This is a genomic window from Streptomyces sp. NPDC005706, assembly GCF_040631045.1.
In the GTDB taxonomy this organism is placed as follows: Bacteria; Actinomycetota; Actinomycetes; order Streptomycetales; family Streptomycetaceae; genus Streptomyces.
Genome location: NZ_JBEXYS010000001.1, coordinates 743,714 through 800,026, shown reverse-complemented (window position 1 = coordinate 800,026; position 56,313 = coordinate 743,714). Strand labels below are relative to the sequence as shown.

The 56,313-nt window shown below is 73.4% G+C and carries 54 protein-coding genes, 1 other RNA gene and 1 riboswitch (2 of these 56 only partly in view); of the genes, 32 read left to right on the top strand and 23 right to left on the bottom strand.

All coding sequences use genetic code 11. The annotated features are described in order from the left end of the window. The 4 genes from efeO to ABZ478_RS03530 all read left to right on the top strand — a co-directional run. Positions 1-299, top strand: the 3' portion of a protein-coding gene (gene efeO / locus ABZ478_RS03545) for an iron uptake system protein EfeO (protein WP_359544938.1). 838 nt of this gene lie to the left of the window's left edge; only the last 299 of its 1,137 coding nucleotides appear in the window; its start codon lies off the left edge, out of view; its stop codon occupies positions 297-299. 17 nt (positions 300-316) lie between these two features. Next, a complete protein-coding gene (gene efeB / locus ABZ478_RS03540) occupies positions 317-1,594 on the top strand; it encodes an iron uptake transporter deferrochelatase/peroxidase subunit (RefSeq protein WP_359544936.1) in 1,278 nt (425 codons plus the stop codon). A 3-nt stretch (positions 1,595-1,597) separates the two neighbouring features. Further along, positions 1,598-2,470 (top strand): iron uptake transporter permease EfeU, encoded by an 873-nt coding sequence (gene efeU / locus ABZ478_RS03535; protein ID WP_358927121.1) that lies wholly within the window; start codon positions 1,598-1,600, stop codon positions 2,468-2,470. Positions 2,471-2,572: 102 nt separating this feature from the next. Next, positions 2,573-3,565 carry a hypothetical protein gene (locus tag ABZ478_RS03530; RefSeq protein ID WP_359544934.1) on the top strand — a complete coding sequence of 331 codons (993 nt, stop codon included), beginning with the start codon at positions 2,573-2,575 and terminating at the stop codon, positions 3,563-3,565. A gap of 34 nt (positions 3,566-3,599) precedes the next feature. On the opposite strand, the gene ABZ478_RS03525 is transcribed toward ABZ478_RS03530, so the two are convergent. The 5 genes from ABZ478_RS03525 to ABZ478_RS03505 form a co-directional block, all read right to left on the bottom strand. After that, positions 3,600-4,331 (bottom strand): bifunctional DNA primase/polymerase, encoded by a 732-nt coding sequence (locus ABZ478_RS03525; RefSeq protein ID WP_359544932.1) that lies wholly within the window; start codon positions 4,329-4,331, stop codon positions 3,600-3,602. Positions 4,332-4,446: 115 nt separating this feature from the next. After that, positions 4,447-5,061, bottom strand: coding sequence for a TetR/AcrR family transcriptional regulator (locus ABZ478_RS03520; protein WP_358927124.1), 615 nt, complete (start codon positions 5,059-5,061; stop codon positions 4,447-4,449). Between the two features lie 26 nt (positions 5,062-5,087). Beyond that, positions 5,088-6,083, bottom strand: a complete 996-nt coding sequence (locus ABZ478_RS03515) for a small ribosomal subunit Rsm22 family protein (protein WP_359544930.1) — start codon at positions 6,081-6,083, stop codon at positions 5,088-5,090. Positions 6,084-6,202: 119 nt separating this feature from the next. After that, positions 6,203-7,378, bottom strand: coding sequence for a serine hydrolase domain-containing protein (locus ABZ478_RS03510; RefSeq protein WP_359544928.1), 1,176 nt, complete (start codon positions 7,376-7,378; stop codon positions 6,203-6,205). Beyond that, entirely contained in the window at positions 7,330-8,622 is a 1,293-nt protein-coding gene (locus tag ABZ478_RS03505; RefSeq protein WP_359544926.1) for a multidrug effflux MFS transporter, read from the bottom strand. The genes ABZ478_RS03510 and ABZ478_RS03505 overlap by 49 nt, the downstream gene beginning before the upstream one ends. 86 nt (positions 8,623-8,708) lie before the next feature. Here ABZ478_RS03505 and ABZ478_RS03500 point away from each other — a divergent pair, with 86 nt between their 5' ends. Beyond that, positions 8,709-9,731, top strand: coding sequence for a Gfo/Idh/MocA family oxidoreductase (locus ABZ478_RS03500; RefSeq protein ID WP_359544924.1), 1,023 nt, complete (start codon positions 8,709-8,711; stop codon positions 9,729-9,731). A gap of 104 nt (positions 9,732-9,835) precedes the next feature. Beyond that, complete coding sequence (locus ABZ478_RS03495; RefSeq protein WP_359544922.1) at positions 9,836-10,594, top strand: SDR family oxidoreductase; 759 nt, start codon at positions 9,836-9,838, stop codon at positions 10,592-10,594. 250 nt (positions 10,595-10,844) lie between these two features. Here the strand turns inward: ABZ478_RS03495 and ABZ478_RS03490 are convergent, their stop codons facing one another. Further along, positions 10,845-12,044, bottom strand: a complete 1,200-nt coding sequence (locus ABZ478_RS03490) for a serine hydrolase (RefSeq protein WP_359544920.1) — start codon at positions 12,042-12,044, stop codon at positions 10,845-10,847. Between the two features lie 199 nt (positions 12,045-12,243). Here ABZ478_RS03490 and ABZ478_RS03485 point away from each other — a divergent pair, with 199 nt between their 5' ends. Then, positions 12,244-13,716 (top strand): ABC transporter permease, encoded by a 1,473-nt coding sequence (locus tag ABZ478_RS03485; protein ID WP_359544918.1) that lies wholly within the window; start codon positions 12,244-12,246, stop codon positions 13,714-13,716. A gap of 43 nt (positions 13,717-13,759) precedes the next feature. Continuing rightward, the gene (locus ABZ478_RS03480) at positions 13,760-14,503 is read left to right on the top strand and encodes an ABC transporter ATP-binding protein (RefSeq protein ID WP_359544916.1); all 744 of its coding nucleotides are present in this window, start codon (positions 13,760-13,762) and stop codon (positions 14,501-14,503) included. 171 nt (positions 14,504-14,674) lie between these two features. Here the strand turns inward: ABZ478_RS03480 and ABZ478_RS03475 are convergent, their stop codons facing one another. Further along, entirely contained in the window at positions 14,675-15,001 is a 327-nt protein-coding gene (locus ABZ478_RS03475; RefSeq protein ID WP_358927131.1) for a nuclear transport factor 2 family protein, read from the bottom strand. A gap of 127 nt (positions 15,002-15,128) precedes the next feature. Between ABZ478_RS03475 and ABZ478_RS03470 the strand changes: the two genes are divergently transcribed. Continuing rightward, positions 15,129-15,674 (top strand): DoxX family membrane protein, encoded by a 546-nt coding sequence (locus tag ABZ478_RS03470; RefSeq protein WP_359544914.1) that lies wholly within the window; start codon positions 15,129-15,131, stop codon positions 15,672-15,674. A 176-nt stretch (positions 15,675-15,850) separates the two neighbouring features. Here the strand turns inward: ABZ478_RS03470 and ABZ478_RS03465 are convergent, their stop codons facing one another. Next, positions 15,851-16,063: a DUF397 domain-containing protein gene (locus tag ABZ478_RS03465; RefSeq protein ID WP_359544912.1), complete on the bottom strand. Its 213-nt coding sequence runs from the start codon at positions 16,061-16,063 to the stop codon at positions 15,851-15,853. Then, positions 16,060-16,884, bottom strand: coding sequence for a helix-turn-helix transcriptional regulator (locus ABZ478_RS03460; RefSeq protein WP_359545019.1), 825 nt, complete (start codon positions 16,882-16,884; stop codon positions 16,060-16,062). Before ABZ478_RS03460 ends, ABZ478_RS03465 begins: the two co-directional genes overlap by 4 nt. 343 nt (positions 16,885-17,227) lie before the next feature. On the opposite strand from ABZ478_RS03460, the gene ABZ478_RS03455 reads away from it, so the two are divergent. Then, positions 17,228-18,265 (top strand): hypothetical protein, encoded by a 1,038-nt coding sequence (locus ABZ478_RS03455; protein WP_359544911.1) that lies wholly within the window; start codon positions 17,228-17,230, stop codon positions 18,263-18,265. 482 nt (positions 18,266-18,747) lie between these two features. On the opposite strand, the gene ABZ478_RS03450 is transcribed toward ABZ478_RS03455, so the two are convergent. Continuing rightward, positions 18,748-19,479 (bottom strand): hypothetical protein, encoded by a 732-nt coding sequence (locus tag ABZ478_RS03450; protein WP_351659984.1) that lies wholly within the window; start codon positions 19,477-19,479, stop codon positions 18,748-18,750. Between the two features lie 191 nt (positions 19,480-19,670). On the opposite strand from ABZ478_RS03450, the gene ABZ478_RS03445 reads away from it, so the two are divergent. Then, positions 19,671-20,189: an ATP-binding protein gene (locus ABZ478_RS03445; protein ID WP_359544909.1), complete on the top strand. Its 519-nt coding sequence runs from the start codon at positions 19,671-19,673 to the stop codon at positions 20,187-20,189. Between the two features lie 3 nt (positions 20,190-20,192). On the opposite strand, the gene rnpB is transcribed toward ABZ478_RS03445, so the two are convergent. Both rnpB and ABZ478_RS03435 read right to left on the bottom strand, forming a co-directional pair. Beyond that, positions 20,193-20,597: RNase P RNA component class A (gene rnpB / locus ABZ478_RS03440), an RNA gene on the bottom strand. Between the two features lie 122 nt (positions 20,598-20,719). Further along, positions 20,720-22,189 (bottom strand): RNB domain-containing ribonuclease, encoded by a 1,470-nt coding sequence (locus ABZ478_RS03435; RefSeq protein ID WP_359544907.1) that lies wholly within the window; start codon positions 22,187-22,189, stop codon positions 20,720-20,722. A 73-nt stretch (positions 22,190-22,262) separates the two neighbouring features. Between ABZ478_RS03435 and yaaA the strand changes: the two genes are divergently transcribed. Both yaaA and eda read left to right on the top strand, forming a co-directional pair. Next, on the top strand, positions 22,263-23,045 hold the full coding sequence (gene yaaA, locus ABZ478_RS03430; protein WP_358927137.1) for a peroxide stress protein YaaA: 783 nt from the start codon (positions 22,263-22,265) through the stop codon (positions 23,043-23,045). A gap of 106 nt (positions 23,046-23,151) precedes the next feature. Continuing rightward, complete coding sequence (gene eda / locus ABZ478_RS03425; RefSeq protein ID WP_359544906.1) at positions 23,152-23,868, top strand: bifunctional 4-hydroxy-2-oxoglutarate aldolase/2-dehydro-3-deoxy-phosphogluconate aldolase; 717 nt, start codon at positions 23,152-23,154, stop codon at positions 23,866-23,868. Here eda and ABZ478_RS03420 read toward each other — a convergent pair. From ABZ478_RS03420 to ABZ478_RS03410, 3 genes are read right to left on the bottom strand one after another with little or no spacing between them, the layout of a single operon-like run. Beyond that, a complete protein-coding gene (locus ABZ478_RS03420; RefSeq protein WP_359544904.1) occupies positions 23,840-25,150 on the bottom strand; it encodes a bifunctional RNase H/acid phosphatase in 1,311 nt (436 codons plus the stop codon). The genes eda and ABZ478_RS03420 overlap by 29 nt on opposite strands. 12 nt (positions 25,151-25,162) lie before the next feature. Next, positions 25,163-25,906 carry a C4-type zinc ribbon domain-containing protein gene (locus tag ABZ478_RS03415; protein WP_359545018.1) on the bottom strand — a complete coding sequence of 248 codons (744 nt, stop codon included), beginning with the start codon at positions 25,904-25,906 and terminating at the stop codon, positions 25,163-25,165. After that, positions 25,903-26,760 carry a Nif3-like dinuclear metal center hexameric protein gene (locus ABZ478_RS03410; RefSeq protein ID WP_359544902.1) on the bottom strand — a complete coding sequence of 286 codons (858 nt, stop codon included), beginning with the start codon at positions 26,758-26,760 and terminating at the stop codon, positions 25,903-25,905. The genes ABZ478_RS03415 and ABZ478_RS03410 overlap by 4 nt, the downstream gene beginning before the upstream one ends. A gap of 186 nt (positions 26,761-26,946) precedes the next feature. Here ABZ478_RS03410 and ABZ478_RS03405 point away from each other — a divergent pair, with 186 nt between their 5' ends. After that, a complete protein-coding gene (locus tag ABZ478_RS03405; RefSeq protein ID WP_359544900.1) occupies positions 26,947-28,146 on the top strand; it encodes a hypothetical protein in 1,200 nt (399 codons plus the stop codon). A gap of 370 nt (positions 28,147-28,516) precedes the next feature. Here ABZ478_RS03405 and ABZ478_RS03400 read toward each other — a convergent pair whose 3' ends face one another. Beyond that, the gene (locus ABZ478_RS03400; RefSeq protein WP_359544898.1) at positions 28,517-29,374 is read right to left on the bottom strand and encodes a MaoC/PaaZ C-terminal domain-containing protein; all 858 of its coding nucleotides are present in this window, start codon (positions 29,372-29,374) and stop codon (positions 28,517-28,519) included. 240 nt (positions 29,375-29,614) lie between these two features. Between ABZ478_RS03400 and ABZ478_RS03395 the strand changes: the two genes are divergently transcribed. Further along, a complete protein-coding gene (locus ABZ478_RS03395) occupies positions 29,615-30,880 on the top strand; it encodes a sensor histidine kinase (protein ID WP_359544896.1) in 1,266 nt (421 codons plus the stop codon). On the opposite strand, the gene ABZ478_RS03390 is transcribed toward ABZ478_RS03395, so the two are convergent. Then, the gene (locus ABZ478_RS03390; RefSeq protein WP_359544894.1) at positions 30,858-32,426 is read right to left on the bottom strand and encodes an alpha-L-arabinofuranosidase B; all 1,569 of its coding nucleotides are present in this window, start codon (positions 32,424-32,426) and stop codon (positions 30,858-30,860) included. The two genes, ABZ478_RS03395 and ABZ478_RS03390, sit on opposite strands and share 23 nt — an antisense overlap. Before the next feature lie 244 nt (positions 32,427-32,670). Here ABZ478_RS03390 and ABZ478_RS03385 point away from each other — a divergent pair, with 244 nt between their 5' ends. The 5 genes from ABZ478_RS03385 to ABZ478_RS03365 all read left to right on the top strand — a co-directional run bounded on the left by ABZ478_RS03385 (position 32,671) and on the right by ABZ478_RS03365 (position 38,136). Continuing rightward, positions 32,671-33,282 (top strand): response regulator transcription factor, encoded by a 612-nt coding sequence (locus tag ABZ478_RS03385; protein ID WP_359544892.1) that lies wholly within the window; start codon positions 32,671-32,673, stop codon positions 33,280-33,282. 192 nt (positions 33,283-33,474) lie between these two features. Beyond that, entirely contained in the window at positions 33,475-35,226 is a 1,752-nt protein-coding gene (locus ABZ478_RS03380; RefSeq protein WP_359544890.1) for an MFS transporter, read from the top strand. A gap of 233 nt (positions 35,227-35,459) precedes the next feature. Further along, the gene (locus tag ABZ478_RS03375; RefSeq protein WP_359544888.1) at positions 35,460-36,110 is read left to right on the top strand and encodes a class I SAM-dependent methyltransferase; all 651 of its coding nucleotides are present in this window, start codon (positions 35,460-35,462) and stop codon (positions 36,108-36,110) included. A gap of 92 nt (positions 36,111-36,202) precedes the next feature. Next, the gene (locus tag ABZ478_RS03370) at positions 36,203-37,165 is read left to right on the top strand and encodes an N-acetylmuramoyl-L-alanine amidase (RefSeq protein ID WP_359544886.1); all 963 of its coding nucleotides are present in this window, start codon (positions 36,203-36,205) and stop codon (positions 37,163-37,165) included. A 161-nt stretch (positions 37,166-37,326) separates the two neighbouring features. Beyond that, the gene (locus ABZ478_RS03365) at positions 37,327-38,136 is read left to right on the top strand and encodes a hypothetical protein (RefSeq protein ID WP_359544884.1); all 810 of its coding nucleotides are present in this window, start codon (positions 37,327-37,329) and stop codon (positions 38,134-38,136) included. 144 nt (positions 38,137-38,280) lie between these two features. Here the strand turns inward: ABZ478_RS03365 and ABZ478_RS03360 are convergent, their stop codons facing one another. The 4 genes from ABZ478_RS03360 to ABZ478_RS03345 form a co-directional block, all read right to left on the bottom strand. After that, complete coding sequence (locus tag ABZ478_RS03360; protein ID WP_359544882.1) at positions 38,281-38,844, bottom strand: hypothetical protein; 564 nt, start codon at positions 38,842-38,844, stop codon at positions 38,281-38,283. A 162-nt stretch (positions 38,845-39,006) separates the two neighbouring features. Further along, positions 39,007-40,077, bottom strand: a complete 1,071-nt coding sequence (locus tag ABZ478_RS03355; RefSeq protein ID WP_359544880.1) for a prenyltransferase — start codon at positions 40,075-40,077, stop codon at positions 39,007-39,009. Beyond that, positions 40,074-40,826, bottom strand: coding sequence for a class I SAM-dependent methyltransferase (locus tag ABZ478_RS03350; RefSeq protein ID WP_359544878.1), 753 nt, complete (start codon positions 40,824-40,826; stop codon positions 40,074-40,076). Before ABZ478_RS03350 ends, ABZ478_RS03355 begins: the two co-directional genes overlap by 4 nt. Continuing rightward, positions 40,820-42,232, bottom strand: a complete 1,413-nt coding sequence (locus ABZ478_RS03345; protein WP_359544876.1) for a glycosyltransferase family 4 protein — start codon at positions 42,230-42,232, stop codon at positions 40,820-40,822. Before ABZ478_RS03345 ends, ABZ478_RS03350 begins: the two co-directional genes overlap by 7 nt. A gap of 221 nt (positions 42,233-42,453) precedes the next feature. Here ABZ478_RS03345 and ABZ478_RS03340 point away from each other — a divergent pair, with 221 nt between their 5' ends. From ABZ478_RS03340 to ABZ478_RS03290, 11 genes are all read left to right on the top strand, one after another. Then, entirely contained in the window at positions 42,454-43,095 is a 642-nt protein-coding gene (locus ABZ478_RS03340; RefSeq protein WP_359544873.1) for a TetR family transcriptional regulator, read from the top strand. 153 nt (positions 43,096-43,248) lie between these two features. Next, positions 43,249-43,322: riboswitch (cobalamin riboswitch) on the top strand. A 134-nt stretch (positions 43,323-43,456) separates the two neighbouring features. Then, a complete protein-coding gene (locus tag ABZ478_RS03335) occupies positions 43,457-44,689 on the top strand; it encodes a prenyltransferase/squalene oxidase repeat-containing protein (protein WP_359544871.1) in 1,233 nt (410 codons plus the stop codon). After that, positions 44,686-45,330, top strand: a complete 645-nt coding sequence (locus tag ABZ478_RS03330; protein WP_359544869.1) for an SCO2322 family protein — start codon at positions 44,686-44,688, stop codon at positions 45,328-45,330. Before ABZ478_RS03335 ends, ABZ478_RS03330 begins: the two co-directional genes overlap by 4 nt. Next, positions 45,323-46,600 carry an energy-coupling factor transporter transmembrane component T gene (locus ABZ478_RS03325; RefSeq protein WP_359544867.1) on the top strand — a complete coding sequence of 426 codons (1,278 nt, stop codon included), beginning with the start codon at positions 45,323-45,325 and terminating at the stop codon, positions 46,598-46,600. The genes ABZ478_RS03330 and ABZ478_RS03325 overlap by 8 nt, the downstream gene beginning before the upstream one ends. Beyond that, the gene (locus tag ABZ478_RS03320) at positions 46,597-48,330 is read left to right on the top strand and encodes an ATP-binding cassette domain-containing protein (protein WP_359544866.1); all 1,734 of its coding nucleotides are present in this window, start codon (positions 46,597-46,599) and stop codon (positions 48,328-48,330) included. The genes ABZ478_RS03325 and ABZ478_RS03320 overlap by 4 nt, the downstream gene beginning before the upstream one ends. Beyond that, positions 48,327-49,178: an ECF transporter S component gene (locus ABZ478_RS03315; protein ID WP_359544864.1), complete on the top strand. Its 852-nt coding sequence runs from the start codon at positions 48,327-48,329 to the stop codon at positions 49,176-49,178. Before ABZ478_RS03320 ends, ABZ478_RS03315 begins: the two co-directional genes overlap by 4 nt. 336 nt (positions 49,179-49,514) lie before the next feature. Beyond that, positions 49,515-49,928: a lytic transglycosylase domain-containing protein gene (locus ABZ478_RS03310; RefSeq protein WP_359544862.1), complete on the top strand. Its 414-nt coding sequence runs from the start codon at positions 49,515-49,517 to the stop codon at positions 49,926-49,928. A gap of 167 nt (positions 49,929-50,095) precedes the next feature. Continuing rightward, positions 50,096-50,782: a YoaK family protein gene (locus ABZ478_RS03305; protein WP_359544860.1), complete on the top strand. Its 687-nt coding sequence runs from the start codon at positions 50,096-50,098 to the stop codon at positions 50,780-50,782. Positions 50,783-51,096: 314 nt separating this feature from the next. Further along, positions 51,097-52,470, top strand: a complete 1,374-nt coding sequence (gene proP, locus ABZ478_RS03300; RefSeq protein WP_359544858.1) for a glycine betaine/L-proline transporter ProP — start codon at positions 51,097-51,099, stop codon at positions 52,468-52,470. A 301-nt stretch (positions 52,471-52,771) separates the two neighbouring features. After that, positions 52,772-53,797 (top strand): DUF2330 domain-containing protein, encoded by a 1,026-nt coding sequence (locus ABZ478_RS03295; protein WP_359544857.1) that lies wholly within the window; start codon positions 52,772-52,774, stop codon positions 53,795-53,797. 72 nt (positions 53,798-53,869) lie between these two features. Then, positions 53,870-54,538: an O-methyltransferase gene (locus ABZ478_RS03290; RefSeq protein WP_359544855.1), complete on the top strand. Its 669-nt coding sequence runs from the start codon at positions 53,870-53,872 to the stop codon at positions 54,536-54,538. Positions 54,539-54,581: 43 nt separating this feature from the next. Here ABZ478_RS03290 and ABZ478_RS03285 read toward each other — a convergent pair whose 3' ends face one another. Then, positions 54,582-54,974: a hypothetical protein gene (locus ABZ478_RS03285; RefSeq protein WP_359544853.1), complete on the bottom strand. Its 393-nt coding sequence runs from the start codon at positions 54,972-54,974 to the stop codon at positions 54,582-54,584. Positions 54,975-55,108: 134 nt separating this feature from the next. Between ABZ478_RS03285 and ABZ478_RS03280 the strand changes: the two genes are divergently transcribed. After that, the gene (locus tag ABZ478_RS03280; RefSeq protein WP_359544851.1) at positions 55,109-55,543 is read left to right on the top strand and encodes a DUF1992 domain-containing protein; all 435 of its coding nucleotides are present in this window, start codon (positions 55,109-55,111) and stop codon (positions 55,541-55,543) included. A gap of 25 nt (positions 55,544-55,568) precedes the next feature. Here the strand turns inward: ABZ478_RS03280 and ABZ478_RS03275 are convergent, their stop codons facing one another. After that, positions 55,569-56,313: the 3' portion of a hypothetical protein gene (locus ABZ478_RS03275; RefSeq protein WP_359544849.1), read on the bottom strand. The gene runs 191 nt beyond the window's last position; 745 of the gene's 936 nt are visible here — the last part of the coding sequence; its start codon lies beyond the right edge, outside the window; it ends in the stop codon at positions 55,569-55,571.

Sequence of the window (56,313 nt, the reverse complement as noted above, 5' to 3'; positions counted from 1 at the left end):
AGGAGGACCGCTACGCCCACACCGACCTGGTCGACTTCAAGGGCAACGTCGAGGGCGCGCAGAAGGCCTACGAGCTGCTGAAGCCGGTCGCCGCCAAGAACGACCCGGCGCTGGCCAAGGAGTTGGACAAGCAGTTCACGGCGCTGAACGCCGTGCTCGACAAGTACCGCTCCGACAAGAACTCCTACGAGTTCACCTCCTACGACAAGGTCACCGGGGAGCAGCGCAAGGAGCTGTCGGACGCGGTGAACGCGCTCGCCGAGCCGCTGTCCAAGCTCGCCGCCGCCGTCGTGAAGTGAGCAGGGGGGACAAGGCGATGACCGAGACCCAGGAGACCGGACGGACCCAGGAGCCCCGCGACGGCAGTCCGTCGCGCCGGGCGCTGATCGGCTGGGGAGGTGCCGGGCTGGCGCTCGGGGCCGCCGCGGCCGGCGGCGGAATGGCGATGGCCAAGGTGGGCGACGACATCGACCCCGCCTCGGCCGAGGCGGGCGGGGCGGTGCGCTTCCACGGCGCCCACCAGGCCGGCATCGCCACCCCCGTGCAGGACCGGCTGCACTTCGCCGCGTTCGACGTGAAGACCGACGACCGCGAGGCGTTCGTACAGCTGCTGAAGGACTGGACGGACGCGGCCCGGCGGATGACCTCCGGGAAGACCGTCGGCGAGGGCGCTTACGGCGGGCTCGCCGAGGCACCGCCGGACGACACCGGCGAGGCCCTCGGACTCAAGCCGTCCCGGCTGACGCTGACCATCGGGTTCGGGCCGTCGTTCTTCGACAGGTTCGGCCTCCACGACCGGCGGCCGGCCGCCCTGGCCGACCTGCCCGCCTTCCCCGGCGACAACCTGGACAGGACCCGCAGCGGCGGCGACCTGTGCATCCAGGCCTGCGCGGACGACCCGCAGGTCGCCGTGCACGCCATCCGCAACCTGGCCAGGATCGGCTTCGGCAAGGTCGCCATCCGCTGGTCCCAGCTCGGCTTCGGCAAGACCTCGTCGACCACCCCGGGCGCCCAGACCCCGCGCAACCTCTTCGGGTTCAAGGACGGCACCCGCAACATCGCGGGAACCGAGAGCGATCGCCTGAAGAAGTTCGTGTGGGCCGGCGACGGGGACGGGCCGGACTGGATGACGGGCGGGTCCTACCTGGTCGCCCGGCGCATCCGCATGAACGTGGAGACCTGGGACCGGACCTCGCTTCAGGAGCAGGAGGACGTCTTCGGCCGCGACAAGCGCGAGGGCGCCCCGGTCGGCAAGGCCAAGGAGCACGACGAGCCGTTCCTGAAGGCGATGAAGCCGGACTCGCACGTACGGCTCGCGCACCCCGACTCCAACGACGGCATCACCATCCTGCGCCGCGGCTACTCCTTCACGGACGGCACCGACGGCCTCGGGCGCCTCGACGCCGGTCTGTTCTTCCTCGCCTACCAGCGGGACGTGCGCAAGGGGTTCATCCCGCTGCAGCGCAGGCTGTCCGCGCACGACGCGCTCAACGAGTACATCCAGCACGTGGGTTCGGCGGTCTTCGCGGTTCCCCCGGGCGTCCGGGACACCGGCGACTGGTGGGGCCGCTCGCTGTTCCAGAAGGAGGCGTAGCCCGTGTTCTCCAACTACCTGATCGGTCTGCGCGAGGGCCTGGAGGCGTCGCTCGTCGTCTGCATCCTGATCGCCTACCTGGTCAAGACCGGCCGCAGGGACGCCCTGAAGCCGATCTGGATGGGCATCGGCATCGCCGTCGCCATCGCGATGGGCTTCGGCTGCGCCCTGGAGTTCGGCTCGCAGGAGATGACGTTCCAGGCGCAGGAGGCGCTCGGCGGCACGCTGTCCGTCGTCGCGGTCGTCCTGGTGACCTGGATGGTGTTCTGGATGCGGCGCACTGCCCGGCACCTGAAGTCGGAGCTGCACGGCAAGCTGGACGCGGCCCTCGCGATGGGCACGGGCGCGCTGGTCGCCACCGCGTTCCTGGCCGTCGGCCGGGAGGGCCTGGAGACCGCCCTGTTCGTGTGGGCCTCGGTGCACGCGGCGAGCGACGGCACCCCGCGTCCGCTGATCGGCGTGGCGCTGGGCCTGGCCACGGCCGTTCTGCTGGGCTGGCTGTTCTACCGGGGCGCCCTGAAGATCAACCTGGCCAAGTTCTTCACCTGGACCGGCGGCATGCTGGTCGTGGTCGCGGCGGGCGTGCTGGCGTACGGCTTCCACGACCTGCAGGAGGCGAGCTGGATCCCGGGCATCAACCACCTGGCCTTCGACATCAGCGGCACGATCCCGCCGGACAGCTGGTACGGCACCCTGCTCAAGGGCGTGCTCAACTTCCAGCCGGACCCCACGGTCGTCCAGCTCACGGTGTGGGCCCTCTACCTGGTGCCGACGCTGACCGTCTTCCTGCTCACCCCCGAGTTCCGCGCCCGGCTGCGCGGCAGCGGGCGGGGCACGGCGGCTCCCGCCGGAGGCAAGGTCCCGGCGTCCGAGTGACCGGCCCGGGCAACGGGACGGCACAGTACGGGAACCGGCCGTCCGCGCACCTTCCCGTCCCGGTAGGGTTCGCCTCCGGGAAGGGGAGGGTGAAGGCACCTCATGAGCAGGGATCGCAGTCGTCGCGGGCTTCGCAGGCGTGACCGGAACGCACTCGTAGCGGCCTCGCTGGCCGCTTTGTCGCTGACGGCGAGCGGATGCGTGGTGGTGCACGGGGAGCGCGAGGTGCTCCCGGCCGCCGGCCGCGCCGAGGCCGCCAAGGCGCTACGGCAGTTCACGGACGCCTACAACAGGGCCGACAAGGCCTACGACCGCTCCCTGGACGCGAAGCACGTCACCGGCGCCCTCGCCGACATCGACGGCGCCCGGCTGAAGGCCGGGCACGCCAACAGCCCGTCGGGCAACGCGAACCACTCGCCGCTGGAGCTGACGGACGCGAAGTTCACGATCCCGAAGAAGGCCGGGTGGCCGCGCTGGTTCGTCGCGGACGCCAAGGGCAACAAGGGCGGCAACGCCCGCTGGCTGCTGGTGTTCACCCGGGACGGCCTCGGTGAGCCGTGGCAGGTGGCGTATCTGACGCTGGTGGCGCAGGGAGACGTACCGGAGTTCAAGAAGGACGCGGACGGCTATGCCGAGGCCGTGCCGGCCGGCTCCGGGGATCTCGCCGTGCCGCCCGCCGAGCTGAGCAAGGGCTACGCGAGCCAGCTCAAGAGCGGCGGGAACACCTTCGCGGACGGCCCGTACACCAGCACCCTGCGCGCGAACCGCGGGAAACTGGCGAAGCGGCCCGGCCTGGTCCGGCAGTTCATCGACGAGCCGCTGACCAGCGGCGACTACGCGCCGCTCGCGCTGCGCACGGCGGACGGCGGGGCGCTGGTGTTCTTCACCACGCACCACTACGAGAAGCAGACCGCCGCCGCGGGCACGTCGGTGCCCACCCCGAACCGGGACGTACAGGCCCTGACCAAGGGCGAGATCAAGCAGTCGCTGACGCTGGAGATCATCGCCAACGAGGCCGCCCTCGACCCGGCGGGCAGCGGCCGGGTGTCGGTGCTGGGGCGGGTCCAGGGGCTGACGGCGGCGCAGGGCGAGTAGCCCGCGCCCGGGCCCGGCGAGGGCCCGGCCCGGTTCAGTGCCGCAGGGGCCAGGCGGTGCCCGCGGGGTCGCCGGTGTGGCGGGCGCAGGCGTCGGTCAGCGTCTCCAGCAGGGTCAGCGGGTCGGGCAGCGGGTGCTCCGGGCCGCGCAGCCAGCGCAGCCCCCGGTCCCCGTCGCCACCGGGCAGCCGGGCGGGCGGTACGAGGACGTAGGAGCCGCGGCAGTGCCAGCGCAGGCCCGGATGCTCGTCCATGGTCTCGGGGTGGCAGTCCAGCTCGCAGGGCCACCACTCGTCCTCGTCCTCGGGGGTGCCCCGGGTGAGGGTGAAGAACATCATGCGGCCGTCGTCGCTCTCGGCGACCGGCCCGACCTCCACACCGGCGTCGAGCAGCCGCTCCAGCGCCTCCCGGCCGGCCTCCAGGGGGACGTCCAGGACGTCGTGCACCATGCCGGTGGCGGTGATGAAGTTGGCCTGCGGCTGGTGCCGGGCCCAGCGCTCGATCTGGGCGCGGTCGGTGGTGGACTGGGTCTGCCAGGCGAACGACACCGGGTGCCGGGCCGGGGTGGGGCAGCCGACGCGGTCGCAGGAACAGCCGTAGCCGGTCCCGGGGTGCGCTGCGGGCGCCAGTGGCAGGCCCGCGGCGGCGGCGTCGAGCAGCAGGGCCTCACGGCCGCCGGGGTCGGCGGTCTCCTTCGGGCGGCGTCCGCGCAGCCACTGGGAGAGTTTGCCCTGCCGGCCGCTACGGCCGCCGAACGTCGCGCTCATCTGTCCCCTCGCCTCGCCTGGTGCGGACAGCATGCCTCATCGTCCCATCTTCCCGCGCTTCGGGGTGCCACCGGGGCCATCCGGAGAAACCGGACGAGACGCGCCTCACAGGAGGTCAGCGTGGGGCCAGGCCGTGCAGGGCGTAGTCGACCAGGGTGTCCGTGTAGTCGTAGGAGATCGGGCCGGTGCGCTGCAGCCAGCGCTGGGCCAGCGGGGAGACGAAGAGCTCCAGGGCGATGCGCGGGTCGAGGTCGGCGCGCACCGCGCCGGTGTCCTGCGCCGAGCGGAGCCGGTCCACGTAGAGCTGGAGCTGGGGCCGCAGGAGCTTGTCGACGAACTCGCGGCCGAGCTGCTCGTCGACCAGGCCCTCGGCGGCCAGCGCGCGGGCGGGCGTCTCGAAGCGCGGGTCGAGCAGTTCGTCCACCGTGGCCCGCAGCACCGTCTTCAGGTCGGCGGCGAGGTCGCCGGTGTCGGGGAGGGTGTACGGCTGCTGTCCCGCCGCCCGGGCCGCCTGCTCCCCGAGGTCCAGGAACGCCTCCAGCAGCACGTCCGCCTTCGACGTCCACCACCGGTAGATGGTCTGTTTGCCGACGCCGGCGCGGGCGGCGATGCCCTCGACGGTGGTCCTGCGGTAGCCGGTCTCGCCGACCAGGGCGAGGGCGGCGGCGTAGATCGCCCGGCGGGACTTCTCACTGCGCCGGGTGGCGTCGGGGGCGGGCTTCTTGACCATGGGCTGACGCTAACAAGCCCGGCGGGCTACCCGGGCGGGTCCTGCGGCGGCCAGGGGTCGCCCCAGTCGGCGTCCCGGGCCGCCCGGTACAGGCCGCCGTGGCGCTTGGTGACGGTCGTACGGCTCAGCCGCTCCTGCGCCTCGCACAGGTCCAGCAGCACCTGCCCCTTGCGGATCTGGGGGCGCCGGACCACCCGGTTCGGGGCCGGCTCGGCGGGCAGCCGGGTGGCGGCCACGTAGGCGAACTTCTCGTCCTCGTACGGCAGGGAGCCGCCCTTGACCTGCCGGTGCAGCGAGGAGCGGCTGACCCGGGCGGAGAAGTGGCACCAGTCCGTGCCGGGGACGATGGGGCAGGCGGCGCTGTGCGGGCAGGGCGCGGCCACCCGGAATCCGGCGCGGACGAGGCGGTCGCGGGCCTCGATGACGCGCTCGTAGCCCGCGGGCGTACCGGCCTCCACGATCACGACGGCCCGGGCGGCGGCCGCGGCGGCGTCCACGAGGGCGGCGCGGTCGGCCTCGGCGAGTTCGTTGAGGACGTACGACACGGTGACGAGATCGGTGGAGTCGAGGGTGAGCGCCGTGCCGATCCGGGCGCGTTCCCAGCGGGCGTCGCGCAGGGCCGGGTTGGCGGCGGCGATCTCCCGGCCGAGGGCGAGGGCGGGTTCGGCCCAGTCGAGCACGGTCACCGGCCGGGTCCCGGCCCAGGTGGCGGTCACCGCCCAGGTCGCCGCTCCGGTGCCGCCGCCGACGTCCACATGGCTGCCGGGTGCCCAGCCGGGCACGGCGTCCGCGAACGCCTCCAGCGCCGAGCGGACCGCCTCGAAGGTGGCGGGCATCCGGTAGGCGGCGTACGCGGCCACATCGGCGCGGTCGCGCAGGATCGGGGCGTGGGTGGGGGTGTCGCCCCGGTAGCTGGCGATCAGCCGCTCCACGGCCCCGGCGGCCTGCCGGGGCGGAAGCCCGTCGAGCAGCGCGGTGACGGAGGCGCGGAGGGCGTCGGCTGGGGAGACTGGGGCGTTCACCCCGCGATTGTCTCAGCTGCCCGGCGGGGGTCGGTCCCGGTGGGAGCGGTGCCGCCGCGGTGCCCGGCAAGCCCGCGGCGCCCGGGCGGACGGGGCGACGGCGCGGGGGTGCTTGCCGCTCACGCCCCGCGGACGGCCCGGGACAGGAGGGTCGCCATGGTCGCTCTCGGTCTGCTGTCCGGCAGGCGTCTGCGGGGGTGGACCGTGTTCGCCAGCAGGACCAGGAAGGTGTCCGTGGCGGGGTCCAGGACCAGGGAGGTTCCGGTGAAGCCGGTGTGGCCCGCCGCTCCCCGGCCCGCGAGCTCGCCCATGAACCACGGCTGGTCCACGGCGAAACCCAGGCCGGGCGGGGTCAGCAGCAGCTCCGTGAAGTCGGGGCCGAGGATGCGGGCGGGGCCGTACGCGCCGCCCCCCAGCAGGGCCCGGCAGAAGACCGCGAGGTCCGGCGCGGTGGAGAACAGGCCCGCGTGGCCCGCCACCCCGCCGAGCGCCCAGGCGTTCTCGTCGTGCACCACGCCCCGCAGCATCCCCCGGTCCGCCTTGGCCCACGGCAGCCGCTGGTCCTCGGTGGCCGCCGCGCCGGGGCACGGTCCGAAGCCGGTCGCCGTCATCCCGAGCGGGCGGGTGATGCCGTCCTCGATCAGTACGTCCAGACGCCGGCCGGTGATCCGCTCCAGGACGAACTGGAGCAGGATCATGTTCAGGTCCGAGTAGAGGTAGGTGCCGGGCGCCGCGGCCGGCGCCTCGGCCCGCAGCATCGCCAGCCGGGCGTCCGCGTCGGGGCGGTCGTACAGCGGGAGTTCGGGGCGCAGCCCGGAGGTGTGGGTGAGCAACTGCCGTACGGTGATGCCGTGTTCGGCGGCGGCGGTGAACTCGGGCAGGTAGGCGCCGACCCGGGCGTCCATGCCGAGGGTGCCGCGCTCGATCTGCTGCACGGCGGCGACGGACGTGAACAGCTTGGTGAGGGAGGCCAGGTCGAAGGGGGTGCCGACGCCGGCCGGGACCCGTTCGGCGGCCGGCAGTTCGACACCGGTGCCGGACTCGGCGTCGTAGGAGGCGTAGCGCACCGCCCAGCCGGCGGCCTCGGCGACGGCGACCACCGGCCCGCGTCCGGCCAGCGCGACGGCACCGGCGGCCCAGGGGCGCACTCCGGCGGTCAGGGCGTGCACCTCGTCGGCCAGGTGCCCGAGTTCCGTGGGGTCGAGCCCGGCTCGTTCGGGTGTGCCGGGGCGCAGTCTCGGCGTGCTCAGTTCTGGTCTCCCTCCGGCCCCGTACGTGCCCTCCACGGACGGCACAGTCCCACGAAGCAGGCCACCGCGACCAACGCACCCGTCAGTTGGACGACGGCCATGGGCACGGCGGTGTGCTCCCCGGCGACGCCGACCAGGGGGGAGGCGACCGCGCCGATCAGGAAGGAGGAGGTGCCGAGCAGCGCGGAGGCGGATCCCGCGGCGTGCCGGGTGCGCAGCAGGGCGAGGGACTGGGCGTTGGGCAGGGTGATGCCCAACGCCGACATGAGCACGAAGAGCGCGGCGGCGACCGGGACCAGGCCGGCCTCGCCGAAGGCCCCGGTGGACATCAGCAGCAGGGCGGCCGCCGCGAGCACGGTCACCGCCAGGCCTACGGCGAGCACCTTCTCCAGGGCGACCCGGCCGACCAGCAGCTTGCCGTTGATCTGCCCGGTGATCATCAGCCCGACCGAGTTGAGGCCGAAGAGCAGGCTGAAGGTCTGCGGGGAGGCGCCGTAGATCTCCTGCACGACGAACGGCGAGGCGCTGACGTAGGCGAACAGCGAGGCGAAGGCGAAGCCGCCGGCCAGCAGGTAGCCGCTGAACGGCGCGTCGGCGAGCAGGCCGCGCATCGCGCGCAGCGCCTCCCCCACTCCGCCCTGGTGCCGGCGGGCGGGCGGCAGGGTCTCGGGCAGCCGCGCCCAGACCAGGGCGGTGAGTGCGGCGCCGGCCACGGTGAGGACGACGAACACGCCCCGCCAGTCCGTCACCCGCAGGATCTGGCCGCCGATCAGCGGCGCCACGATCGGAGCGACCCCGGAGACCAGCATCAGGCTGGAGAAGAAGCGGGCCATGGCCAGGCCGTCGAAGAGGTCGCGTACGACGGCCCGGGCGATGACGATCCCGGCCGAGCCGGCGAGGCCCTGTGCCAGCCGGAGTCCCACCAGGGTCTCGACGTTGGGCGCGAGCGCGCACAGGGCGGTGGCGACGAGGTAGACGGCGAGGCCGGCCAGCAGCGGCCGGCGGCGCCCCCAGCGGTCGCTCATCGGCCCCACGACCAGTTGCCCGAGGGCCATGCCTGCAAGGCAGGCGGTGAGGGTGAGCTGGACGGTGGCGGCGGGGGCGTGCAACGTGCGGGTGACCTCCGGCAGCGAGGGGAGGTACATGTCCATCGCCAGCGGGGTGGTCGCGGTGAGGCCGCCGAGGAGGAGCACGAGGAGCAGACCGGCGGGCGCGGTCCCGGCCGCGGGCCGGGCGGTACCGGCCGAACGCGCCGTTTCCGGTGCCGATGCCGCGGTGTCCTCCCGCATGAGTCCCTCCCTCTCGTGCCGTTCCGGCACCTATGCTCTCAGCTCGTACACACTGCCGAGGTACACATGAGCGAGGGCGGGGCGGGATGGGGCAGCGGAGCGTGCGGTGGGGGATCCTGGCGACGGGCGGGATCGCGGCCGCCTTCGCGGCGGATCTGGTGGATCTGCCGGACGCGGAGATCGTGGCCGTGGCCTCGCGCAGGCGGGAGTCGGCCGAGGCGTTCGCCGAGCGGTTCGGGGTGACCCGGGCCTACGGCGACTGGGAGTCGCTGGCCGCGGACCCGGACATCGATGTCGTGTACGTCGCCACCCCGCACGCGGCGCACCGGGCCGCGGCCGGGCTGTGCCTGACGGCCGGGCGGAACGTGCTGTGCGAGAAGGCGTTCACGCTCAACGCCCACGAGGCCGGGGAGCTGGTGGCGCTGGCCAAGGAGCACGACCGCTTCCTGATGGAGGCGATGTGGATGTACTGCAACCCGCTGGTGCGGCGGCTGAAGTCGCTGGTGGACGACGGGGCGATCGGTGAAGTCCGCACCGTGCAGGCCGACTTCGGTCTCGCGGGCCCGTTCCCGGCGGCGCACCGGCTGCGGGACCCGGAGCTCGGCGGCGGGTCGCTGCTGGACCTCGGGGTGTATCCGGTGTCGTTCGCGCAGCTGCTGCTCGGCGAGCCGGACGCCGTCGCCGCGAGCGCGGTGCTCTCGGCGGAGGGCGTCGACCTCCAGACCGGCGCCCTGCTCTCCTGGGAGAGCGGCGCGCTGGCCTCGCTGCACTGCTCCATCGCCGGGGGCACCGGGACCACCGCCTCGGTCACCGGCTCCCTCGGCCGGATCGACATTCCCGCCGGGTTCTTCCACCCCGAGCGTTTCGTGCTGCACCGGGACGGCCGCGACCCCGAGGAGTTCACCGCGGACCCGGCCGACGGGCCGCGCACCAGCCTGCGGCACGAGGCGGCCGAGGTGATGCGGGCACTGCGGGCGGGTGAGCGGGAGTCGCCGCTGGTGCCGCTGGACGGCAGCCTCGCCGTGATGCGCACGCTGGACGCGATCCGGGAGCGGATCGGCGTGCGGTACCCCGGGGAGGCGGTGACCGCGGCCGCGGCCGCCCGTTAGGCCTGCCGGCTTCCGCCCGGATCCTGCCCGGCTACTGCACGGCTCCAACCGTATGGCGGACAGCCGATTCCGCATGGCGGAGCCGCCGCCTACGCTGCGGAGCCATGACTGACAGGGAATCGAAGATCGCGGTGGTGACCGGCGCCGGTTCCGGCATCGGGCGGGCCGTCGCCGTGGAACTGCTGCGCGCCGGCTGGTCGGTGGTCCTGGCCGGCCGGCGCACGGAGACGCTCGAGGAGACGGCCGCGCGGGCGCCGGGGGGCCCGTGGCTCGCGGTGCGCACCGACGTGTCCCGGCCCGAGGACGTGGAAGCGCTCTTCGCGGCGACCGTCGAACGGTTCGGCCGGGTGGACCTGCTGTTCAACAACGCGGGCACCTTCGGACCCGGCGGGGTGCCGGTCGAGGACCTGCCCTACGAGGCCTGGCGGCACGTGGTGGACACCAACCTCAACGGGGCGTTCCTGTGCGCGCAGGCGGCGTACCGGCGAATGAAGGAACAGGACCCGCGGGGCGGCCGGATCATCAACAACGGCTCCGTGTCCGCCCACACGCCCCGGCCGATGTCGGTCGCCTACACCGCGACCAAGCACGCCCTGACCGGCCTGACCAAGTCGCTGTCGCTGGACGGGCGGCCGTACCGCATCGCCGTGGGCCAGATCGACATCGGCAACGCGGCCACCGAGATGACGGCGCGGATGGAGACCGGCGCGCTGCAGGCCGACGGGCGGACCGCTCCCGAGCCGGTCATGGACGTGGCGGACGTGGCGCGCACCGTGCGGCACATGGCCGAGCTGCCGCTGGAGGCGAACGTGCAGTTCGCGACGGTGCTGGCGACCGCCATGCCCTACATCGGGCGCGGCTGAGGCCGGTTGGGCCGCCGGAATTCGAACATCCGCGGTATTGCGGCCGATCGGCCGCATATGGTCAACTTTTCTCCACAAGAGCTTCACACTTGGAGCGCGGGGGTTCCGTAGCCATACCGAGGGGGGAGACGGCAGCCGTTCCACCGGCCGCAGGTCGGGGGTGGGTCCCGCGGGTGACCGCGAGGTGCGCACCGGCCGGCGGAACGGCTGCCGCGGACCGCTTTCCACGACTCCGCCGGCTTCTTGTGGTTCAGACCCGGTGGCGTCCGCCGGATCCGCTCTCCGGCCGCGCCTCGCCACCGGCCGCCGCCCCGCCCCGGGTCAGCCGCCGGCGCAGCGCCCACGCCCCCGCGCCCAGCAGGGCCGCGGAGCCGGCGGCGCCCTCCAGCAGCCGCCACGACGAGGGGTGCCCGGACGCCGCCCCGGGGGCGCCCGCCGCCTGTGCCGCCTTCCGGGCCGTGCCCGGCGCGGGACTCGCGCTCGCCCCGCCCGCGCTGAGCGGTTCGACCAGCGCGCCCACCGCCATTGCCGAACTCCCGTGCTTGAAGCCCCAGTCGAGCAGCGCGGCGGTCTGCTCGTAGACCGCGTTGCCGCCGACGTGGGGGTGCATCACGGTGACCAGCAGGGTGCGGCCGCCCCGGGTGGCCGCGCCGGTGAAGGTGTTCCCGGCGTGGCTGGTGTAGCCGTTCTTCACGCCGATCAGGCCCTCGTACACATCGAGGCCCCACGCCCCGGTGAGCAGACGGTCGGTGTTCTGGATCTGGAAGGTCTTCTTTCCGCCCGCCGGGAAGTCGGCGGTCCGGGTGCCGCAGTAGCCCCGGAAGTCGGCGTCCTTCAGACCGTGCCGGGCGAACAGCGTGAGGTCGTACGCCGAGGAGAGCTGCCCCTTGTGGTCGAAGCCGTCGGGGCTGACCACCCGGGTGTCCAGGGCCTGCAGGTCCTCCGCCCCGGCCTGCATCTCGGCGACCGTCTTCGCGATGCCGCCGTTCATGTGCGACAGCACGTGCACCGCGTCGTTGCCGGAGCGCAGGAACACCCCCTGCCACAACTGCTCGACGGTGTACGTGATGCCGGGCTTGATGCCGACCAGGCTGGAGCCGGCCGGGACGTCGGCCAGGTCCTCGTCGGTGACCTTGTACCGCTCGGTGCGGTCGAACTTCTTCAGCACGGTGTCCGCGAAGAGCATCTTCAGCGTGGACGCGGGGGCGAGGCGCCGGTGCGCGTTGAACGAGGCGAGCACCTCACCGCTCTCGCCGTCGGCGACGAGCCACGCGCGGGCGTCGAGCTTCCTGGGCAGTCCTGAGGCGCCGCGCACCTGGACTCCGCCACGCGCCAGCCGCTCACCGCCCACGACGGTGGTGGCGGCGGCCGGGGCGGCCGCGGACAGGGGAAGGGCGGCGGCCGTCAGCCCGAGGGCGGCACGCCGGCTGAGCCGGGAACAATCACGCACCCCGGGACCGTACACCGCCTCGAACAGGGGTTTGTCCGCGGTATCCGGGTAGACGACCGGAATTTGCCGTCCCATGAGAATCCCGTGAGTCATCCGCCTTCTCAGCCCTTGCACATCCTTTACCCAGGCCCTCTCAAAGGTTCCTCCCTAGCTTGTGGCCGCGCCCACAGCGGGCGCCAAGAACCTTTCGAGGAACGGGATGTTTGGCATCTATCTCAAGCGCGAGCTGAGCCGCCGCAAGAAGGCCGCTCTGGTGATCGCGATGGGTCTGGCGCTCGGTATCGCGCTGGTCATCACCGTCAGCTCGGTGTCGGCCGGTATGACGCAGGCTCAGGACAAGGTCCTGAAATCGCTGTACGGCCTCGGCACCGACATGACGGTCACCAAGGCGCGTTCGGCTCCCGAGGCGGGCAGCTCACAGGGGCCGAACTTCAAGTTCGACGCCAAGCGGAGCGGCACGTCCACGCAGAGCTCGGACCGGGTGATGACACAGGGCGGGGAGGCCCTGAAGTCCTCGCTGGTCGCGAAGGTCGCCGCGCAGAAGGGCGTGTCGGCGGCGGTCGGCGCGCTGTCCCTGAACGTCACCAAGGTCGACGGCTCCTTCACCCAGGGTGAGGCCAAGTCGTCCACCTCGTCGTCCGGTTCCCAGCAGCAGGGCGGTCCCGGCGGGACCGGCGACGGCAGCGGACAGCCGCAGGTGCAGGGCGGCGGCGCGAACTTCGACGTCAACAGCTACTCGGTGGCCGGCGTCGACGTCACCGACCAGGCCCTCGGCCCGCTGGCCACGATGAAGATCACCTCCGGGAAGACCTTCACCTCGGCGCAGAGAGACGCGAAGGTCGCGGTGGTCGCCGAGTCGTACGCCAAGGAGAAGAAGTACAAGGTCGGTTCGACCGTCAAGATCTCCGGGACCAAGTACACGGTCGTCGGCGTAGCCACCCCGGACAGCGGCGACTCCACCACCGACGTCTACCTGCCGCTGAAGCAGGCCCAGTCGCTGGGCGACGCCAAGAACAAGGTCACGACCATCTACGTCAAGGCGACGGACTCGAAGCGGATCTCGGTGGTGAAGAAGACCATCCAGAGCAACATCTCCGGTACGACCGTCACCACCTCCTCCGACCTCGCCTCCACCGTCTCCGGCTCGCTGTCCACGGCCTCCAGCCTGGCCGCCGGCGTCGGCAAGTGGCTGTCCGTCGCCGTGCTGGCCGCCGCGTTCCTGGTGGCCGCGCTGCTCACCTCCTCGGCGGTGTCCCGCCGGGTACGGGAGTTCGGCACCCTGAAGGCGCTCGGCTGGCCGAGCCGCAAGGTGACCCGGCAGGTGGTCGGCGAGTCGATGGTCAACGGCCTGATCGGCGGCGCCCTCGGCATCGCCCTGGGTCTCGCGGCGGCCTGGACGGTGACCGCGATCAGCCCGAAGCTCACCGCGCAGCTCGGCAGCGGCGGCGGTGGCGGCATGAGCGGCGGCCCGGGCGGCGGCCCCGGCGGTGGCGGCCCAGGGCAGCAGGCCGCGCAGAACACCCTGGAGATCGCGCTGTCCGCACCCGTCTCCATGACGACCATCGCCCTGGCCGTCGGTCTCGCGGTCACCGGCGGACTGGTCGCCGGAGCCATGGGCGGCTGGCGTGCCTCACGGATGCGCCCGGCCGACGCCCTGCGCAGCGTCTCGTAGTCCCCTCCCCCTCTCTTCACGTCCTTTTCGTCACGGAGATCCCATGTACAGACTCACCGGTGTCACCAAGCGGTACACGCGGGGCAAGGAGACGGTGGAGGCGCTGCGCGGCGTCGATCTCACCATCGCCGACGGCGACCAGCTCGTCATCCAGGGCCCGACGGGCGGCGGCAAGTCCACGCTGCTGCAGATGATCGGCGGCCTCGACCACCCCTCCGCCGGCAGCGTCGAGCTCGACGGCGTCGACCTGGGCGCCATCGGCGAGGCGAAGCTGACCCGGCTGCGGGCCGAGAAGATCGGCATCATCTTCCAGGCGTTCAACCTCATCCCGACCCTGACCGCCCAGGAGAACGTGGAGACGGCCCTGGTCCCGCTCGGTGCCCGGCCCGCCGAGCGCCGTGAGCGGGCCGCCGAGGCGCTGCGCTCGGTCGGCCTCGGCGAACGCCTGACACATGTCCCCTCGGAGATGTCCGGCGGCCAGCAGCAGCGCGTCGCCATCGCCCGCGCGCTGGTGAAGAGGCCCAGGGTGCTGCTCGCCGACGAGCCCACCGGCAACCTCGACGAGGGCACCCGTGACGACATCATGGCCCTGCTGGAGGGCCTGTGGCGGGAGCACGGGCTGACCTTCGTCATGGTCACCCACGACTCCTCCATAGCCCGCCGCGCCCCGCGCCTGGCCACCATCGAGGCGGGCCGGATCACGCTGACGGAGCAGGGGGCCGGCGGGCAGCGGGACGCCCCACAACAGCCGTACGCGGAGCAGCGCTTCGGCGGACACGGCCACTGACCGGCCGTCGATCCGCCGGGCCGGCCCGAAGGGCCGCTCGTCACCCCGGCAGCCGGCCGGCCCCGGCCGGCTCCGGCCGGCTCCGTGACGGCGAGCGGCCCTCGGGCGTCCACCCGCACACGCGCCCGCGTACGACGGGCCCGGCCGAGGCGGCTCGTACCCTCGCGCCGGCTACGCCTGCCCGGTCTCGAACCGCGAGATCCGCCCGTCGTCCCCGACGGTGAAGGTCCACCGGGTGCGCATCTCGCCCCAGGTGTCGTTGCGGTAGCGGGCGAGGAGCGTGTGGCCGCCGTTGGACTCGTTGTCGACCTCCATGTGGCCGTGGGAGGAGAAGATCTCCCGGTCGATCCAGTCGGCGAGGTCGCGGTCCGAGCCGTCGTCGGCCATCGTCGCGTCGGGCGCGAGGAGGGACAGGAAGCTGTCGCGGTCGTGGGCGTTGACGGCGTGGACGAACGCCCGCACCGCCGGATCGCGCAGCTTGGCTGGCTGAATGGTCATGGCGTCAGGCTCACACCGGTCCCCCGCCGCCGCCACCCGAACGCCATCCAGGACGCGCCCGGTGGGGTGAGGGGTGCGACGGTGGGAACGCGGAGGGGGACCTGTCGCCTGCTGATGGAGAGTCACCGTGACCTGTTACGACCGACGCGACGTGGGCCTGCTGCTGCTCCGGCTGGGAACCGGCGGGGTACTGGCCGCGCACGGCGCGCAGAAGCTGTTCGGCTGGTTCGGCGGGCACGGCCTGGAGGGCACCGGCCAGTTCATGGAGTCCGTCGGCTACGCGCCGGGCAAGGCGAGCGCGACGGCGGCGGGCCTGGCCGAGGCCGGCGGCGGCGCCCTGCTGGCGCTCGGCCTGGCCACCCCTGCGGCGGGCGCGGCGGCGGCAGGCGCGATGGCCGGGGCGTCGGCGGTGCACATGCCCAACGGCTTCTTCGCCCAGGAGGGCGGCTACGAGCACGCGGCGTCCCTGGGCCTGGCCGCGGCCGGCATCGCCATCACCGGCCCCGGCCGCCTCTCCCTCGACCACGCCTTCCGCCACGTCTTCGACCGCGGCTGGATGGTGCCGGTGGCCCTGGGCGTGACGGCGGCGGCGACGGCCGTGGTGGTGGGCGCCCGGAACCGGCGGCTGCGGCAGCAGAAGGAGGGCGAGCAGGAGGCCCTGTTCGAGGAGTAGGGGCCCTGTTCGTGGAGTAACGGGGTGGCGCCGCGCGGCGGCATGCCAGTCTGCGCGGCATGACCCACCAGGACACCACCGGCACCGCCGACGCCCCCGACACCACCGGGTCCGCCGGTCCCACCCCCGGCCTCTGGCCGGCCGTGGACGAACTCTGGTCCCGTCTGGAGGGCGACTCAGCCGATCCGGTCGGCGGCGAAGCCGAGGAACGCGGCCCACGCTCCCGAACCAAGGGCAAGACCACGGCGGTTCCTGTCCTTCGAGTCCCGCACGTGCACGGTGTGCGGGCAGGTGGCCACCTCCACGCACTCGCCGCCCTGAGCCCCGCTGTAGCTGCTCTTGGACCACCTAAGCCGGTCCGTGACAGCGGCAGTCTCTTCGACGTTCACATCTCTCCCAGCGACTTCTCGATGAAGGCCAAGGACTCACGCGGAGTGAGAGCTTGTGCTCGGATGATCCCATAGCGGGCCACGATCCCACGGACTTCTGTTGGCTCCGTGACGATTGTGCTCCGTCCCTGCGCCTCCAGGTAAGCGACTTGCTCCCCGTCTTCTCGATGCAACACCGTGAAGGGCCCATCCACCGCTGCGTTGTCTTCCCTGTCCAGAGGCATGATCTGGACTTCAACGTTCCGCAGGGCTCCCGCGAGCATCAGGTGCTCCAGCTGACCACGCAACACTGTCCCCCCGCCGAAGGGGCGGCGGATCACCGACTCGTCCAGGACGAAGCCCAGCAGGGGCGCGGGCTTGCGGTCGAAGAGGAGCTGGCGGGCCAGCCTCGCGGCCACTTGCTGTTCGATCGCCTCATCGTCCAGCAGGGGGCGTCCCATGCCGAACACCGCACGCATGTACTCTTCGGTCTGCAGGAGACCCGGCACAGCCTGGTTGGCATAAATCTGAACCTCGGCCGCCTCCGCCTCCAACCGCGCCGCATCGCGGAAGAACACCGGATACTGGGCCCGCGCAACCTCCCCCTTCATCTCCTTCAGCAGCCCACCGGCGTCCAGCAGGTCGTCCACCATGTCGATGAACCTGGGTGGGGGCACCCGTCGCCCCTGCTCAAAGGCCGCGATGGTGGACGGCGAGTAACCGGTCCGCGATCCGACCTCAGTCCGCTCCAGCCGCGTCCGTAACCGGCACAACTTCAACTGCCGCCCGAACACCCGCAGAATCCCCGACCCCGGCTCCGTATCCGCACCCGGCGTTCCCACCTCGGCCGTACCCTCCGGCTCCCGTACCAGCTCACCCACAGCCCGCTCACCTCCGCCGCGCACCGAGCAGCCCGCCCAACTCCCGGCCCCACCGGGGGGACACGGCCCACTCCGCCCACAAGCGCCGCAGGAACACGTACAACGCCCCCTGTCGGCCCGCCACTCGGCATCAACGCTAGAGCCCGCACCCCCGGTGAACAGGCCAAAGCTCGAAAGTTGCGCACATCCGGCGTCAAGAGCACCGATGCGCACTCTGTACGATGCCGTCGCTCGACACGACGTACGCGGGAGTGACCCCAGGGGCCGCCCCCGCCGTGCCCCTGACCAGAAGAGAACACCGCACATGAACCACCTGCCCGCCCCGCCGGCCCCTCCCCGCGCCCGTTGGTGGCTGACCAGCCGGGCCCGCGTCGGCTTCGTGCTCGCCGTGCCGCTGCTGGGGCTGGTCAACGAGTTCCTCGGGTTCTTCATGCTGGTCCTCGCGATCGTCCTGATCTGGAAGGACAACCCCTGGGAGAAGGCCGGGAAGGTGGCCGCCACCATCGGGGCCATGGCCCTGCTCGGCGCGGTCGTGCCGGACCCGCAGGAGAAGGACGCCGGCGGCACCGTGGCGCAGGCGGACGGGAAAGGCGCGGCGAAGGGGCGCACGGTCGACGCGGTGACCACGCCGTCCCCCTCCCCGACGGCCAGGCCCCGGCCGCACGCCGCCGACTACCGGGGTCTGCGGCTGGACAAGGCGCGGGACAAGGCGGAGGCCGCCGGGTTCGGCGTGGGCGACCACAACGCGTCCGACGACGGCAAGAGCATCTGGATGCGGTCGAACTGGACCGTATGCTTCCAGGAGACCGGCTGGACGTGGTCGGACACGAAGACGATCGACTTCGGCGCGGTGCAGACCGGTGCCCCTTGTCCGGAGGAGGACGGCGGAGCCGTCCCGTGGCCGAAGATGCCGGACCTGGTGTGGAAGACCTGGAAGACGGCACGGAAGGCCGTCGTGGACCTCGGTGTCCCGGCCGACCACGTGATGGCGGACACCGCGTACGTCAACGACACGCTGCCCGACGAGGGCGACCACGACAACTGGCGGGTGTGCGTGACCGACCCGTCCGCGGGCTCGGACGTCACCATCGACACCTGGGTGACGCTCGAACTGACCCACCCGGACAACGGCTGCCCGAAGCCGGACCGGGAGGACGGTGACCGGCCGAACCTGCCGGACCGGGACGACGACGGCGACCCCGACTACCGCGACCCGTTCCCCGGCGACCGGAACCGCGACAGCGCCTTCCCCAACGGCTTCCCGCGCGGCTCGGACGGCTCCGGAGGGTCGTCCGGCGACGACGGCCGGGACTGGAACTGCCCGCACACCCGCTGGTGCTGACGGAGCGCACGGCCCGCCCGGCGGAGCCGGGACGTGGCGGAGCCCGGGAGTCGTATCCAGCTCCCGGGCCCCTGGGGATGCCACCCAATTGCGCACGCCGGCGGCGTTTAAGAGGACGGATCAGTCATCATGCGGTCGTGTTCTTCCTTTGAACTACCGCACCGCGTAAGAGGTGCAGGCGAGATTCGAACTCGCATCCGACGGCGTTCGTCCGGCCCCGTTCGATCCGGCGATCGGCGGCGATGCTGAGACTGGAGCGAGAGTCTGAGATTGACCGCGGCTGCCTCTGCCATGTTGGGCCACCCCGGCCCGTTGGTGCCGGGGGGAGGACTCGAACCTCCACTGTCACCGCGTGTTTCAGGCTGAACTTCAGTGTCAGCTTGCGCTCGTCGCGCGAACCGGTCCTCAGTCCGGCCCGCGCCCTTCGCGCACCCCCGCGCTCGCACGCGGGGGCGATCATGGATGCTACTCGTCGGCCGGTGTCAGCCGAACAGGTAGCCGAACACGGCGTCGCCGACCCGCTGGTCGGTGACCTCGGTGCCGTTGGCCTCCTCACGGGCGAACTTCACCGCCTGCTGGAGCTTCTCCACCCGCTCCAGCAGCTCGTTCACCCGCCGCGCCGGGAGCGCTCCGGAGAACTTCACGGTCGTCCAGTACCCGATGGGCACGTCCTCGTAGTACACCTCGACCTGCGCCGGGTGCTTCTCGGTCGCCTCAGCCTTGACGTGGTTGCGGGGGACCTTCTTCGTCCGGATCGTGCGGACCGGGTCCGTCTTCCACCAGTCCGTCGACGGGTCGTGGGACCAGGACTCGGCGGCGTCGAGGGTGGGGAGCTTGCGGACGAACGTATGCAGGTCGGTGAGCTGCTTCTCCAGGAAGAGCAGGTAGCTGACCGGGACGTCGGCGACGACGGTGCGGCCGTCGACCGTGACGTCCGCGCGGGCCGCGCAGTTCGCCCAGTCCTTGGTGGCGGTCACGTCGAAGAGCCGGGTGAGCGACGCGGACATCTCCCGCAGCACGTCCTCGCCCTGCACCTGCACGCGCGTGGACTCGGGCGGCAACTGCTCGCCCTCCTCGTCCTTCGGCTGGTACGTGCGCGAGATGCCGGCCAGCAGAGCCGGCTTCTGCACCTTGTGGTGCGCGGCGGTGATGTCCTGGAGCGACTTGCTCTTGACACCCTTCTCGACAGCGATGATCTGGTTCAGTTTCGCCACTTCGGGCCCCCCTTCGAACAGCCAGGAACGTATCGCAGCGGCTCGAACACCCGCACCTTCTTTATCGTCCACCCGCGCCCCAAAGCTGCCGTCACAGGTCGCCGACACGCACCGGCCCAGCCGCCTACAGCGGCTCGATGTAGGCGCGTTCAGCCTGGTCACGGGGGCACGGTGGCGCCAGCGTAGGCGCCATGAACAGCAAGCCACCCGCTGCCGCCGCCACGGCCCCCGCCGCGATGGCGTCCGCCTCACAGACGCCGCCTCGCGACGGTCACGAGTTCGCCATGCACTTCACCGCCACGCCGCGCGGCGCCCGGCTGGCCAGGCGGCTGGTGTCGCACCGGCTGAACGAGTGGGGGTATCCGTACGGCACGTCCACGAACGAGGCCGTCACCCTCATCGCGGCGGAGCTCACGGCGAACGCCGTGACCCACGGCCGGGTTCCGGGGCGGGACTTCCACGTCCGGCTGTCGCTGCGGCCGGGGACGGTCCGGGTGGAGGTGTCGGACACCCGCACGGAGCGGCTGCCGAGGCTCTCCGCGGCCGTATCGCCCGCCGACTCGGAGTCGGGACGGGGGCTGCTGCTGGTCGACGCGCTCGCCGGCCGCTGGGGCGTCGCCCCACGTCCCGCCGCACCGGGCAAGACGGTCTGGGCCGAGGTCGACCGCGCCGGGGAGGCCCCGCGAGCCGTCAGCCGCGCCGGGCGGTAGGGGCAGACGAGCCGGGCTGTACGCCGGGTTCTGTTCCCCGGGGTCCTCGCGGGCCCCGGGGCGACGGCCATCCATCTAGGACCGGTGTTGCCACCGGCCTCGTGCGGTCTACCCGCGGACTCGGGCGGGCAGCCCTCGAACGTCCGCGCAGAGCGCGTGTTACCGCGCTCCTTTTGACCTTGCTCCAGGTGGGGTTTACCTAGCTGCCCAGGTCACCCTGGGCACTGGTGGTCTCTTACACCACCGTTTCACCCTTACCGAGGGCCTGAGCCCCCGGCGGTCTGCTTTCTGTGGCACTGTCCCGCGGGTCACCCCGGGTGGCCGTTAGCCACCACCCTGCCCTGTGGAGCCCGGACGTTCCTCGGGAAGCCCCTCGCGGGAACTTCACGCGGCCGCCCGCCCGGCTCGTCTGCCGTACCGACCATGCTACCGGGCGCGCGGGGCGCCCGATTCCCACGGTCGGACGAAGTCCGCGGTGTCCAGGTCGAAGGCGAACGGCTCGGGCAGCGAGAGAGCGGGTCACTGAAGTCTCAGGCGGGTACGAAGAGGATCTTCGCCGTTCCCGGGTCCGCCCGGGTGAGGCGGACCCGGAGCCGCTCGCCGAGGGGCAGCCGGCCGCCCTCGACGCGGCCGATGACGGCCGGGGACTCCAGCTGCACGGTGCCGATGTCCGGGTGGTGGTCGGCGAGGTCGACCACGAAGCCCTCGAAGACGTCTCCGACGCGGTCCTTGAGCAGGGCCGCCTCGACGAGGTCGACGCACTCTCGCTCGACCGCGGCCGCTCGGCGGGTGCCCTCGGCCATCCGCCCGGGCAGGGCGTCGAGTGCGGTGCGCACCCAGGCGGGCGGGGTCTCCCCGGCGACGGCCGCGAGGCAGAGTTCCGAGGCGTAGCGGTCGGCCAGGCGGCGCAGCGGGGCCGTGCAGTGGGCGTAGGGGGCGGCGACGGCGGCGTGGGTGGTGATCGGGGGCAGGACGCCGTCCTGGAACACCGTGTAACCGGCGCCGCGCAACAGGGTGGTGCACTCCTGGAGGAAGGCCGCGTGGCGCGGTTCGAGCGGGTCGAGGGTGCGCAGCAGTGCCGCGTACGAGACGTGGTGCGGCCAGTCGATACGCAGGGCGGTGGCGGTGCGGCGCAGCCGGGCCACGTCCCCCACTCTCGACTTCGCTCGAGCGGGGGGACCCCCATCGTCGGGTGCGGCGGGGAGGGTGCGCAGGATGCCGGTGCCGGTGGCGAGCATCAGGTCGGCGGCGGCCATGCCGGCCAGCAGGGAGAGCTGGGCGTTCCAGCCCTCGGCGGGCAGCGGGGCACGGTAGGTCAGCTGGTAGGTGTGGTCCCGCTCGGTGATCTCCTGCTCGGGGACATCGAGTGAGATGCCGCCGCGCTCGGTCTCCAGCCGCTGCCTGGCCCGGCCGATCTCCTTGAGCAGCGCCACCGGCTCCTCCGCGGTGCCGCCGTCGATCTGCCGCTGGGCGCCCGCGTAGTCGAGTCTGGCGCGGCTGCGGACCAGGGCCCGGTGCACGTCGACGGTGACGGTGCGGCCCTCCGCGTCCAGGTCGACCGTCCACAGCACGGCCGGCCGGGTCCGGTCGGGCAGCAGGCTCGCGGCGCCCTCGGTGAGCACGGCGGGGTGCAGCGGGACCCTCCCGTCGGGAAAGTAGAGGGTGTTCACCCGCCGGTGGGTCTCCGCGTCCAGTCCGCCGCCGGGTACGACGAAGGCGGCGACGTCGGCGATGGCGTACCTGACCCGGTAGCCGGTGCCCTGCCGGGACAGGTGCATCGCCTGGTCGAGGTCGGTGGAGGTGGCCGGGTCGAGGGTGAAGAAGGGCAGCTCGGTGGCGTCGTGCGCGGGCGGTACGGGGTTCTTCGCCGCACGCTCGGCCTCCTCCCGCACCTCGGGCGGGAAGTCCTCCGGGACGCCGAGTTCGGCGCGGAGTGCGGCGAGGGCGGCCCGCAGTGGGGCCTTGGGGGCGCCGGTCAGCCGGATCTTGCGGCGGGGCATGTGTCGAGCGTAGGGCGAGGGGGCGTGCGCAGCACCCCGTACGCTGGCGCTGAACCGATGAGAAGGAGTACGCGTGCTTGTCCTGCTGCCGCCCTCGGAAGGAAAGGCGTCCTCGGGCCGTGGCGCTCCGCTGAAGCCGGAGTCGCTGTCCCTGCCGGGGCTGGCCGAGGCGCGGGAGGCGGTGCTGGCGGAACTGGTCGAGCTGTGCGCCGCCGACGAGGAGAAGGCACGCGAGGTGCTCGGCCTCAGCGAGGGGCTGCGCGGCGAGGTGGCGAAGAACGCCGGGCTGCGCACGGCCGGGGCCCGGCCCGCCGGGGAGATCTACACCGGTGTGCTGTACGACGCCCTGGACCTGGCCTCGCTGGACGCGGCGGCGAAGAAGCGGGCGGCGCGCTCGCTGCTGGTCTTCTCGGGGCTGTGGGGCGCGGTGCGCGTGACGGACCGCATCCCCTCCTACCGCTGCTCGATGGGCGTGAAGCTGCCGGGGCTCGGCGCGCTGGCGGGGCACTGGCGGGCGCCGATGGCCGGGGTGCTGCCCGAGGCGGCCGGCCGGGGCCTGGTGCTCGACCTGCGCTCGGCCGCGTACGCGGCGGCCTGGAAGCCCAAGGGTGAGGTCGCCGGGCGGACCGCGACCGTGCGGGTGCTGCACGCGCCGACCCGGAAGGTCGTCAGCCACTTCAACAAGGCCACGAAGGGCCGGATCGTACGGAGCCTGCTGTCGGCCGGGACCGCGCCGAAGGACCCCGCCGAGCTGGTGGTGGCGCTGCGGGACCTCGGTTACGCCGTGGAGGCGCAGGCGCCGGGCACGGCGGGGAAGCCGTGGGCGCTGGACGTGCTGGTGGAGGAGGTCCACTGAACACCGCCGCCCACTGAGCACGGCCGCTTGAGCACCGCCGCCGCATGCCGTTGCAGCATGCGCAACGCTCATTGCGGAGAGTGCCGCTCCTGGGCACGATGAGGTCATGACCTCACCGCTGCCCTCCGCTTCGGCTGCCTCCGTGCTGGATCTCGCGCCCGTCGTGCCGGTCCTGGTGGTGTCGGACGTGTCCGACGCCGTCCCGCTGGCGCGCGCGCTGGTGGCCGGAGGGCTGCCCGCCATCGAGGTGACGCTGCGGACGCCCGCCGCGCTGGACGCCATCCGGGCGATCGCCGGTGCCGTGCCGGACGCGTTGGTCGGGGCGGGTACGGTCCTCACCCCGGAGCAGGTGGACGACTGCGTGGCGGCCGGGGCCCGGTTCCTGGTGAGTCCGGGGTGGACGGACGCGCTGCTGGAGGCGATGCGCGGGTCCGGGGTGCCGTTCCTGCCCGGGGTGTCCACCACCTCGGAGGTCGTGGCGCTGCTGGAACGCGGGGTGCGGGAGATGAAGTTCTTCCCGGCGCAGGCCGCGGGCGGCACGGCCTATCTCAGGTCGCTGGCGGGGCCGTTGCCGCAGGCCCGCTTCTGCCCGACGGGCGGGATCGGTCCCGCGACCGCGCCCGAGTATCTGTCCCTGCCCAACGTCGGCTGCGTGGGCGGGAGTTGGATGGTCCCGGCGGATGCGGTGGCCGCCGGGGACTGGGGGCGCATCGAGGAGCTGGCGCGGGGCGCGGCGGGACTCGGGGACCCGGGCCTCGGCCAGGGCCACTCGCCCGGATCAGGGTCGGACAGGCTCAGGCGCGCAGGTGGGACGTGTCGTTGAACAGCCGTACGCTCGCGTTGCCGTCCGCGTAGTACGCCACCGCGGACAGGGACGCGGCGGAGAGTTCCATGCGGAACAGGGACTTCGGCGGGGCGCCCAGGGCGAGCCGGATCAGGGTCTTGATCGGCGTGACGTGGGTGACCAGCAGGACCGTGCGGCCGGCGTGGGCCGCGACCAGCTTGTCCCGGGTGGCCGCGATGCGGGTGGCCGTCTCGGCGAAGCTCTCGCCGCCGCCGGTGGGGTGGGCCTCCGGGTCGGCGAGCCAGGCGTTGAGGTCGTCCGGGTGGCGCTCGCGGACCTCGCCGAAGGTGAGCCCCTCCCAGGCACCGAAGTGCGTCTCCCTGAGCCCCTCGTCGACCGTCACGTCCAGGCCGAGGCGGGCGGCGACGATGCGGGCCGTCTCCTGGGTGCGGGCCAGGGGTGAGGCCACGACGGCCTGGATCGTGCCGCGCCTCGCCAGTGCGGCGGCCGCCCGCTGGGCTTGTTCCCGGCCCGCGTCGGAGAGGGATGGGTCCGTGCCGCCGCTGCCGGAGAAACGCTTCTGGGGGGTGAGGGGGGTTTCGCCGTGGCGGAGGAGGACGAGGGTGGCGGGGGCGCCGAGGTCGGGGGCGGCGCTCCAGCCGGGTGCCTGCGGCCGCTCGGCGACGCCGGAAGGCTGGGGTGCGGCGGGGCCGGGGGGCTGCTCCCCCACTCCCGGCTTCGCGCGAGCGGCACGGTCGCCCGCGGCCGCGGCGTCGTCGTCACCGGGCGCGGCCACGCCGGTCACGCCCGCACCCGGGGCCAGGGCCGCGGCCGCCCGTGTCTCCGCCGTGCCCGTTGCCCCGCGAACGGCTTCGGCCTCGATGTCGTCGCCGGTCGCGGACCACTGTTCGCCTCGTGCGCCCGCGTCCATGGCCTCGTTGGCGAGGCGGTCGGCGTGGGTGTTCTGCGCGCGGGGGATCCACTCGTAGGTGACCTGGCCGGGCGGGAAGACGCTGTTCGCCTCCGCCGCCAGGGGCTTCATGCCGGGGTGCTTGATCTTCCAGCGGCCCGACATCTGCTCGACGACCAGCTTGGAGTCCATCCGGACGTGCACCCGGGCGGTGGGGTCCAGGGCGTGCGCGGTGCGGAGGCCGGCGAGGAGGCCCCGGTACTCGGCGACGTTGTTCGTGGCGACGCCGAGGTACTCGGCCGCCTCGGCCAGGGTCTCCCCCGTCACCGCGTCGCTGACCACGGCGCCGTAGCCCGCGGGCCCCGGGTTGCCCCGTGACCCGCCGTCCGCCTCGACGATGAACTCCCGCACCGCCCCGGCTCCTTACAGGCCCGACTCGGCGGTGCGCACCAGGATCCGGCGGCAGTTCTCGCAGCGGATCACCGTGTCCGGCGCCGCCGAGCGGATCTCGTTCAGTTCGGTGATCGCCAGCTCCTGGCGGCAGCCCTGGCAGGTGCGGGCGTACAGCTTGGCCGCGCCGATGCCGCCCTGCTGACCGCGCAGCTTGTCGTACAGCTTGAGCAGGTCGGCGGGGACGGAGCCGGCGACGACCTCGCGCTCCTTGGTGACCGAGGCCGCCTCGCCGTCGATCTCCTCGAACGCGGCGTCCCGGCGGGCGGTGGCGTCGTCGATCTTCGACTGGACGGAGCCGACCCGCTCGGTCAGCTCGGCGACCCGCTCCTGCGCGGACTCGCGGCGCTCCATGACCTCCAGGACGACGTCCTCCAGGTCGCCCTGCCGCTTGGCGAGGGAGGCGATCTCGTGCTGGAGGTTGGACAGGTCCTTGGGCGAGGTGACCGCGCCGGAGTCCAGGCGCTGCTGGTCGCGGGCGGCACGCTGGCGGACCTGGTCCACGTCCTGCTCGGCCTTGGTCTGCTCGCGGGCGGTGTCGCTCTCCTCGGTCTGCGCGGCCACCAGCAGGTCGCGCAGCTGCGTGAGGTCCTTGTTCAGCGACTCGATCTCGGCGTGCTCGGGCAGCGACTTCCGCTTGTGCGCGAGCTGCTGCAGGCGGACGTCGAGGGCCTGGACGTCGAGGAGTCGGATCTGGTCGGCGGGCGCGGCGTTCAGTTGGGGGCTCCCAATTGGTTAGAGGTGACGGTGGACGCCGCGTGGGCGGTCCAGGGGTCGGTGACCGTCTTGGAGACATGGACCCGGAGGTCCCAGCCGTGACGGTCGGAGATCTCGTCGAGCTGGGCTGCGGCCAGCTCGCACCAGGGCCACTCGGTGGCCCAGTGCGCCGCGTCGAGCAGCGCGAGAGGACTTCGGGCGACGGCCTCGGAGGCCGGGTGGTGGCGCAGGTCCGCGGTGAGGTAGGCGTCCACGCCGGCCGCGCGGACCTGGTCGAAGAGGCTGTCGCCGGAACCACCGCTGACGGCGATGGTGCGGACGACGGCCTCGGGGTCGCCGGCCACCCGGATGCCCTGCGCGGTGGCGGGCAGCCGCTCGGCGACCCGGGCGGCCAGCTCGCGCACGGTGAGCGGGTGGTCGAGCTCGCAGACCCGGCCCAGGCCCCGGCAGCCCGCCGGGTCGGTCGGGTCCGGCACGAGGGGGCGTACGACCCGCAGGTCGAGCGCGCCGGCCAGCGCGTCGGAGACACCGGGATCGGCGGTGTCGGCGTTGGTGTGGGCCACGTGCAGCGCGATGTCGTTCTTGATCAGCGTGTGCACGACGCGGCCCTTGAAGGTGGACGCCGCGACCGTGGTCGTCCCGCGCAGGTAGAGCGGATGGTGGGTGACCAGCAGATCGGCGCCGAGCTTCACCGCCTCGTCGACGATCTCCCGCACGGGGTCGACGGCGAACAGGACCCGGGTGACCTCCTGGTCGGGGTCGCCCACCACCGTTCCGACCGCGTCCCAGGACTCGGCCCGCTCGGCGGGCCACAGGGTCTCCAGCGCGGCGATGACTTCAGACAGACGGGGCACGGGGAAAAGGCTACCTGGCCGTTCTGTGCGGATGTACCGCGTCCGCCTCTGCCGGACGGCTCAGCACAGGGGGCGCCGCAACCTCAGCTGAATCGCTTCTGCGCCACCCGTATGTGTGAAGCCGCCGTCCACCGCTCCCCTGCCCGTGCGCACAAAACTAGCTTCGTCGCCGGAGGTGACCGAACGATGACGGCCTGTGCGATCGAACCCCCTTCGACCGACCGGTCCGGCGCGGGCGACGGCGCGCCGGGGACGGGGTGCGCCATCACGGCGGACGGCGCGTACGCCGCCCGTCTCGCGCCGGACGGTGACTCCTGGTTCCCGGAGCGCTGGACGCTGGACGGCCCGGAGCCGTACGCGGTGCCGCTGCCCGGCCACCAGCCGGAGGAGCCCGGCACCCAGGTGCAGCCGATGGGCGACGGGCGGGTGCTGATCCACCGGCTGGTGGCAGGGCACCGGCACACGTTCTGCCTGCTGTACCCGACCGGGCCGGGCACCGGTGAGCTGCCGCTGGGCGCGGTGGAGTGCCCGGAGCCCGGCACCCGGCTCACGCTGCTGCCCCCGGCGCCGGGCGGCGCACGGGCCTACGCCCTGGCCGTCGGCCCCGGGGCCACGGCGGTGTGGCTGGTGGCGGGCGGCTCGTCCGGGCCCGAGCGGCTGGCCGAGGTCCCCGGGCGCTGCTCGGGCGGGGTCTGGCTGGACGGCAGCGGGCGGCTGCTCGCGCTGGACCGTGAGCTGGACGGGCGCACCAAGACGGTGGTGGTGGACCTGGGGCGCGGCGGCGAGGTCTCGCCGTTGCTGCAGATCGCTGACGGCAGCGACGACCGGCTGCTGCTGGCCGATCCGGACAGCGGGCTGCTGCTGATTTCCTCGGACGCGCCGTCCCCCGGGCAGGAACGATTGGGCTGGGGGGTCCTGGGCAGCACGCTGCCGGTCCGCTTCCCGGAGTGCCTGCGTGTGCCGGACTGCACGGTGACGCCGTTCGCGATCCAGCCGGGGCAGGTGCTGATGCCGGAGAACTGCGCGGTGGCGCTGCGCGTGGAGGGGCCGTTCGGCGGCTGGGTCGGCACCTGGCGGCCGGCCGAGCGGAGGGTCTGCCATCTGCCCGCGCCGCAGGGGTGGTTGACCGGGTGCGGGCTGTGGACGCGGGACGGGGCGCTGCGGCTGCCGTTCGCCACGGGGGAGGTCCCGTGCGGCGTGGCGGAGCTGACGGCGCCCTGGAGGGAGACGGGGGCGGCGGGGCCGGGGGATCCGGTCCGGGACGGTACGGCCGGCGAGGCGCCCGAGGCGCCCCGGCGGACGCCGGTACCGGACCCCCCGGAACCGGTGGCGGTCCGTCCGGTGCCTCTGCGTGAGGCACCTCTTGGACGTCTTGTAACGAAGTAGTGCCGGTCGGCGCGCCCGCCTGGATCCGGCCGGAGGTGGGTTGGTTACACTCGCCCGGCTGTAAAAGATCATGTTGACGGGGTGAATTCTTCCGATGAGCGACACCAGCACGACTCAGCCGCTGTCTGCCGACTCTCAGGACGCGGACGGCCATGGCCGCCACCGGGGCCCGGTCGCGGCCCAGGACGGTGACACGGCTCCGCGTGGGCGTCACCGCAAGCCGGCCGGGGAGACCGCCGAGGCGGCTGCCTGACGGCAAGGGGTGAGGAGGGGCTTCCCGTCGTTCGACGGGGAGCCCCTTCTTCGTTCCTCGTCGTTCCTTGTCGTTCCTTGTCGTTCCTCGTCGTTCCTTGTCGTTCGTAGTCGTTTCTCAGGAGTGATCGACGACGGTGTCGGCGAGGACGGGTGCCTCGTCCCGGTCGAGGGCGCTCACGGCCACCCGGACGGTGCCCTCCCCGCGCCACATGCGGATCCGCAGGGTCTCCCCGGGGAAGACGACTCCCGCGAACCGGGTGGCGTAGGACCGTACCCGGCTCGTCTCGCCGCCGAGCAGCGTGTCGACGACCGCCTTGAGGGTCATGCCGTAGGTGCACAGACCGTGCAGGATGGGCCGTTCGAACCCGGCGGCCCCGGCGAACCCGGGGTCGGCGTGCAGTGGGTTCAGGTCTCCGGAGAGGCGGTAGAGGAGTGCCTGGTCCTCGCGGACCGGCCGGTCGACGGTCCGGTCGGGCTCGCCCTCGGGCGGGTCGGGGCGGGCGGAGGGGCCGCGGTCGCCGCCCCAGCCGCCCTCACCGCGCAGGAAGATCCGCGCGTCGCCGGTCCACAGCGGGCCGTCGGCGTCGGCGACGTCGGTACGCAGCACGAGGAGGGCCGCGTCGCCCTTGTCGTACAGCCCGGCGACACGGGAGGTGGCGGTGGCGGTGCCCCGCACCGGGACGGGGCGGTGGACCGTGAGCGACTGGCCGCCGTGCAGGACGCGGGCCAGGTCGGCCTCGATGCCCGGCGTGGACAGGCCGCTGATCACTCCCGGCGGTCCGCCGCCCGCGACGGTGGCGAAGCTCGGCAGGACGTGCAGCCGGGACTCCAGGGTGTAGCGCAGCTCGCCGGGGTCGGTGGCGGGAACGCCGGCGCCGATGCCCAGGTGGTAGAGCAGGACGTCCTTCGCGGTCCAGCTGATCTCGCCGGAACGGGGCTCGGCTGCGAGGACCTTGGCGGCGTCGATGGGCATGGGACTCCTGAGCTGAGATCGGCCGCACCGAAGCGCAACGCGTTCGGGTGCGGCGCCCTCTGTATAGCCGAGCGCTCATGGGTTGGGAAGGCCGCCGCCGCCGCGCCGGACCGGCACCCGTGACATTCGTCCTGCCGGAGTCCGTACGCGCGGACCTGCCGTGAGCGGGCGCCCGGTTCGTACGCTGGCCGTCGTACCGCCGCCGCGGGGCGGTGACCATTCGATCGGGGGACGAGAGACATGTCGTGGTGGGCACGGACAAGAGGCGGGCCACGGGAACTGCGCGAGGCGCGGTCCCGCCGGCGGGCGGACATCAAGCGCTTCCGGGCGGCGCGGCAGAACGGCGGGGACGCGGCCGCCGACCAACCGGGGCCGCCGCCCACCGGCTTCGCCCTGCTGCCCTGGCTGCTGATGGGCCTGGGCTCCTTCTCCAACCTGCTCCAGGGCGAGACCCCGAACCCCTGGATCGGCGGCCTGGGCCTGCTCACCTTCAACTCCCTGTACATCTACGTCACCTTCCGCTCCTTCGACCGGGACAGGCGCCGGGCGCCCTCCACCCGGGTCGCGCTGGTGCTGATGGGGCTGCTGACCACGGCCCTGGGGCTCGGGTACGGCGGGAGCTGGCTGATGTTCTTCCCGCTGCTCGGGCTCGCGACCGGTGCCACCCTGCGCGGTCCGTGGCTGGGCCGCGTCGGCCTGCTCCTCACGGTGTACGCGGGCGCCGTCTCCGCCGTCCGCGGCGGCTGGTCGGACGCCACGAACATCGCCTACGCGACCTTCCTGTCCAGCATGGTGACCGCCGCGATCCTCGGCCTGTCCGAGGCCGTGCGGGAACTGCGCGCCGCCCGGGAGGAACTGGCCCGCCGGGCGGTGGAGAAGGAACGGCTGCGCTTCTCCCGCGATCTGCACGACCTGCTCGGCCACACCCTGTCGGTGATCGTGGTGAAGTCCGAGGCGGCCCGGCGGCTGGCCCCGCGCGACATGGACGCGGCGCTGGGCCAGATCGGCGACATCGAGTCGGTGGGCCGGCAGGCCCTCACCGAGATCCGGGAGGCGGTGACCGGCTACCGCGAGGGCAGCCTGGCCACCGAGATGGCCCGGGCCCGCTCGGCGCTGTCCGCGGCGAGCGTGGAGCCGGTGGTGCGCCGGTCCGGGGCCCCGCTCACCCCGGCGGCCGAGGCGCTGCTCGGCTGGGTGGTGCGCGAGGCGGTCACCAACGTCGTCCGGCACAGCGACGCCACCCGCTGTGAGATGACCATCGACAGCACCGTCGAGCACGTGCGGCTCACCGTCACCGACAACGGCACCGGCGGGGCCGCACCCCGCGCCGCGGAGGGCATCGGCGGCACCGGGCTGACGGGTCTGACCGAGCGCCTCGCGGCGGCGGGCGGCTGTCTCACGGCCGGCCCGTCGCCGCGCGGCGGCTTCACGGTCACCGCCGAACTCCCGGTGGAGCCGGCCGAGCCGGCTGCCGTGGGGGCGGCTACGGCGCCCAGGGAGAGCTGACCGCCCAGCTCACGTCGTCGCTCCACGAGGTGCCGCTGTCCCAGGCGTTGGAACCGCCGTTGCTCGCTATGTAGACGGTGTGGCCGTAGTGGCGCAGGTACCGCGTCGGGTAGTTGTACGAGGCGAACGAGGTGCCCTTGCCGCTCCTGCCGGTCTGCGGACAGAAGGTGGCGTCGGCCCGGAACTGGGCGGTGCCGTCCATGGGCTGTCGCTGGATCCGGTAGTCGAAGTGGCGCAGGAAGTCACCGGGGTAGTTCCGCGACTCGAAGGAGACACAGGAGCCGTCGGCCAGTCCCCGGCGCACGATCCAGGTCGCGTCGCTCCTGTCGAGGGCGGAACTGCCGGACGTCACCGGCGAGATGACCGCCGCGTCGTTCTGATGGCGGACGTACTCGGTGGTGCAGCAGGAGGTGGTCGCGCGCAGCGAGATCTCCGAGCCGGGTGTCAGGGTCCCGGTGCTGCCGGTCGGGCCGCCGTAGCCGGCGGAGACGATGCCGGCCTGGACGGCGTTGTCGGCGGCGTCCGTCGGGATGCCGGAGGTCATCACGCCCTCGAAGAAGGAGCCGATGGAGCCGTTGCTGTTGTCGCCACCGGTGCCGAGGACGATCGCGCCCTCCTGGTGCATCGGGGAGTAGCCTCCGGCGGTGGGCTCACCGCCGGAATAGGTGGTCGTGAGTCCGCCGGATTGCGCGTTGCCGTATTTCAGCGCGAAATGGTTCTGCCCGTTGTTCTTCAGCAGCGCGGTCACGAACGGTATGGGTCCGGTGCCGGTGTTCGAGGTGTTCCTGCTGTACCCGGCGTCCGACTGGAACAGCCCGTTCTCCAGGTCGGCCTGCACCCAGGGGCCCTGTCCGTAGCAGGGCGCGAACCAGCACTGGGTGCCGAAGTTGATGGCGTCCATGTGGCCGTTGCCGGTGTCCATGTTGTTGGTCTCGGCGTTGCCGTAGTCGAAGCAGCAGCGGTTGTTGACGTGGGTGCCGGAGGTCACCATGTACATCCCCTCGGCCTGCCCGTTCACGGCCACGCCCGAGGTGGAGTTGTCCCGGTAGCCCATGCCGGCGGAGATCTCCAGGCCGTAGACCTGGTGGCCGCCGACCGTCACCGGAAGGGCGTCCGCGGGCGCCCCCACGTCGGCCGCGCCGGCCCCGCCCGCGCCCTCGATCGTGAGGTCGTTGTGGCGCGGGGACTGGTCGTAGATCTCGGTGATGACGCAGGTGGTGCCGGAGCAGAAGGAGTCCTGGGCGGCCGCGTCGGCGTATCCGCCGGCGGACAGCGGGCCGATGCCGGTCTTCGCTCCGTCCCTGGCGCGCTGCACCTGGTACAGCGGGCCGTTGTACGTGGAGTACAGGGCGCGCACGAGGCTGTGCGCGGCGACGCAGGGCGTGCCGGCGGTGCCGTAGACGTCGCAGGGCAGCGAACTCGCGGCGGCTGCGGGCGGGGCGCCGGTGCCGAACAGCAGCGCGGCGAGGGCGGCGCAGACCGCGAGGACGGACAGGGCGGCGCTTCTCGGCCGCCGCGGGAGGGAGCGCGGAGGAGTGGGGGACACGGGTGCACCTCGGTCGGTCGTGGGGGCAGTCGGATTTCCGTACCTGGTGAGCGGTGGTGCGTGAACGGCCGGTCGGTATACCGGACACCGTTCGACCGAAATACCGAACCAATTCAGCCGTCGAAATACCGAACAATTACCGGAAATGCAGAGGCGATTGTTTGCGCATTACTGAGGGGTCGTCAACCCCTTCGGTACCGAACGAGGGGGAGTCTTTATGGACGGCTCTGGCTACCCTTGGCCCGTGAACGACATCCGAGTCCTGCTCGCCGAGGACCAGGGCATGATGCGCGGGGCCCTCGCCCTGCTGCTCGGCATGGAGGACGACATCGAGGTGGTCGCCCAGGTGTCGACCGGCGACGCGATCGTGGAGGCGGCGCTGCTGCACCGGCCGGACGTGGCGCTGCTGGACATCGAACTCCCCGGCATCAGCGGCCTGGACGCGGCGGCCGTGCTGCGGGAGGAGGTGCCCGGCTGCCGGGTGCTGATCCTGACCACCTTCGGCCGGCCCGGCTATCTGCGCCGGGCCATGGAGGCCGGGGCGGCCGGCTTCCTCGTCAAGGACGGACCGGTGGAGGAGCTGGCCGCGGCGGTCCGGCGGGTGCTCGGCGGAGAGACCGTGGTCGATCCGGCACTGGCCGCGGCCGCGCTCAGCGCCGGGCCGAATCCGCTGACGGCCCGCGAGTGCGAGGTGCTGAAGGCGTCGGTGGACGGGGCGACGGTGGCCGACATCGCCGGCCGGCTCCATCTGTCCGAGTCCACCGTCCGCAACTACCTGTCCGCGGCGATCGGCAAGACCGGCACCCGCAACCGCGCGGAGGCGGTCCGGGAGGCCCGGCAGCAGGGGTGGCTGTGAGCCGCGCGACCACCTCCGAGGTGCGGTGGCTCACCCCCGCGGGCCGGCGTCGCGGGGTCCTTCCCGGCCGCTGACGCGGGGTCAGAAACCCATGGGCGGGTCAAGGATTCGTTAGGGACCCGAAGCAACGGAATAGTTGCCCGTGCATACGAGGTTTACCCGGCACTCATGTCACCCGGGAGGCCGAACTCAATGACGCACACGACGACCGACCAGCCCGGCCGGAGGGCGAGCGGGGCCGTGGTCCCGGTGCTCGCCTTCGCGGGCATCGTGGTCGCGGTGATGCAGACCCTGCTGGTGCCGGTCATCAAGGACCTGCCGCAACTGCTGGCGACCGCCCCCAGCAACGCCACCTGGGTCCTCACCTCGACCCTGCTGTCCGGCGCCGTGGCCACCCCGATCATGGGCCGGCTCGGCGACCTCTACGGCAAGCGCCGCATGCTGGTCCTCAGCCTCGCCGTGATGGTGGCGGGCGCCCTGGTGAGCGCGCTCACCAGCACCCTGCTCACCATGATCGTCGGCCGTACCCTGCAGGGCTTCGCCATGGGCGCGATCCCACTCGGCATCGGCCTGATGCGGGACATGCTGCCGCGCGAGCGGCTCGGCTCGGCCATGGCCCTGATGAGCTCCTCGATCGGCGTCGGCGGCGGCCTCGCCCTGCCCGCCGCCGCCCTGGTCGCCCAGCACACCGACTGGCACGCCCTGTTCTACGGCGCGGCCGGGCTCGGCGCGCTCGCCATCGCCCTCACCCTGCTCGTCGTGCCCGAGTCCCCGATGCGCGCCAAGGGCTCCTTCGACCTGCTCGGCGCGCTCGGCCTGTCCGCCGGCCTGGTGCTGCTCCTGCTGCCCGTCACCAAGGGCAGCGACTGGGGCTGGTCGTCCGGTACGACGCTCGGCCTGTTCGGCGCCTCCCTCGCGGTGTTCCTCCTGTGGGGCCTGTACGAACTTCGCGTCCAGGCGCCCCTGGTCGACCTGCGCACCACCGCCCGCCGCGAGGTGCTGCTCACCAACCTGGCCTCGATCATGGTCGGCGTCAGCTTCTACGTCGTCTCGCTGGTCCTGCCCCAGCTCCTCCAGCTGCCCAGCGCCACCGGCTACGGCCTCGGCCGGTCCATGGTGGTCGCGGGTCTGTGCGTGGCCCCGCTGGGCCTGACGATGATGTTCACGGCGCCGGTCTACGCCCGCCTGTCGGCCCGCTACGGCCCCCGGACCACCCTCATCATCGGTCTGCTGATCATCGGCATCGGCTACGGCGGCGGCCTCGGCCTGATGGACGCCGCCTGGCAGACGATCATCACCTCGGTCGTCCTGGGCGCCGGCATCGGCCTCGCCTACTCCTCCCTGCCCGCGCTGATCATCGGCGCGGTCCCGGCCTCGGAGACCGGCGCCGCGAACGGGCTCAACACCCTGATGCGGTCCATCGGCACCTCCGTCTCCAGCGCCGTCATCGGCATGGTGCTGGCCAACACGGCGAACGACGTGGGCGGCGTCGCGGTCCCCACCATGCACGGCTTCCGCGTCTCCTTCCTCATCGCCACGGCCGCCGTCGCGGTGGGCCTGCTGCTCGCGGTGTTCCTGCCCCGGGCGCCGCGCCCGGCCCAGCACACCCAGCTGCGCGCCAGCAGCGAGGAGGAGGCCGGCATCCGGCACGCCGAGGAGGTCCTGCGCGGCTTCCGCGGCCGGGTGCTGGACGCCGCCGGCACCCCGGTCGCCCGCGCCAAGGTCACCCTGATCGACCGCCGGGGCCGCCAGGCCGGGGCCACCCTCTCCGGGGAGGACGGCTCCTACGCCCTCGCGGTCCCCGCCGAGGGACCGTACGTGCTGGCCGCCAAGGCCGCCGGGCACGGGCCGCTGGCCTCGGCCGCGACGCACGCCGGCGACGACCGCCCGGTCGACCTGGACCTGCCCCTGCCCCTGCCGGGCGGGGCGGCGGCCGGCGCCTGACCCGGGTGTCCGGCCCGGACGCCGGGAGGCCCTGAGCCCGAGAGGCCCGGACGCCCGGACGCCCGGGAGGCCGGGTCTCCCGAAAGGCCCCGGGCGCCTGAGAGGCACGCCATACCCACCCCCTGTCGCCGCCCGGCAGGGGGTGCGGCAGCATGGGGCGCCCGGCGCCCGGAAGACCCCATGACCAGGTGGACCGGGTACGACCGCACCGAGTACGACCGAGAGGAATCCCCATGCCCGCGGCACCCAAGCCCGAGATCCTGGCCGCGTTCGAGGCGGCGAAGGGGTTCATGCCCGCGGACGAGGGGCTGGCGCTGTACGCGGCCGCGGCCGAGGCGGGGCGGCTCGGGCTGCCGCTGCTGGAGGTCGGCACCTACTGCGGGCGGTCCACCGTCCTGCTCGCCGACGCGGCCCGCGAGGCCGGCGTCACCGCGCTGACCGTGGACCACCACCGGGGCAGCGAGGAGCAGCAGCCGGGCTGGGACTACCACGACCCGGAGACCGTCGACCCCGAGATCGGCCTGATGGACACGCTCCCCGCCTTCCGCCGCACCCTGCACCGGGCGGGCCTGGAGGAGCACGTGGTCGCCCTCGTCGGCCGCTCCCCGCAGATCGCCGCGATCTGGAACTCCCCGCTCGGCCTCGTCTTCGTCGACGGCGGCCACACCGACGAGCACGCCACCGCCGACTACGAGGGCTGGGCGCCGCATGTCGCCGAGGGCGGGCTCCTCGTCATCCACGACGTCTTCCCGCACCCCGAGGACGAGTTCACCGGACAGGCGCCGTACCGGGTCTACCTGCGGGCCCTGGAATCGGGCGCGTTCACCGAGACCGCCGTGACCGGGTCGCTGCGCGTGCTGCGGCGGACCGGCCCGGGTGTCTGACCCCGGCGCGGTCACCGGCGGTCCCCGGGGCGTTCGCCCGCCTGGACCCCACGGCCGGGTGGACGCCCCGCACGGCGGTTAGGGTGGCAGGCGTGTCGTACGTAGGACCGGACTTCGATCCCCCGCAGCCGCGCCGGCCCCGGCGCGGACCGCTGACCGTCGCGCTCGCCGCCCTGGTGCCCGGGGCGCTGCTCGGCTGGCTCGTGTACGAGACGGCGGGCGGTTCGGGCGGGTCCTCCGGCGGCGCGGGCTCCGCCCCGCCCGCCGCCTCCTCCGCCCCCGCGTCCGCTCCGCCGGCCGCGCCCTCGCGAACCGGCGACTCCGCCCACGACGCCAAGGATCCGGGCCCGGCGGGCAGTTCGGCCCCCGCCGCCTCCGGCCCGCTCAAGGGCAAGGTCGTCGTCATCGACCCGGGCCACAACCCCGGCAACTTCCAGCACCCCTCCGAGATCAACCGCCAGGTGGACATCGGCACGAACCGCAAGGAGTGCGACACCACCGGCACCTCCACCAACTCGGGTTACCCGGAAGCCCGGTTCACGCTGGACGTCGCACACCGGCTGCGCGCACTGCTGGAACGGCAGGGCGCCACCGTGAAACTGACGCACGACGGCGACTCCCCGCCCTGGGGCCCGTGTGTCGACGAACGTGCCCGCATCGGCAACACGGCGCGTGCCGACGCGGCCGTCTCCATCCACGCCGACGGCTCGGCGCAGGGCAACCGCGGCTTCCACGTCATCCTGCCCGCCTCAGTGCACGCGGGCGGTGCCGACACCCGCCCCATCGCCGGCCCCTCCAAGGACCTGGGCATCCGCATCGCGGGCCGCTATCTGCGGCTCACCGGCGAGCCGCCCTCCAACTACGTCGGCGACGGCACCGGTCTCGTCACGCGGAAGGACCTGGGCGGTCTCAATCTGTCAACGGTTCCCAAGGTGTTCATCGAGTGCGGCAACATGCGCGATACCAAGGACGCGGCGCTGCTGACCAGCGGCGCCTGGCGGCAGAAGGCGGCGCAGGGGATCTCTGAGGGAATCGTGAGTTTCCTGCGCGGGTAGCGATCGGCAGGTCCATCCGGGCGGACAGCGTGATCGTGCGGACGATAGTGTCGTCCATACGATGAGGGGCCACCCCTGCGCTTCACACCGGAGTCCGGAAGCGACTTGGTGACGGCGACGCCTCCTCCGACGACGAGACGACCTACGAAGGACCTGCTGAAGTGAATATCCGCTCCCTCACTCGGGGCGACGGCGTGGTGATCGGAGCAGCGGTGTTGCTGTTCATCGCGTCGTTCCTCGACACGTTCGACAAGTCCGGCAGTGACACCCCGAACGCCTGGGACAACCTCGGCCTGGTGATGAGCATGTACGTCGGCGGCATCGCCGGCGCGGTCCTGATCGTCGTCGCGCGGGCGCTCCCGCAGCCGCGCAAGGTCATCGGCCTCGACCTCGGTCAGATCGGCGTCGCACTGACGATCTTCGCCGCGTGGACCTCGTTCTGGACCATCATCGACCCGCTGGGCGCGTTCAGCGACAGCTTCGGCGGCCTCGACGTCGGCGCGGGCTCCGGCCTCGTGCTCGGCCTCATCGCCGCTCTGCTGCTGGCCGCCGCCGCCATCGCCACTCCCCTCGTCCCGGCCCTGCAGGCCGCGCTGGTCCCGGCGCCCAAGCCGGCCTCCCCGCAGCCCTACGGCGCCCAGCCGCCCGGTGGTTACGGCTACCCCGGCGCCCAGCCGCAGCCGGGTCAGCCCTACGGTGCCCAGCCGCAGCCGGGCCAGCCGTACGGCCAGGCCCCCGCTCCGGCGGCCCCGGCGCCGCAGCCGGCCGGCGGGGAGTTCTCGCCGTTCTGGTTCGCCGTGCCGGCGGCCCGCCCGCTGTTCGCCGAGGACGGCAGCGCGGCACCGATCGCCGAACTGGCGCCCGGCACCTGGTACCTCGCCGTCGAGCAGCGCGGTGCCGCGCTGGTGGCGCAGACCCAGGACGGCCGCCGCGGCGTTCTGCAGGACACCTCGGGGATCCAGCGCGGCTGAGCCGCCGCCCGTACCCGAGCGCACGGCCCCTCGCCCTTCCGGGCGGGGGGCCGTCGCCGTACAGCCCTCCCCGGGACATGACTTGACGCACCGTCAGGAAGCTGGCGCCGCAGCGGAGTCGGGCACCGCCGGGCGCATGCCGTCCTAGGAACCGTTCTTGACCTCGGACAGGGACGGCACCTTGTTCTTGACCTCGGCGCCCGCGTTCTTCCCGGCGTCCTTCACCTTGTTGATGACGTCGTTGAAGTCGTTGGCCGCCGAGCCGTCGCCCTTGCGGAGCTTGGCGGGCAGGCTCTTCAGCGACTCGATGCCCGCCGTGATGGGGGCGATCGCCTTGGAGAGGGTTGGATCACCCTTGGCGTTGCGCGCGGCCGCCTTCAGACGGTTGTACGCGAACGCGCCGGCGAGACCCGCCTTGACGAGGGTCAGCTTGCGGCCGTGCGCGCCCTTCTTGAACTTGCCCGCCTTGTACGGCTTGTAGATCCACTGGTAGACGGCTCCGGCCGCGAGGCCCGCGTTCGCCACGAACCGGGTCTTGGCGAACTTCTGCTTCTCGGCGGAGGTGCTGGGGCTGGGCTCGGCCGCCGCGACGGCGGCCGTCGGGTTGCGCTGCGAGGTGTCGTGGCCGGCGGCGTAGGCCGTGGAGCCGGCGAGCAGGGCGCAGCAGAGGGTGAGGGCCACGGCGATGTGGCGTATCGGTACGGGCACGGTGTCCTCCCGTGGAGGTGTCGCGTCTGGTCCGTGTGCTCCGTGGAGCCGTGTGACCTCTCGCACCCCACCCGAAACATGGACATGTCCGGCAACATGCACACATCCCGCCCCAGTTCGCACGCCAGGTAGCGAACGGTCGACCCAGCGTGCCGTCGCCCCTCAGCCGCAGCAGTCGGGGTCGAGCCCGGACGGCAGGTACTCCCCGCCGAAGACGGCGCAGGTGGCGTCGTGGCCGCCCAGCGCGGCGACGGCCAGCAGCAGCGAACCCGCCGTCCAGGTGGTGAGCTCGCGGGGCCATATGGCGTCGTCGTCGAAGACGTAGCCCGTCCAGTACAGGCCGCTCTCCGCGTCCCGCAGGTGCTGCACCGACTGCAGGATCTCCAGCGCGCGGTCGGACTCGCCCATCGCCCACAGGGCCAGCGCGAGTTCGCAGGACTCGCCGCCGGTCACCCAGGGGTTGGGGACGACGCAGCGCACCCCCAGACCCGGGACGACGAAGCGGTCCCAGTCCGCCTCGATGCGCTCCTTGGCCTCGGTTCCGGTGAGCGCGCCGCCGAGGACCGGGTAGTACCAGTCCATCGAGTAGCGGTCCTTGTCGAGGAAGCGCTCGGGGTGCCGGCGGATGGCGTGGCGCAGCGCCCCGGCCGCCAGCTCCCAGTCCGGCTGCGGCTCCTCGCGCTGCTCGGCGATGGCGAGGGCGCAGCGCAGCGCGTGGTGCACGGAGGAGCTGCCGGTGAGCAGGGCGTCCGCCGTGGGGGTGCCGTCGTCGTCGCGGCGCCAGCCGATCTGGCCGCCGGACTGCTGCAGCCGCAGCACCCACTCGACCGCCGCGTACACGGTGGGCCACATGCGGTCCAGGAACGTGTCGTCACCGGTGGACAGGTAGTGGTGCCAGACGCCTACGGCTATGTAGGCGACGAAGTTGGACTCGCGGCCGCGGTCGGTGACGTCGTCGTGGGCGCCGTCGGCGTAGGCCGCGTACCAGGAGCCGTCCTCGTTCTGGTGGGCGGCGAGCCAGTCGTACGCCCGCTCGGCGGCCTCGTGCTCGCCGGCCGCGTCCAGGGCCATGGCGGCCTCGGTGTGGTCCCACGGGTCGAGGTGGTGCCCGCGGAACCAGGGGATCGCGCCGTCCTCCCGCTGTACGGCGAGGATGCCGCTCACGGTCGCGGCGGCCTGCTCGGCGGTGAGGACCCCGGGCAGGACGAGGTGTTCTGTCCGGGGGGTGGTCACTTGGCGGCCGCCTCGGAGGTCTCGTCCACCCGCGGGAGGTGGGGCTTGGTGGCGTAGACGACGAAGCTCTTGCCGATGACCGGGTTCAGCGCCTGCTCGGCGATCCGGGTGGCGAGCGGCTTCTTCATGATGTCCCAGACCAGCAGCTTGTGGTACGCCCGCACCGGCAGCGCCTTGTCGTTGTCCACGCCGAACGCGCACTTCAGCCACCAGTAGGGCGAGTGCAGGGCGTGCGCGTGGTGGCTGCCGTACGGCCGCAGGCCGGCTTCGCGGACCTTGCCCAGCAGCTCGTCGGCCTTGTAGATGCGGATGTGGCCGCCCTCGACCTCGTGGTAGGCGTCGGACAGCGCCCAGCAGACCTTCTCGGGGCCGTAGCGGGGCACGGTGATGGCGATGCGGCCGCCGGGCCGGAGCACGCGCACCATCTCGGCGAGGACGCCCTTGTCGTCGGGGATGTGCTCCATCACCTCGGAGATGATGACGACGTCGAAGGACTCGTCGGGGAAGGGCAGCGCGAGGGCGTCGCCCTCCATGGCGGTGGCGGTGGCGCCGGCCGGCGCCTCACCGGCCTCCTTCATGGCCGCGAACCACTTGGCGACCTCGCGGATCTCCTCGGCGTTCTGGTCCAGGGCCACGACCTGCGCGCCGCGCCGGTAGCACTCGAAGGCGTGCCGGCCGGCCCCGCAGCCGAGGTCCAGGACACGGTCGCCGGGGGCGAGCGGGAACCGGGAGAAGTCGACGGTCAGCACGTGGCCCTGCTTTCGCGGTCGGAGGTTGCGCGGTCGGAGGCGAGTGGTTCTCGGAGGACGGCGGCGGGCGGGGTGCCGGGCCGGTCCTGGACGCCCGTGCGGCCGCCGTGGCCGGCGATGGCCTCCCGGTAGCGGGCCACCGTTCCCTCGGCGGCCCGGGCCCAGGTGAAGCGGCTCAGTACCCGCTCGCGGCCGGCGCGGCCGAGGCGCTCGCGCAGCGCGGGGTCGCCCAGCAGCCGGACCAGCCCGGCGGCGAGGGCCCCCGCGTCACCGGGCGGCACGGCGAGGCAGGTCTCGCCGTCGCGTCCGGCGACCTCGGGGATGGCGCCGCCGGTGGTGGCGACCAGGGGGGTGCCGGTGGCCATGGCCTCGGCGGCGGGCAGCGAGAAGCCCTCGTACAGCGAGGGCACGCAGGCGACCTCGGCCGAGCGGATCAGGTCGACCAGTTCGGCGTCGGAGATGCCCTTGACGAACTCGACGGCGTCTTCGAGGCCGTAGCGCTCGACCGCCTGGGCTACGGGGCCCTCCGCGGGGCGCTTGCCGACGACGACGAGGTGGGCGGCCGGGTGCTCGGTGCGCACCTTGGCGAGGGCCTCGACCAGGAAGACCAGGCCCTTGAGGGGGACGTCGGCGCTTGAGGTGGTGACGATCCGGCCGGGCACCTCGGCGACGGCGGGATTCGGCGCGAAGAGATCGGTGTCGGCGCCGATGTGGACCACGTGGACGCGGTCGTCGCGGACGCCGAGGTGGTCCACGATCTCCTGGCGGGAACTGCCGGAGACGGTGAGCACCGAGGGCAGGCGGCGGGCGACGCGCTTCTGCATCCGGGTGAAGGCGTACCAGCGGCGCACGGACAGCCGGCGCTGCCGGCTCTCGGCCGCGTCCAGCTCCAGTTGCCGGTCGACGGTGATGGGGTGGTGGATCGTGGTGACCAGGGGGGCGCCGATGTCGCCGAGCAGGCCGTAGCCGAGCGTCTGGTTGTCGTGGACGACGTCGAACTCGCCGCGGCGGGCGCGCAGATGGCGCCGGGCGCGCAGGGAGAACGTGAGCGGCTCGGGGAAGCCGCCGGTCCACATCGTGGCGACCTCGAGGGCGTCGACCCAGTCCCGGTACTCGCCCCGCCCGGGGGTCCGGAAGGGGTCGGGCTGGCGGTAGAGGTCGAGGCTGGGCAGCTCGGTGAGGCTCAGGCCGTCGTATCCCTCGTCGAGCACGGGATAGGGCTGGGCGCCGATGACCTCGACGCGGTGGCCGAGGCGGGCCAGCTCGCGGGAGAGGTGCCGGACGTAGACGCCCTGGCCGCCGCAGAACGGGTTCCCCTTGTAGGTGAGGAGCGCGATGCGCAGCGCTCGCCCTCCGTCTGCTGCGAGCTCCGGTCGGGGCCCCGCCTGACTGGCCTCAGCGGTCACTCCGGGTCCCCTTCTCCCTGCACTTTCCCGCGACACTATGACGGGACGCTAATCTAGAACAAGTTTCAGACTTGATCGTTCAAGAGGCTCTGAATCTACCGGCAGGTAGGGGCCCTGACAGCAGTGGATCAGGTGATTCACGCCACGGCGCGAACCCCCCGCCATGCTGGATGATCACATGCCCTACAGATGTCCTCACCGACTGTCACGGAGCGGGACCCATGCCTGCGGAATCCAAGCTGGAAGCCGGGAGTGTCCGGCCCCCCACGGCACCGCTGACCGAGCGGCAGGAGGCCCGCCGCCGCCGGATCCTGCACGCGAGCGCCCAACTGGCGAGCCGGGGCGGTTTCGACGCCGTGCAGATGCGGGAGGTCGCGGAGTCCTCGCAGGTCGCCCTCGGCACCCTGTACCGGTACTTCCCGTCGAAGGTGCATCTGCTGGTCGCCACGATGCAGGACCAGTTGGAGCACATGCACGGCACCCTCCGCAAGAAGCCCCCGGCGGGTGACTCGCCGGCGGAGCGGGTCGCGGAGACCCTGATGCGGGCGTTCCGGGCCCTGCAGCGCGAGCCGCAACTGGCGGACGCGATGGTCCGCGCCTTCACCTTCGCCGACCGCGGCGTCTCCCCCGAGGTCGACCAGGTCTCCCGGCAGACCACGGCGATCATCCTCGACGCGATGGGCCTGGACCACCCGACGCCGCAACAGCTCTCGGCGGTCCGCGTCATAGAGCACACCTGGCACTCGGCCCTGATCACCTGGCTCTCGGGCCGCGCCTCCATCGCCCAGGTGAAGGTCGACATCGAGACGGTGTGCCGGCTGATGGACCTGCCGGATCCGGCGGCCGGCCCGAGGGCGCGTTGAGGGCGGCCGCCGGGACGGGCGCTGCGGCACGGGCGTCGAATCCCTCCCGGTCCAGCCGTGGCCCCGGTCACCGGGCCCGTGTGCTCACGGCCACTCAACAGCCGCCGCGCGGCTGCCGGTAAAGTGGCGGCGTCGTCATCACACCCGTACGGGGGGAAGCCGGTGCAATTCCGGCGCTGACCCGCAACCGTGAGCCGTTCGTCCACCCGACGGTGAGCCGGAACGCCTCGTACGGGACGTTGACCGGCTCACGTGCGCGGCGACCCGCCGCGCACGGCACCGTCGAGGTTTACGGAGCCGAGCCGCCCGGGGTGTTTCCCGTGCGCTGCCGGTTCCCCCGCAGGAGAGGCAGTCGCCGACCATGAACGTCCGCCGCAGTGCCGCGGCTCTCGCCGCCATAGGCGTGCTGGCCGCCGCCGCGCCCGCCACGGCCGCCGACACGTCCCCCTCCGCTTCGCCCAAGGTGGCGGTCCCGTCCGGGCTGTTCGGCAAGTCCGACCCGACGTACGACGGCGTGTGGCGCCAGTCCCTGGCCCTGCTCGCCCAGCGCACCCTCGGCTACCGGCCCGCCGCCTCGGCCGTCGACTGGCTGGTGGGACAGCAGTGCGCCAAGGGCGGTTTCGCCGCGTTCCGGGCGGACACGGCCAAGTCCTGCGAGGGCAAGGGCGGCGCCCAGCCCGACACCAACAGCACGGCCGCCGCCGTCCAGGCCCTGCAGGCGCTCGGCGGACACGGCGCCGAGACACGCAAGGCCCTGGTCTGGCTGAAGAACGCACAGAACGAGGACGGCGGCTGGGGCTACACGCCGGGCAGCCCGAGCGACACCAACTCCACCTCGGTCGTCGTCGGCGCCTTCGCCGGGGCCGGTGAGGACCCCGGCAAGCTCCGCGCCGGCAAGGGCACCCCGTACGACCTGCTGAGCGCACGGGCGCTCGCCTGCGACGAGGACGGCGGCGGCGCCCTCGCCTACCAGCCGGACAAGAAGGGGCACTTGGTCGCCAACGCGGACGCCACGGCGGCCGGTGTGCTGGGCGCCCTCGGCAAGGGGTTCGTCAACGGGCCCGGCAAGGCCCGTGACAAGGCTCCCGTCTGCTCGTCCTCCGGCAGGGCCACCGAGACCCGGGTGGCGGACAACGCCGCCGCGTATCTCACCCACGCCGTCGCCGGGTCCGGCCACCTCAAGTCGGCGCTGCCCGGCGCCGAGGACCAGCCCGACTACGGCAACACCGCGGACACCGTCGTCGCGCTCGCGGCGGACGGCTGGAACACGCAGGCGAAGAAGCCGTACGGCTGGCTGGAGAAGAACGCGGCCGGCTGGGCCCGGCAGAGCGGCCCGGCCGCCTACGCCCAGCTCATCCTCGCCGCGCACGCGCTCGGCGCCGACGCGCGGCACTTCGGCGGCACCGACCTGGTGCGGTCGCTCAACGCCACCGGCCCTGCGCCGCGCGGGACCGCCGCCCACACCGAGGAGTCCGGCAAGCGGGCCGAGGACGACTCGAACACCGGTGTCTGGTGGATCGTCGGCGTCGGCCTCGTGGCCGGCATCGGCATCGGCTTCCTGCTCAGCGGCCGCCGGAAGAAGCAGCAGCCGTGACCGCCGTCCGCCGTGCCGCCGCCCTGCTCCTCGCCGCGTTGGTCGTCCTGGCGGGCGCGGCGCAGGCTCAGGCCGCCGGGTACCGCTACTGGTCGTTCTGGGAGCGGACCGGCGGACACTGGTCGTACGCCACCGAGGGCCCCTCGACCGCCCGTCCCGACGACGGCGCCGTCCAGGGCCTGCGCTTCGCGGTGAGCGAGGACTCGCAGGACGCGACCCGGCCGCGCGGCACGGCGGACTTCGCCACGATCTGCGCCGGCACGCCCGCGAAGGCGGGCACGAAGCGGGTGGCCCTGGTCATCGACTTCGGAACGCCGGCGGACGCCCCCTCCGGCGAGACCCCGCCCGAGCGCCGCACGGCCTGCGCCCGGGTCTCCCCCGACGCGACGACGGCCGAGGCGCTGGCCTCGGCCGCCAAGCCCCTGCGCTACGACAGCAACGCCCTGCTGTGCGCGATCGCCGGATATCCGCACAAGGGGTGCGGGGAGCAGGTGTCCGCGGAGGAGAAGCCGGCGAAGGCCGCGCGGAAGCCCGAGCCGGACGGCGGTCCCTCGCTGGGGCTGCCGATCGGCCTGGGCGTGGTCGCGGTGCTGGCCGGGGCGGCGGTGTGGCAGTCCCGGCGGCGGCGCGGGAATGCGTAGCCGTAGCGGCGCCGCCACCGCGGCCACCGCGCGGGCGGGCGGTCGTACCGCCGCGGCCGCACAAGGCCGTGCCACCGCGGCCGTGGGCAGCGGCCCCGCCGCCACCGTGGGCGGCCGTGCCTCCGGGGCGGGGAGGCCGGGCGCGGTCGCGCCCCGGGAGCGCGGGCGAGCGGAACCCGCTCCCGTCCGGCTCCGGCACGGCCGCGCACCGCTGCACCCCGGCGCCTGGTGGCTGTGGTCCCTGGGCCTCGGCACCGCCGCCACCCGCACCACCAACCCCCTGCTCCTGGCCCTGCTGACAGCCGCGACCGGCTATGTGGTGGCGACCCACCGCTCCCCCTCACCCTGGTCCCGCTCCTACGCCGCCTTCGCCAAGCTCGCCGTCGCCGTGCTCCTCATCCGCCTCGCCTTCACCGTCGCCCTCGGCTCCCCCGTCCCCGGCACCCATGTGCTGCTCACGCTCCCCGAGATCCCGCTCCCGCACTGGGCCCAGGGCATCCGGCTCGGCGGCCGGGTCACCGCGGAGGCGCTGCTCTTCGCCGGCTACAACGGCCTGAAGCTGGCCACCCTGCTCATCTGCGTCGGTGCCGCCAACGCCCTCGCCAGCCCGGCCCGGCTGCTGAAGTCCCTACCCGGCGCGCTGTACGAGGTGGGCGTGGCCGTGGTCGTCGCGCTCACCTTCGCGCCCCACCTCATCGCCGACGTCCAGCGGCTGCGCGCCGCCCGCCGGCTGCGCGGCCGTCCGGACCGGGGCGTTCGCGGCCTGCTGCAGGTCGGACTGCCGGTGCTGGAGGGCGCGTTGGAGCGCTCGGTGGCGCTGGCCGCCGCGATGGACGCCCGCGGCTACGGCCGTACCGCCGAGGTCCCGGCCCGCGTACGCCGTACGACGACCGCGCTCACCCTGGGCGGGCTGCTCGGCGTGTGCGCGGGAACGTACGGGCTGCTGACGGCGGAGGGCGGCACGTACGGGGTGCCGGTGCTGTGCGCGGGGGTCGCCGCCGCGCTGGCCGGCCTGCGCCTGGGCGGCCGCCGCTCCCCGCGCACCCGGTACCGGCCGGATCCGTGGGGGGTGCGGGCGTGGCTGGTCGCGGGCTCGGGGGCCGCGGTCGCCGCGCTGCTCACGCTCGCCGCGGTACGCGATCCGGACGCGCTGCATCCCGGAGTGGTCCCGCTGGTGGCGCCCGCTCTCCCCCTGTGGCCGGCCGCGGCCGTGCTGCTCGCGCTGCTGCCCGCCTTCGTCGTACCCAAGCCCGTCGAGGAGCCGTCGTGATCCGCTTCGAGGATGTCAGCGTCACGTACGAGGGTGCGGGCGAACCGACCGTCCGGGGCGTGGACTTCGAGGTGCCCGAGGGCGAACTCGTGCTGCTCGTGGGCCCGTCCGGGGTCGGCAAGTCGACCGTGCTGGGCGCGGTCAGCGGGCTGGTGCCGCACTTCACCGGCGGCACCCTGCGCGGACGCGTCACCGTGGCCGGCCGGGACACCCGCACCCACCGGCCGCGCGAACTCGCCGACGTGGTCGGCACGGTGGGCCAGGATCCGCTCGCGCACTTCGTGACGGACACGGTGGAGGAGGAACTCGCCTACGGCATGGAGTCGTTGGGGCTCGCTCCGGAGGTGATGCGCCGCCGGGTGGAGGAGACGCTGGACCTGCTGGGACTCGCCGACCTGCGCGATCGCCCGATCGCCACGCTCTCGGGCGGGCAGCGGCAGCGGGTCGCGATCGGCTCGGTCCTCACCCCGCACCCCCGGGTCCTGGTCCTCGACGAGCCGACCTCGGCGCTCGATCCGGCCGCGGCGGAGGAGGTGCTGGCCGTGCTGCAGCGTCTGGTCCACGACCTCGGTACGACGGTGCTGCTGGCCGAGCACCGGCTGGAGCGGGTGATCCAGTACGCCGACCGGGTCGTCCTGCTGCCCGCCCCCGGCGCCGCCCCGCGCCACGGCGAGCCGGCCGAGGTGATGGCCGTTTCCCCGGTGTACCCGCCGGTGGTGGGCCTGGGCCGGCTGGCGGGCTGGTCACCGCTGCCGCTGACGGTACGGGACGCCCGCCGCCGCGCCTCCTCCCTGCGCGACCGCCTCGGCGGACCCCGGCAACCCGCCGACGGGGAACCGCCGCGCACCGAAGCCGCCCCGCCCGGGCCGGGCGCCCCCGCTCACGACCCCGTGTCCGAAGCACCCCCCGCGCTCCCCTCCCCCCGGCGCCGCCTCTTCCGGCGGAACTCCGCGCCCCTCGACTCGCCCACCGACGCCCCGCAGGTCGCCGAGGTGCGGGGTTTGGGGGTCCGGCGGGGGCCGATCACGGCGCTGCGGCACGTCGATCTGGGCGTGGCCCGTGGTGAGACGGTCGCGCTGATGGGGCGCAACGGCGCCGGGAAGTCCACCCTGCTCGGCTCCCTGGTCGGCCTGGTGGAGCCCACCGCCGGCTCGGTGCGCGTGGGCGGGGCCGTCCCGCACCGGACCGCGCCGCGGGAACTCGTCCGCCGGGTCGGTCTGGTCCCGCAGGAGCCGCGGGACCTGCTGTACGCGGACACGGTGGCCGCCGAGTGCGCGGCCGCCGACCGGGACGCGGGCGCCGGGCCGGGCACCTGCCGGGCGCTGGTGTCCGGGCTGCTGCCCGGCATCACCGACGACATCCACCCCCGGGACCTGTCCGAGGGCCAGCGGCTGGCGCTCGCCCTGGCGGTCGTGCTGACCGCCCGCCCTCCCCTGCTCCTGCTGGACGAGCCGACGCGCGGCCTGGACTACGCGGCCAAGGCCCGGCTGGTCGCCGTGCTGCGCGAGCTGGCCGCCGAGGGACACGCCATCGTCCTCGCCACGCACGACGTGGAACTGGCGGCGGAGATCGCGCACCGGGTGGTGCTGCTCGCCGACGGCGAGGTGATCGCCGACGGCCCCACGGCGGAGATCGTGGTCTCGTCGCCCTCCTTCGCCCCGCAGGTGACCAAGATCCTCGCCCCGCAGCGATGGCTGACGGTGGCCGAGGTCCGGGAGGCCCTCGCATGACCCCCGCTCCCGCTCCCCGCCCGGTCCCCGCCGCCCGTCCGGTCCGGGCCGTGCGTCTCGGTCCGCGCTCCCTCGCCGCGCTCGGCCTGGTCAGCGCGGTCGGCGTGGTGGCCTTCTTCTGGCCCTTCCTCGCGCCGCCCGCCTCGCGGCTCGGCGCGCACGCCGAGGACGCGCCCTGGCTGTTCGCCGGTCTGCTGCTGCTGATGATCGCGGTCGTGGCGGCGAGGATCTCCGAGTCCGGCCTCGGGCCCAAGGCGGTCGCGATGCTGGGTGTGCTGGCCGCGACCGGCGCGGCCCTGCGCCCGGTGGGCGCGGGGACGGCGGGGATCGAGCCGATGTTCTTCCTGATGGTGCTCAGCGGCCGGGTGCTCGGTCCCGGCTTCGGTTTCGTCCTCGGCTCGGTGACGATGTTCGCCTCCGCGCTGCTCACCGGCGGGGTCGGGCCCTGGCTGCCGTTCCAGATGCTGGCGATGGGCTGGTTCACCATGGGCGCCGGGCTCCTGCCGGGGCAGGGCCGGCTGCGCGGCCGGGCCGAACTGCTGCTGCTGGCCGCCTACGGCTTCTGCGCAGCCTTCGCCTACGGCACGGTCATGAACCTGGCCGGCTGGCCCTTCATGGGCTCCGGCACCTCGAACATCGCCTTCGACGGGCATGCCTCGGTCGCCGCCAACCTGGCCCGGTTCGCCGCCTACTGCCTGGCCACCTCGCTCGGCTGGGACCTGGGCCGGGCGCTGTGCACGGTCGTGCTGACCCTCGCGCTCGGTCCGGTGCTGCTGCGGGCGCTGCGCCGGGCCACGCGGCGCGCCGCCTTCGAGACCGCGGTCACGTTCGACGCTCCCGCTGGGTGAGGACGCGTATCCGGACCGTCAGGCAGCCGGTGAAGCACCCCACATGACGCAGGTCACCTACGATCCGGGGCCGTACTCCCGTTTGTCCGATACGTCCCTTCATGCACCCCTCCTGACCTGCGCCTTGAGACGCGGGCCACATGAGCGCGACACCTCACCGTTCCGGCCGCAACTAGTAAAAGGGGTCATTGCGGACACCCCTCGGGCCTGTTTCCCTGGACGACGTCGCCAGGCGCCGCAGCCCGAAAGGGCCGGGGCGCCGACGTACGCGGCCCCCGCCCGGCGGGTGGCTCCGGCATACGGGCGATCCCCCGCCCCCGACGCAAGAGGTTCTCCGTGTCCGTCTCCTTCATCCGCCGCATCGCCTCCCCGAAGAAGGCCCTCACGACCGTCGCCCTGGCCGCCGCCACCGCCGGTATGGCGATGTCCGCGGCGCCCGCCCAGGCCGCCACCGACTCGGTCTCCTCCGCGCAGACGATCGCGCACAAGATGATCCCGGACGCCACGCAGTACAACGCCTTCAGCAAGATCGTCGAGCACGAGAGCGGCTGGAACCCCAGCGCCGTCAACAGCTCCTCCGGCGCCTACGGCCTGGTGCAGGCCCTGCCCGCTTCGAAGATGGCCTCCGCCGGCTCCGACTGGAAGACCAACCCGGCCACCCAGATCAAGTGGGGCCTGGACTACATGAACTCCCGCTACGGCAGCCCGGCCGAGGCCTGGAGCTTCTGGCAGGCCAACGGCTGGTACTGAGCCACCCCGCGCCTCCGCGCCCGCACCGCACCGCACCCTCGCCCCGCCCGGCGAGGGTGCGCGCGCATGTCCGCGCGTTGCGCGGCGCCTCCCGGAGGGCGCCCGGCGGCCGGGTGACCATGGTGGACCTGGCATCCGCCCTGCCCGTCCGGCCGACCGGAGGAAGCATGACCACGCCGCCACCGCCCGCACCGGAGCCGGAGACGCGGGGGGTGCGGCTGGTGACCGTGCTGCTGGCGCTGACCGTGGTGAGCGGCCTGATCGACGCGGTGAGCTATCTGGGCCTGGGCCGGGTGTTCACGGCCAACATGACGGGCAACGTGGTGGTCCTGGGCTTCGCGGCCGCGGGCGCCCCCGGTTTCTCGGTCCCGCTCACCGCGACCTCCCTGGCCTGCTTCCTGCTGGGCGCGGTGGCCGGCGGCCGGGCGGCGGCCCGTTTCGGCGGCGGCTCCCGGCGCGGGTGGGCCCGCCGGATCCTGGCGACGGAGGCGGCGCTGCTCGGCGGGTCGGCCGCGGTCGCCTTCGCCTGGCCGGACACGACCGGCACCCGGTACGCACTGATCGCCCTGACCGCCTTCGCGCTGGGCATGCGCAACGCGACCGTCCGCAAGCTGGGCATTCCCGACCTCACCACCACGGTCCTGACGATGACCCTGACCGGCCTGGCCTCGGAGTCCCGCCTCGGCGACGCCACCGGCCACCGCTCCCCGCGCCGCACGGCGGCGGTGGTCGCCATGGTCGCGGGCGCCTGCCTGGGCGCCTGGCTGGTCCTCCACCAGGGCCTCGGCGTCCCCCTGCTGATCGCGGCGGCGGTGTCGGGAGTCCTGGCGATGGTGGCGTCGGGACGGGAGTGAACACGGCCGGACCGATGCTAGACGCAATGCCACCAAACCGCACATACACCTCCTTTCCGCCTACCCGGCGAACGCACGCCCCGGCTCCGGTTGCCCCAATCGGCAGCGAGAAGGATCACAGCGACGGACCGGAATGACCCCGCCCGATCGGGCAGGAGTACCTGCGTACACGGCCTTTAGCTGCAGTATGCATCGACTCGCGTACGTGACGTAAGCAGGCGAAGTCCGCCTATCGTCGCTTTTCGGCCTGCTGTCCGACACCGCCGTCGCCCGGGCCCTGTCCCTGTCCCCGTCGAAAGGTAGGCGAGCCCGTTTTGGCGACCGCCACTGCAGTCACCCCGCACCTGAAGACCCCGCGGGCCGCGAAGGCCCACGCCGACGTCACCGTCACCGACTCCGCCATGGTGAAGCGCGCCGTGAAGGCGGCCGCGCTCGGCAACGCCATGGAATGGTTCGACTTCGGTGTCTACAGCTACATCGCGGTCACCCTGGGCAAGGTCTTCTTCCCGTCGGGCAACCCGACCGCACAGCTGCTCTCGACGTTCGGCGCCTTCGCCGCGGCCTTCCTGGTCCGCCCCCTGGGCGGCATGGTCTTCGGTCCGCTGGGCGACCGAGTGGGCCGTCAGAAGGTCCTCGCCCTCACCATGATCATGATGGCGGCGGGCACGTTCGCGATCGGCCTGATCCCGTCCTACGCCTCGATCGGCGTGGGCGCGCCGCTGCTGCTCCTGGCCGCCCGCCTGGTGCAGGGCTTCTCCACGGGCGGCGAGTACGCCGGCGCCTCGACGTTCATCGCGGAGTACGCGCCGGACAAGAAGCGCGGCTTCTTCGGAAGCTGGCTGGAGTTCGGCACGCTGGCCGGCTACATCGGCGGCGCGGGCCTCGTCACCCTCATGACGGCGCTGCTGTCCACGCACGACCTGCTGACCTGGGGCTGGCGCGTCCCGTTCCTGATCGCGGGCCCGATGGGCATCATCGGCCTGTACCTGCGGATGCGCCTGGAGGAGACCCCGGCGTTCGCGGCCGAGGTCGAGAAGGCGGAGGCGTCCCGGCCCAAGGTGCCGCTGCGCGAGATGGTCGCGGGCCAGTGGAAGGCGCTGCTGCTCTGCGTGGGCCTGGTGCTGGTCTTCAACGTCACCGACTACATGCTGCTGTCTTACATGCCGAGCTACCTGACCAGTGAGCTGAAGTACGACGAGACGCACGGGCTGCTGGTCGTGCTCGGCGTGATGGCCCTGATGATGATCGTCCAGCCGTTCGCCGGCGCCCTGACCGACCGCGTCGGCCGCCGCCCGGTGATCGCCGCGGGCTGCGCGGGCTTCCTGCTGCTGTCCGTCCCGGCCGTGCTGCTGATCCGCCAGGGCAGCCTCGTCGCCGTGGCCCTGGGCATGGGCGCGCTGGGCCTGCTGCTGGTCTGCTTCACCGCCGCCATGCCGGCCGCGCTGCCCGCGCTCTTCCCGACCCGGGTCCGCTACGGCTCCCTGTCGATCGGCTTCAACGTGTCGGTGTCCCTGTTCGGCGGTACGACCCCGCTGGTGGTCACGGCCCTGATCGGCGCCACCGGGAACATGATGATGCCCGCGTACTACATGATGGCCGCGGCCGTCGTGGGCGGGTTCGCCGTCTGGCGCATGTCCGAGTCGGCGGGCCGCCCGCTGCCGGGCTCGGCCCCCTCGGTGGAGCGGTAGCCGTCGGTCACCTTCGACCGGCCCCTGGAGCCCGAGCGCCCGGGGGCCGCTCGCGTCCGGGGGCGCTGGACCACGGACGCCCGTCGGGCGAGCGGGGGCGGCGGCACGGTACGGCGCCGGCGAGCCCGCGCGGCGGACCGGCGCGGCCGCTGCTCCGGGTCGCGTCCCGGAACCGCTTCCCCCACCGGCCCCGTCCGTAGCCGCGTGAAACGTGCCCGCGTACTGACGCTGCTGCTGACCCTGCTGGGCGTCCAGCTCGGCTGGCTGCTCGCCCCCCGCCTACGCCTGCGGCTGCGGGGCCATGGTCCCGGACCCGGCGCGGCGGATCGCCGTCGCCGACGAGCAGTCGGTGCTGCGCTGGGACGGCCGCCGGGAGCAGATCGTCATGCGCCTGACGGTCACCGGCGACGCCCGGCACGCCGCCTGGATCATGCCGGTGCCCCACCGGGCGGCCGTCCGGCTCGGCGACCCGGCCGTCTTCGGACAGCTCGCCCGGGCCGTCGCCCCCGTGCACCGCACCCGGTACCACTTCTGGCCGGGCAACGGCGACTGGCCGCTCGACGGCGGTGACGGCGTCGCCGGCGCCACGCCCCCCGGAGCCGGGGCCGGCGTAGGTGTCGTCGGCCGGCAGCGGCTCGGCCCCTTCGACGTGGCCCGGCTGACCGCCGCCGACCCGGCCGCTCTCGGCACCTGGCTGCACGACCACGGCTTCACCTTTCCGAGACGCCTGAAGACCGCCCTCCAGCCGTATGTCGACCGGCACTGGGAGTACGTGGCCGTACGGCTCGCCCCCCGGGCCGCGCGGACCGCCCTGCACGGCGCCCTCGACCCCCTGCGCCTCACCTTCGCCGCGGACCGGCCGGTCTATCCCATGCGGCTGTCCCGGCTGGCCCGCACCCCGCAGTCCCTCGGCCTGTACGTGCTCGCCGCGCACCGGATGGAGCCGCGCACGGCGATCGGCGGCGCGCCGCCCCGCGTGGTCTTCGCCGGCCGCCTCGGCAGGCCGGCCGGCGCGCTGGGCGGGCTCGCGGCCGGAACGCCGTACCTGACGGCCCTCGACCAGCGGTTCCCCGATCCCACCCTGATCTCCGGCGACCACGAACTGCGCCGCGCGGCCGCCGACACCCCCGTCCAGCAGGTGTTCTACGAGGACCGGCTGCGCGAGGTGGGCGGCGTGCCGGCGTGGTTGCTGATCGTGGGCGGCGGGCTGCTGACGGTCCTCGCGGCCACCGCGCTGCTCGCCGTACGCCACGCCCGGCGGCCGGTGACCGCCCCGCCGCCGGTACGGCCACCGCCGCCGCTCCCCCCGTCCGCGCCCGTCGGCTGAGACGATGCAGGGGAAGGCCCAAGGAGCCCCGGGCACAGACCCGGGCGGACACTCGGGAAAGGCAGCAGACGCATGAGCTCGCAGCTCTGGGACGACGTCGACTTCTACTTCAGCAGCCATCTCGCACCGGAGGACGATGCGCTCCAGGCGGCCCTGCGCGACAGCGAGGTCGCCGGGCTGCCGCACATCAGCGTGACGGCCACCCAGGGCAAGTTCCTCCAGCTGCTCGCGGAGATCCAGGGCGCCCGGACCGTCCTGGAGATCGGCACGCTCGGCGGTTACAGCACCATCTGGCTGGCCCGCGCCCTGCCGGCGGACGGCAGACTGATCTCGCTGGAGTACAGCGCCAAGCACGCCGAGGTGGCGACCCGCAACATCGCCCGGGCCGGGCTCGAGCGGGTCGCGGAGGTGCGGGTGGGACCGGCCCTGGAGTCGCTGCCCAAGCTCGCCGACGAGAACCCCGCCCCCTTCGACCTGGTCTTCATCGACGCCGACAAGCCCAACAACGCCCACTACGTGGAGTGGGCGCTGCGGCTGAGCCGGACGGGCAGCCTCATCGTGGTGGACAACGTGGTGCGCGGCGGGCGGGTCGTCGACACCGACAGCAGGGAGCCGGACGTGGTCGGCACGCGCGAGGCCATCGAGCTGATCGCCGCCCACCCCAGGCTGAGCGGCACGGCGGTGCAGACGGTGGGCAGCAAGGGGTACGACGGATTCGCGGTGGCCCGGGTACTGGGCTGAGCCGCCCCGCCCCGCCGGCCCGTCGGCCACGACGCCCCGGGGCTCAGACCTCGTGGTAGAAGCCGACGTTGACGCTGCGCGGCGCGGTGCGGTCCTGGACGACGACCTCGCCCGAGCCGCCGCGCGGCAGCGTCACGACGGCGCCGTAGGCGACGGTCTGCGCGTACTCGCCGACGATCAGCCGTACCTCGGCGGACGGTTCGGCCTGTGAGCCGCGCAGCCAGGAAAGCTGCCAGGCGCCGTCGGGGCCGCACCGGAACTCCAGGTGGACGCGGGAGACGAACAGCCAGTCCTCGGGGGTGACCAGCCGGCACACCGACGCGTCCCGGCCCACACGCAGCACGGCGCCCGGCTCGCTGGGCGCGTCGGCCATCGTCATGCCGGCGGTGGCGCCCGTGTCGGCCCCGGAGACGGTGGCCATGGTCAGTTCGAGCACGTGCGTTCCCCCTGAAGATGCTGCGACGTCGAAGAAGCGGCGACATCGGAGACGTCCTTGCGCGGTGGCCGATTTGCCGCACCGCCGCCGCATGATAAAACGCCCGGCCGGGCCGCGTCCGGCACAATGGGCTCATGACCGAGCGAAAGCCACCGGGTGTTCCGTTCGAGTCCTGGGTCGACAAGCAGATCCGGGACGCACAGGGGCGCGGTGAGTTCGAACGGCTGCCGGGCGCGGGTGAGCCGCTGCCCGCCGACCTCGACTCCACGTACGACGAACTGTGGTGGGTCAAGCGGAAGATGGCCCGTGAGGGCCTCGCGGTGCTGCCGCCGGCGCTGGCCCTGCGCAAGGAGGCGGAGGACGCGCTCGTCGCGGCCTACTCGGCGCCCTCGGAGCGGATGGTCCGGAAGATCATCGATGACGTCAACGTGAAGATCCGCGACATGATGTTCAAGCCGCCGCCGGGACCGTTCCTGGGCAAGAAGCCGTACGACGTCGAGGAGGTCGTGCGCGAGTGGCGCCGGCGCAGGGCCGACACCACCCGCGCCGAACCGGGCCCGGCGGGCTGAACCGGGCCCGGGGTCGGTGCCCGGTTCAGAGGTGGAGCAGGCGGTCGGCCAGTTCGCGGTAGTCGCGCAGGGCCAGGCGGAGTTGCTCGGTGTCCGTCTGGTGGCCCGGGCCGTCCTCCTCGCCGTTCTGCCAGGACATGCGCAGCGTCCTGCGGCGCCGGGTCACGGCCTCACCGAACCGCGCGGCGATCTCCTCCAGCGTCCGGTCGGCCTCCTCGACGGCCGAGCGGGGTTCCTCCACGAAGCCGGCGAGCGTCTGGCGCAGTTGCGCCTCCCACTTCTCCGCCTCCTCGTGCGCGAGGAGCGGGGAGTGGCTGCCGGAGTCCCTGCCCTCGGTCCCGGCCCGACCGGTGCCGCCCGTCCGGGCGGCGGCGGGCCCGGACCGGCCCGTGTCCGCCGCCCGGACCTCGGTCGACGCCGCCTCGGCCGCCGTGACCCCGCCCGGAGCCGGCGCCGCATGCCTGTCGCCGGTCATCCGGTCGCCCGCCACGGAGGCGCCGAACTCCCCTTCACCGCGCGGGCCCGTCCCGGACTCGCGCCGGCCCGTCACGCCCGCGCCTTCGGCGGCGCCGGTTCCGGGGGTGCCGGCCCGGGCGGTGTCCATCCCGGGGGTGCCGGCCTCGACGGTGTCCCTCCCGGGGGTGCCCGTCTCAGTGGTTCCGGTCCCGGCATGGCCGATGCCCGCCGCGCTCGTCGTCCCGGCGGCGGCCGTGCCCGGGTGAGCCTCCGCGCCGTCCCGCGGCGTGCGGTCGTCTCCCGTCAGCCCCTCC

Bases quoted from the DNA above. Each gene is read 5' to 3' on its own strand.
- efeB (WP_359544936.1), top strand. From the start codon at position 317: ATGACCGAGACCCAGGAGACCGGACGGACCCAGGAGCCCCGCGACGGC.
- ABZ478_RS03530 (WP_359544934.1), top strand. From the start codon at position 2,573: ATGAGCAGGGATCGCAGTCGTCGCGGGCTTCGCAGGCGTGACCGGAAC.
- ABZ478_RS03525 (WP_359544932.1), bottom strand. From the start codon at position 4,331: ATGAGCGCGACGTTCGGCGGCCGTAGCGGCCGGCAGGGCAAACTCTCC.
- ABZ478_RS03520 (WP_358927124.1), bottom strand. From the start codon at position 5,061: ATGGTCAAGAAGCCCGCCCCCGACGCCACCCGGCGCAGTGAGAAGTCC.
- ABZ478_RS03505 (WP_359544926.1), bottom strand. From the start codon at position 8,622: ATGCGGGAGGACACCGCGGCATCGGCACCGGAAACGGCGCGTTCGGCC.
- ABZ478_RS03500 (WP_359544924.1), top strand. From the start codon at position 8,709: ATGGGGCAGCGGAGCGTGCGGTGGGGGATCCTGGCGACGGGCGGGATC.
- ABZ478_RS03495 (WP_359544922.1), top strand. From the start codon at position 9,836: ATGACTGACAGGGAATCGAAGATCGCGGTGGTGACCGGCGCCGGTTCC.
- ABZ478_RS03485 (WP_359544918.1), top strand. From the start codon at position 12,244: ATGTTTGGCATCTATCTCAAGCGCGAGCTGAGCCGCCGCAAGAAGGCC.
- ABZ478_RS03480 (WP_359544916.1), top strand. From the start codon at position 13,760: ATGTACAGACTCACCGGTGTCACCAAGCGGTACACGCGGGGCAAGGAG.
- ABZ478_RS03475 (WP_358927131.1), bottom strand. From the start codon at position 15,001: ATGACCATTCAGCCAGCCAAGCTGCGCGATCCGGCGGTGCGGGCGTTC.
- ABZ478_RS03455 (WP_359544911.1), top strand. From the start codon at position 17,228: ATGAACCACCTGCCCGCCCCGCCGGCCCCTCCCCGCGCCCGTTGGTGG.
- ABZ478_RS03445 (WP_359544909.1), top strand. From the start codon at position 19,671: ATGAACAGCAAGCCACCCGCTGCCGCCGCCACGGCCCCCGCCGCGATG.
- ABZ478_RS03435 (WP_359544907.1), bottom strand. From the start codon at position 22,189: ATGCCCCGCCGCAAGATCCGGCTGACCGGCGCCCCCAAGGCCCCACTG.
- eda (WP_359544906.1), top strand. From the start codon at position 23,152: ATGACCTCACCGCTGCCCTCCGCTTCGGCTGCCTCCGTGCTGGATCTC.
- ABZ478_RS03405 (WP_359544900.1), top strand. From the start codon at position 26,947: ATGACGGCCTGTGCGATCGAACCCCCTTCGACCGACCGGTCCGGCGCG.
- ABZ478_RS03400 (WP_359544898.1), bottom strand. From the start codon at position 29,374: ATGCCCATCGACGCCGCCAAGGTCCTCGCAGCCGAGCCCCGTTCCGGC.
- ABZ478_RS03395 (WP_359544896.1), top strand. From the start codon at position 29,615: ATGTCGTGGTGGGCACGGACAAGAGGCGGGCCACGGGAACTGCGCGAG.
- ABZ478_RS03380 (WP_359544890.1), top strand. From the start codon at position 33,475: ATGACGCACACGACGACCGACCAGCCCGGCCGGAGGGCGAGCGGGGCC.
- ABZ478_RS03375 (WP_359544888.1), top strand. From the start codon at position 35,460: ATGCCCGCGGCACCCAAGCCCGAGATCCTGGCCGCGTTCGAGGCGGCG.
- ABZ478_RS03340 (WP_359544873.1), top strand. From the start codon at position 42,454: ATGCCTGCGGAATCCAAGCTGGAAGCCGGGAGTGTCCGGCCCCCCACG.
- ABZ478_RS03335 (WP_359544871.1), top strand. From the start codon at position 43,457: ATGAACGTCCGCCGCAGTGCCGCGGCTCTCGCCGCCATAGGCGTGCTG.
- ABZ478_RS03325 (WP_359544867.1), top strand. From the start codon at position 45,323: ATGCGTAGCCGTAGCGGCGCCGCCACCGCGGCCACCGCGCGGGCGGGC.
- ABZ478_RS03315 (WP_359544864.1), top strand. From the start codon at position 48,327: ATGACCCCCGCTCCCGCTCCCCGCCCGGTCCCCGCCGCCCGTCCGGTC.
- ABZ478_RS03305 (WP_359544860.1), top strand. From the start codon at position 50,096: ATGACCACGCCGCCACCGCCCGCACCGGAGCCGGAGACGCGGGGGGTG.
- ABZ478_RS03295 (WP_359544857.1), top strand. From the start codon at position 52,772: ATGGTCCCGGACCCGGCGCGGCGGATCGCCGTCGCCGACGAGCAGTCG.
- ABZ478_RS03290 (WP_359544855.1), top strand. From the start codon at position 53,870: ATGAGCTCGCAGCTCTGGGACGACGTCGACTTCTACTTCAGCAGCCAT.
- ABZ478_RS03280 (WP_359544851.1), top strand. From the start codon at position 55,109: ATGACCGAGCGAAAGCCACCGGGTGTTCCGTTCGAGTCCTGGGTCGAC.